The sequence below is a fragment of the Bradyrhizobium sp. USDA3010 genome (assembly GCF_056429065.1).
The window spans coordinates 1-56509 of record NZ_JBWJZD010000014.1 but is presented as its reverse complement, the minus strand read 5'-3'; the positions used below and the strand labels follow the sequence as shown (position 1 = coordinate 56509).

At 64.7% G+C, this 56509-nt stretch carries 53 protein-coding genes and 2 pseudogenes (1 of these 55 cut by a window edge); 29 read left to right on the top strand and 26 right to left on the bottom strand.

All coding sequences use genetic code 11. From position 1 onward, the window contains the following. The 3 genes in view from AC066Y_RS21915 to AC066Y_RS21905 are tightly spaced (at most 14 nt apart) and all read left to right on the top strand, a layout consistent with a single transcriptional unit that may run on beyond the window. Positions 1-10, top strand: partial view of a TadE/TadG family type IV pilus assembly protein gene (locus tag AC066Y_RS21915; protein ID WP_478275678.1) — the final stretch only. It extends 1301 nt beyond the left edge of the window; 10 of the gene's 1311 nt are visible here — the last part of the coding sequence; the start codon falls outside the window, past its left edge; the stop codon is at positions 8-10. Between the two features lie 14 nt (positions 11-24). After that, complete coding sequence (locus AC066Y_RS21910) at positions 25-522, top strand: TadE/TadG family type IV pilus assembly protein (protein ID WP_478275677.1); 498 nt, start codon at positions 25-27, stop codon at positions 520-522. Next, positions 519-899 carry a TadE/TadG family type IV pilus assembly protein gene (locus AC066Y_RS21905; RefSeq protein WP_478275676.1) on the top strand — a complete coding sequence of 127 codons (381 nt, stop codon included), beginning with the start codon at positions 519-521 and terminating at the stop codon, positions 897-899. Before AC066Y_RS21910 ends, AC066Y_RS21905 begins: the two co-directional genes overlap by 4 nt. Before the next feature lie 127 nt (positions 900-1026). Here the strand turns inward: AC066Y_RS21905 and AC066Y_RS21900 are convergent, their stop codons facing one another. Further along, positions 1027-2685, bottom strand: coding sequence for an alkaline phosphatase family protein (locus AC066Y_RS21900; protein WP_478275675.1), 1659 nt, complete (start codon positions 2683-2685; stop codon positions 1027-1029). A 290-nt stretch (positions 2686-2975) separates the two neighbouring features. On the opposite strand from AC066Y_RS21900, the gene AC066Y_RS21895 reads away from it, so the two are divergent. The 7 genes from AC066Y_RS21895 (at position 2976) to AC066Y_RS21865 (ending at position 7382) form a co-directional block, all read left to right on the top strand. Beyond that, complete coding sequence (locus AC066Y_RS21895) at positions 2976-3962, top strand: tripartite tricarboxylate transporter substrate-binding protein (RefSeq protein ID WP_478275674.1); 987 nt, start codon at positions 2976-2978, stop codon at positions 3960-3962. A gap of 110 nt (positions 3963-4072) precedes the next feature. Continuing rightward, complete coding sequence (locus AC066Y_RS21890; protein WP_478275673.1) at positions 4073-4789, top strand: TetR/AcrR family transcriptional regulator; 717 nt, start codon at positions 4073-4075, stop codon at positions 4787-4789. Positions 4790-4836: 47 nt separating this feature from the next. Continuing rightward, positions 4837-5088 (top strand): hypothetical protein, encoded by a 252-nt coding sequence (locus tag AC066Y_RS21885; protein WP_478275672.1) that lies wholly within the window; start codon positions 4837-4839, stop codon positions 5086-5088. 169 nt (positions 5089-5257) lie between these two features. Next, the gene (gene minC, locus AC066Y_RS21880) at positions 5258-5974 is read left to right on the top strand and encodes a septum site-determining protein MinC (RefSeq protein ID WP_478275671.1); all 717 of its coding nucleotides are present in this window, start codon (positions 5258-5260) and stop codon (positions 5972-5974) included. Between the two features lie 21 nt (positions 5975-5995). Further along, positions 5996-6811 carry a septum site-determining protein MinD gene (gene minD, locus AC066Y_RS21875; protein WP_456760168.1) on the top strand — a complete coding sequence of 272 codons (816 nt, stop codon included), beginning with the start codon at positions 5996-5998 and terminating at the stop codon, positions 6809-6811. Beyond that, positions 6811-7089 (top strand): cell division topological specificity factor MinE, encoded by a 279-nt coding sequence (gene minE, locus AC066Y_RS21870; protein ID WP_171948207.1) that lies wholly within the window; start codon positions 6811-6813, stop codon positions 7087-7089. Before minD ends, minE begins: the two co-directional genes overlap by 1 nt. Further along, positions 7086-7382 carry a hypothetical protein gene (locus tag AC066Y_RS21865; RefSeq protein WP_092122321.1) on the top strand — a complete coding sequence of 99 codons (297 nt, stop codon included), beginning with the start codon at positions 7086-7088 and terminating at the stop codon, positions 7380-7382. Before minE ends, AC066Y_RS21865 begins: the two co-directional genes overlap by 4 nt. A gap of 115 nt (positions 7383-7497) precedes the next feature. On the opposite strand, the gene AC066Y_RS21860 is transcribed toward AC066Y_RS21865, so the two are convergent. Continuing rightward, positions 7498-8301, bottom strand: a complete 804-nt coding sequence (locus AC066Y_RS21860; RefSeq protein WP_478275670.1) for an NAD-dependent protein deacetylase — start codon at positions 8299-8301, stop codon at positions 7498-7500. A 154-nt stretch (positions 8302-8455) separates the two neighbouring features. Between AC066Y_RS21860 and AC066Y_RS21855 the strand changes: the two genes are divergently transcribed. After that, on the top strand, positions 8456-8836 hold the full coding sequence (locus AC066Y_RS21855; protein ID WP_478275669.1) for a c-type cytochrome: 381 nt from the start codon (positions 8456-8458) through the stop codon (positions 8834-8836). A 20-nt stretch (positions 8837-8856) separates the two neighbouring features. Here AC066Y_RS21855 and AC066Y_RS21850 read toward each other — a convergent pair whose 3' ends face one another. Beyond that, on the bottom strand, positions 8857-10005 hold the full coding sequence (locus AC066Y_RS21850) for a LysM peptidoglycan-binding domain-containing protein (protein WP_478275668.1): 1149 nt from the start codon (positions 10003-10005) through the stop codon (positions 8857-8859). A gap of 195 nt (positions 10006-10200) precedes the next feature. Next, on the bottom strand, positions 10201-10407 hold the full coding sequence (locus AC066Y_RS21845; RefSeq protein ID WP_176534193.1) for a hypothetical protein: 207 nt from the start codon (positions 10405-10407) through the stop codon (positions 10201-10203). A 295-nt stretch (positions 10408-10702) separates the two neighbouring features. Between AC066Y_RS21845 and AC066Y_RS21840 the strand changes: the two genes are divergently transcribed. Beyond that, complete coding sequence (locus AC066Y_RS21840; protein ID WP_092122334.1) at positions 10703-10945, top strand: hypothetical protein; 243 nt, start codon at positions 10703-10705, stop codon at positions 10943-10945. A 19-nt stretch (positions 10946-10964) separates the two neighbouring features. On the opposite strand, the gene AC066Y_RS21835 is transcribed toward AC066Y_RS21840, so the two are convergent. After that, entirely contained in the window at positions 10965-11429 is a 465-nt protein-coding gene (locus AC066Y_RS21835; protein WP_478275667.1) for an Lrp/AsnC family transcriptional regulator, read from the bottom strand. A gap of 161 nt (positions 11430-11590) precedes the next feature. On the opposite strand from AC066Y_RS21835, the gene AC066Y_RS21830 reads away from it, so the two are divergent. The 3 genes from AC066Y_RS21830 to AC066Y_RS21820 all read left to right on the top strand — a co-directional run bounded on the left by AC066Y_RS21830 (position 11591) and on the right by AC066Y_RS21820 (position 14485). After that, positions 11591-12604, top strand: coding sequence for a 1-aminocyclopropane-1-carboxylate deaminase (locus AC066Y_RS21830; protein WP_050401800.1), 1014 nt, complete (start codon positions 11591-11593; stop codon positions 12602-12604). Positions 12605-12783: 179 nt separating this feature from the next. After that, complete coding sequence (locus AC066Y_RS21825; protein WP_478275765.1) at positions 12784-13017, top strand: hypothetical protein; 234 nt, start codon at positions 12784-12786, stop codon at positions 13015-13017. Between the two features lie 205 nt (positions 13018-13222). After that, complete coding sequence (locus AC066Y_RS21820) at positions 13223-14485, top strand: S1C family serine protease (protein ID WP_478275666.1); 1263 nt, start codon at positions 13223-13225, stop codon at positions 14483-14485. 159 nt (positions 14486-14644) lie between these two features. Here AC066Y_RS21820 and AC066Y_RS21815 read toward each other — a convergent pair whose 3' ends face one another. The 3 genes and pseudogenes from AC066Y_RS21815 to AC066Y_RS21805 form a co-directional block, all read right to left on the bottom strand. Then, complete coding sequence (locus AC066Y_RS21815; RefSeq protein ID WP_478275665.1) at positions 14645-15586, bottom strand: metallophosphoesterase; 942 nt, start codon at positions 15584-15586, stop codon at positions 14645-14647. Between the two features lie 83 nt (positions 15587-15669). After that, positions 15670-17418, bottom strand: coding sequence for a flavin-containing monooxygenase (locus AC066Y_RS21810; RefSeq protein ID WP_478275664.1), 1749 nt, complete (start codon positions 17416-17418; stop codon positions 15670-15672). Between the two features lie 191 nt (positions 17419-17609). Next, positions 17610-17789 (bottom strand): annotated as a pseudogene (locus AC066Y_RS21805) (MFS transporter); the annotation flags it as partial. 95 nt (positions 17790-17884) lie between these two features. Here AC066Y_RS21805 and AC066Y_RS21800 point away from each other — a divergent pair. After that, positions 17885-18265, top strand: a complete 381-nt coding sequence (locus AC066Y_RS21800; RefSeq protein WP_478275663.1) for a hypothetical protein — start codon at positions 17885-17887, stop codon at positions 18263-18265. Positions 18266-18289: 24 nt separating this feature from the next. On the opposite strand, the gene recQ is transcribed toward AC066Y_RS21800, so the two are convergent. Continuing rightward, positions 18290-20158, bottom strand: coding sequence for a DNA helicase RecQ (recQ, locus tag AC066Y_RS21795; protein ID WP_478275662.1), 1869 nt, complete (start codon positions 20156-20158; stop codon positions 18290-18292). A gap of 243 nt (positions 20159-20401) precedes the next feature. Then, a complete protein-coding gene (locus AC066Y_RS21790; RefSeq protein WP_478275661.1) occupies positions 20402-21622 on the bottom strand; it encodes a T6SS phospholipase effector Tle1-like catalytic domain-containing protein in 1221 nt (406 codons plus the stop codon). 334 nt (positions 21623-21956) lie between these two features. Between AC066Y_RS21790 and AC066Y_RS21785 the strand changes: the two genes are divergently transcribed. Beyond that, positions 21957-22484 carry a hypothetical protein gene (locus tag AC066Y_RS21785; RefSeq protein WP_478275660.1) on the top strand — a complete coding sequence of 176 codons (528 nt, stop codon included), beginning with the start codon at positions 21957-21959 and terminating at the stop codon, positions 22482-22484. Between the two features lie 112 nt (positions 22485-22596). Here the strand turns inward: AC066Y_RS21785 and AC066Y_RS21780 are convergent, their stop codons facing one another. The 10 genes from AC066Y_RS21780 to AC066Y_RS21735 all read right to left on the bottom strand — a co-directional run bounded on the left by AC066Y_RS21780 (position 22597) and on the right by AC066Y_RS21735 (position 31707). Next, positions 22597-23973: a vWA domain-containing protein gene (locus AC066Y_RS21780; protein WP_478275659.1), complete on the bottom strand. Its 1377-nt coding sequence runs from the start codon at positions 23971-23973 to the stop codon at positions 22597-22599. A 6-nt stretch (positions 23974-23979) separates the two neighbouring features. Continuing rightward, entirely contained in the window at positions 23980-24927 is a 948-nt protein-coding gene (locus tag AC066Y_RS21775) for an AAA family ATPase (RefSeq protein WP_478275658.1), read from the bottom strand. Positions 24928-25163: 236 nt separating this feature from the next. Then, positions 25164-25475 (bottom strand): hypothetical protein, encoded by a 312-nt coding sequence (locus AC066Y_RS21770; RefSeq protein ID WP_478275657.1) that lies wholly within the window; start codon positions 25473-25475, stop codon positions 25164-25166. Between the two features lie 174 nt (positions 25476-25649). Next, on the bottom strand, positions 25650-26282 hold the full coding sequence (locus AC066Y_RS21765; protein WP_478275656.1) for an HAD-IA family hydrolase: 633 nt from the start codon (positions 26280-26282) through the stop codon (positions 25650-25652). Positions 26283-26437: 155 nt separating this feature from the next. Then, positions 26438-27124: a methyltransferase family protein gene (locus AC066Y_RS21760; RefSeq protein ID WP_478275655.1), complete on the bottom strand. Its 687-nt coding sequence runs from the start codon at positions 27122-27124 to the stop codon at positions 26438-26440. A gap of 99 nt (positions 27125-27223) precedes the next feature. Beyond that, on the bottom strand, positions 27224-27565 hold the full coding sequence (locus tag AC066Y_RS21755) for a hypothetical protein (protein ID WP_478275654.1): 342 nt from the start codon (positions 27563-27565) through the stop codon (positions 27224-27226). 36 nt (positions 27566-27601) lie between these two features. Next, complete coding sequence (locus AC066Y_RS21750) at positions 27602-27781, bottom strand: hypothetical protein (protein ID WP_092126523.1); 180 nt, start codon at positions 27779-27781, stop codon at positions 27602-27604. 58 nt (positions 27782-27839) lie between these two features. Beyond that, a complete protein-coding gene (locus AC066Y_RS21745; protein WP_029080476.1) occupies positions 27840-28031 on the bottom strand; it encodes a hypothetical protein in 192 nt (63 codons plus the stop codon). 174 nt (positions 28032-28205) lie between these two features. Then, a complete protein-coding gene (locus AC066Y_RS21740) occupies positions 28206-30680 on the bottom strand; it encodes a S8 family serine peptidase (protein WP_478275653.1) in 2475 nt (824 codons plus the stop codon). Between the two features lie 352 nt (positions 30681-31032). After that, positions 31033-31707, bottom strand: a complete 675-nt coding sequence (locus tag AC066Y_RS21735) for a LuxR C-terminal-related transcriptional regulator (RefSeq protein ID WP_478275652.1) — start codon at positions 31705-31707, stop codon at positions 31033-31035. 439 nt (positions 31708-32146) lie between these two features. Between AC066Y_RS21735 and AC066Y_RS21730 the strand changes: the two genes are divergently transcribed. Continuing rightward, the gene (locus AC066Y_RS21730) at positions 32147-32908 is read left to right on the top strand and encodes a S1 family peptidase (protein WP_478275651.1); all 762 of its coding nucleotides are present in this window, start codon (positions 32147-32149) and stop codon (positions 32906-32908) included. A gap of 166 nt (positions 32909-33074) precedes the next feature. Here AC066Y_RS21730 and AC066Y_RS21725 read toward each other — a convergent pair whose 3' ends face one another. The 3 genes from AC066Y_RS21725 to AC066Y_RS21715 all read right to left on the bottom strand — a co-directional run bounded on the left by AC066Y_RS21725 (position 33075) and on the right by AC066Y_RS21715 (position 38417). Next, complete coding sequence (locus AC066Y_RS21725; RefSeq protein ID WP_478275650.1) at positions 33075-35297, bottom strand: acetate--CoA ligase family protein; 2223 nt, start codon at positions 35295-35297, stop codon at positions 33075-33077. A gap of 167 nt (positions 35298-35464) precedes the next feature. Then, entirely contained in the window at positions 35465-36076 is a 612-nt protein-coding gene (locus AC066Y_RS21720) for a class GN sortase (RefSeq protein WP_478275649.1), read from the bottom strand. A 124-nt stretch (positions 36077-36200) separates the two neighbouring features. After that, positions 36201-38417 (bottom strand): marine proteobacterial sortase target protein, encoded by a 2217-nt coding sequence (locus AC066Y_RS21715; RefSeq protein WP_478275764.1) that lies wholly within the window; start codon positions 38415-38417, stop codon positions 36201-36203. A gap of 253 nt (positions 38418-38670) precedes the next feature. Between AC066Y_RS21715 and AC066Y_RS21710 the strand changes: the two genes are divergently transcribed. After that, positions 38671-39435 (top strand): helix-turn-helix domain-containing protein, encoded by a 765-nt coding sequence (locus tag AC066Y_RS21710; RefSeq protein ID WP_478275763.1) that lies wholly within the window; start codon positions 38671-38673, stop codon positions 39433-39435. Between the two features lie 278 nt (positions 39436-39713). Here the strand turns inward: AC066Y_RS21710 and AC066Y_RS21705 are convergent, their stop codons facing one another. Together AC066Y_RS21705 and AC066Y_RS21700 are read right to left on the bottom strand one after the other, a co-directional pair. Continuing rightward, a complete protein-coding gene (locus tag AC066Y_RS21705; protein WP_478275648.1) occupies positions 39714-40934 on the bottom strand; it encodes an ABC transporter substrate-binding protein in 1221 nt (406 codons plus the stop codon). 126 nt (positions 40935-41060) lie between these two features. Next, the gene (locus AC066Y_RS21700) at positions 41061-42602 is read right to left on the bottom strand and encodes an acyl-CoA synthetase (protein ID WP_478275647.1); all 1542 of its coding nucleotides are present in this window, start codon (positions 42600-42602) and stop codon (positions 41061-41063) included. A gap of 215 nt (positions 42603-42817) precedes the next feature. On the opposite strand from AC066Y_RS21700, the gene AC066Y_RS21695 reads away from it, so the two are divergent. The 5 genes from AC066Y_RS21695 to AC066Y_RS21675 all read left to right on the top strand — a co-directional run bounded on the left by AC066Y_RS21695 (position 42818) and on the right by AC066Y_RS21675 (position 48360). Further along, the gene (locus tag AC066Y_RS21695; protein ID WP_478275646.1) at positions 42818-43954 is read left to right on the top strand and encodes an acyl-CoA dehydrogenase family protein; all 1137 of its coding nucleotides are present in this window, start codon (positions 42818-42820) and stop codon (positions 43952-43954) included. Between the two features lie 193 nt (positions 43955-44147). After that, a complete protein-coding gene (locus AC066Y_RS21690; RefSeq protein ID WP_478275645.1) occupies positions 44148-45305 on the top strand; it encodes an acyl-CoA dehydrogenase family protein in 1158 nt (385 codons plus the stop codon). A gap of 50 nt (positions 45306-45355) precedes the next feature. Further along, positions 45356-46567, top strand: coding sequence for an acyl-CoA dehydrogenase family protein (locus AC066Y_RS21685; protein WP_478275644.1), 1212 nt, complete (start codon positions 45356-45358; stop codon positions 46565-46567). Positions 46568-46666: 99 nt separating this feature from the next. Continuing rightward, entirely contained in the window at positions 46667-47323 is a 657-nt protein-coding gene (locus tag AC066Y_RS21680; RefSeq protein ID WP_478275643.1) for a glutathione S-transferase family protein, read from the top strand. 206 nt (positions 47324-47529) lie between these two features. Further along, positions 47530-48360: a helix-turn-helix domain-containing protein gene (locus tag AC066Y_RS21675; RefSeq protein ID WP_478275642.1), complete on the top strand. Its 831-nt coding sequence runs from the start codon at positions 47530-47532 to the stop codon at positions 48358-48360. Between the two features lie 156 nt (positions 48361-48516). Here AC066Y_RS21675 and AC066Y_RS21670 read toward each other — a convergent pair whose 3' ends face one another. Further along, on the bottom strand, positions 48517-49740 hold the full coding sequence (locus AC066Y_RS21670; protein WP_478275641.1) for an ABC transporter substrate-binding protein: 1224 nt from the start codon (positions 49738-49740) through the stop codon (positions 48517-48519). A gap of 215 nt (positions 49741-49955) precedes the next feature. On the opposite strand from AC066Y_RS21670, the gene AC066Y_RS21665 reads away from it, so the two are divergent. The 5 genes and pseudogenes from AC066Y_RS21665 to AC066Y_RS21645 all read left to right on the top strand — a co-directional run. Then, positions 49956-50822, top strand: coding sequence for a beta-keto acid cleavage family enzyme (locus tag AC066Y_RS21665; RefSeq protein WP_478275640.1), 867 nt, complete (start codon positions 49956-49958; stop codon positions 50820-50822). A gap of 113 nt (positions 50823-50935) precedes the next feature. Beyond that, entirely contained in the window at positions 50936-52534 is a 1599-nt protein-coding gene (locus tag AC066Y_RS21660; protein ID WP_478275639.1) for an AMP-binding protein, read from the top strand. Further along, positions 52534-54150, top strand: coding sequence for an acyl-CoA carboxylase subunit beta (locus AC066Y_RS21655; RefSeq protein ID WP_478275638.1), 1617 nt, complete (start codon positions 52534-52536; stop codon positions 54148-54150). Before AC066Y_RS21660 ends, AC066Y_RS21655 begins: the two co-directional genes overlap by 1 nt. Then, positions 54147-56126, top strand: a complete 1980-nt coding sequence (locus AC066Y_RS21650; protein ID WP_478275637.1) for an acetyl/propionyl/methylcrotonyl-CoA carboxylase subunit alpha — start codon at positions 54147-54149, stop codon at positions 56124-56126. The genes AC066Y_RS21655 and AC066Y_RS21650 overlap by 4 nt, the downstream gene beginning before the upstream one ends. A 221-nt stretch (positions 56127-56347) precedes the next feature. Further along, positions 56348-56509, top strand: a pseudogene (locus AC066Y_RS21645) (IS110 family transposase); the annotation flags it as partial.

The window sequence follows — 56509 nt, the reverse complement described above, 5'->3', positions numbered from 1 at the left end:
TGTCGAGTAAGCTGGAGGGATGAGATGAAAACGGGCACGACAGGTAGTGAGCGTCGTTCTCAACTACGTCGCACACTCTTCCGTCGCAGGTTCGGAAATGACACGCGCGGTGTCGCGGCGATCGAATTCGGCGTCCTGGTTCCGCTGCTTTCGCTGATGGTCGTTTCGGTGACCGATATCGGCCTTGCGATCTACCGCAAGATGCAGGTGGAGGGTTCGTCGCAAGCAGGCGTCGAGTATGCCATCGCACATGGGTTCGACGCCAATGCGATTTCGACCGCCGTGGCAGCCGCGACGAATTCCAATGTGATCAACGCCTCGCCTGTTCCGATCAAATTTTGCGGGTGTGCGACCAGTTCGGGCGTCAGCAGCATGACCTGCGGCGGAATCTGTCCCGGAGGCGGAATGGCGGGTACATACACCATCGTCTCCGCGCAAGGCAGCTACTCGACCATCATCAACTATCAGATCGTTCCGAACAGCTATGTCATCAGCACGCAGTCGACAGCGAGGCTGCAGTGAGACGCGCATTCTGGCCCGACCGGAGCGGGGCGTCGGCGCTCGAATTCGGCCTGATCGCGCCGTTCTTCTTCGCGTTCCTGTTCGGCGTGATCGAGTTCGGGCTGTTGATGTGGACGCAGGTGGGAATGCAGCACGCAGTGGCGGTCACGGCGCGATGCGCCAGCGTCAATACCGCGCTTTGCCCGACCAGCAACCCGAGCGCGATCGCCGCCTACGCAACCCAGCAGGCGTTTGGACTGAGCTTGCCGTCCTCGACGTTCACCTACAGCGCCGCGGCGTGCGGCAGCCAGGTGAGCGCGAACTATCAATTCCAGTTTCCCCAGATTCTCAATCTGGCTCCGTTCACGCTGACGGCAGCGGCCTGCTTCCCCGCCTAAGTGGTAGCGGCGCCCCGTGTTCGGGGCGCCGCTATGTAGGCCAGACCGCTCGGCTTGCCCGGTCACGATGTGCCGGTCCAAGCGGTTCGGTGCGTTGCGCCGCTGGAGGGAATGCCCCTCTTCGGCTTTATTTTATCTTCAGGGCCTCGACACCCTCGTCACGAACCGCCTGGAGGCTGCGCGGATTGAGGTCGAGTGCACGAAGGATCGTCGGCGCGATCTGGGTGGTGAAAGCCGTCTCCTCGACGACCCTCGCATGCTTGATGTGCGGCGACGAGAGCAGCAGCAGCACGTTGCGATCGTCGTTGGAGAAGCCGCCGTGCTCGGCGAGCTTGCTGCCGCCGGTGCAGATGACGCCATGATCGGTGATGGCGATGAAGTCCGGCACCCGGCTGTTGTGGAACGGATCCTCATAGAGCTTGGTCAGTTCGTCGCGGTCGAGCAGCTTCTGGATATGCAGATCGGCGGCGTGGGCCAGGATGTAAGCCTTGGCATCTGCGTAGTAGGGATGGCCGGTCGCCGGATTGGTCGCCTGCTGCAGCTCCGGCGACAACCAAACCAGCGCCTCGTCATCGCAAATCTCGAAGCCGTTGGTGCCGAAACCGGGCGCCTTGCTGTACAGGGCATCGGAGATCGCCACGCGGTCCTTGACGTCGATCGGGGACTGGCCGTGCTTGGCGCTGATGATGATCAGCGTCGAATCGTAGAGGTTTTGCGCCTTGAGTTCGTTGACGAACTTGCCGAGCGCGTCGTCCACGAACTGGAGTTGCAGCGAGAGCGCGTTGCCGGGCGTGGCCTTGCCGTCGGCATAGCCGCCGACGAGCGACTTGTCGGCATCCGCATGGCCGGCCTTGGCGAGCTTCTGGCCGACGCTGACCGCCTGGAAGTTCATGCCGAAGATCGCGGGCACCGGCTGACGCTGGGTGCGCATGCCGTCATAGCCGTCGATCCAGTTCAACACCGCCTTCACTTTCAGCGAGTCGTAGGAGCGGACGCCGGTGTAGCTCTTGGTGTAGTCGTCGCCGGGCTGGGCGCCGGCGTCGATGGTGTCCTGCGAATTGATCTCCGGCGTGAAGAGCTCGTCGAGGCCCTTGCCCGACGGGCCCGCAAGGTCCTCATAGGCTGGATGCTTGTCGGACCAGGCCGTGCGCATTCCGGCCTCCTTGATGACCTCGAAGATCGTGTTGGTGCGCACGTAATCATGCGGATAGACCGGCACGCACTGGCCGTTCACCAGCTTGCGCTGCATGTGATCCGGATCGAGCTGCGTGTAGACCTGACCCAGCGTGCCGCCGGCGGTGTAATCGGCGACCAGCCCGCTGGAGTAATTGTAGGTCTTGTCGAGCGCTTCGAAGTTGGTGAGCTCGGTTCCCGCCGGGCCCACGCAGCCGGGGTCGCTAAGACCCTGGCTGGTGTAGAAGGCCTTGGCCGGATATTCGGTGCGGTCATAGCTGTCGTCGTAGAACAGGCCGCCGCCCTTCGGCGTGGCGCCCGTGACCTGCGCGAGCATGCCGGGAAAGCTGTCGGATGGCGCGGTGGTGTAGGCGTTCGGATAGACCACGCCCTTTCCGGTGAGCTGGGCGAAGTTGCCGCCGGGGCGGCTTTCGACCCAACGCTTCAAATCGACGGCATGCATGCCGTCGACGCTGATCAGCAGGACGTGCTTGTAGCCATGCCGCTGCGAATGGTCGTTGTCATCATCCGCGCGCGCGACGGTGGCGCCGCAAGCCAGCATGGCCGCCGCGATCGCGGCGGTTGACAGGAAATAGTCACGAAAGCCACTCATGAGTTCGCCCCTCTCTAATTTTGGTGAGTTTGGAATCGCCTGCGCTGACCGCGACAACTTGTCGCGGTCAATTGACGGCGGGATGACGCTTTCATGCGAGTTCGATGACCGTGGTCGGGGCTGACCGCCATCCAAGGGTCGCGGGATTGGCCCAATCTGGGTGACGCGCCGGCCGAGCGACTCGGCGTAACGGCAAGCTTTGCCGTTCAAACACGGACATCGCGTCTCTGACGTCTTACGCTGGACCGCGCGACACTGCCGGCTCTATGAGAGCACGAGGGGGAACGCGCATGCCCAACATGTCTCGCCGGCCATTCCTGCAACTCGCGCTCGGCGCGGCAACGCTGCCGCTTGCTTGCCGCGGCACGCGCGCGGAAACGCTTGCGCGCCCCATCACGATGATCGTGCCGTTCGCCGCGGGCGGGCCGACCGACGTGCTGGCGCGGATCCTCGCCGAATATATGCGCAATACGCTTGGCCACCCCGTCATCATCGAGAATGTCACGGGCGCCTCCGGCACCGTCGCGGGGCTGCGCGCCTCGCGCGCGGCGCCGGACGGCACCACGATCACGATCGGGCATTGGGGCACGCATTGCCTCAACGGCGCGATCTATCAGCTGCAATATGACGTGCGCGAATTCGCACCGATCGCGCTGATCGCGAGCGGACCGCAGCTCATCATCGGCCGGCCCGATCTGCCGGCGCAGAATCTGAAAGAGCTGATCGCCTGGCTCAAGACCAATGGCGACAAGCCGACCGCCGGCACCGCGGGCCCGGGTTCGGGCGCGCATGTCGCAGGCGTGTTCTTCCAGCAGCTGACGGCTAGCCACTTCTCGTTCGTGCCGTATCGCGGCGCCGGTCCCGCGCTGAACGATCTGATGGCCGGGCATATCGACATCATGTTCGATCAGGCCTCCAACTCGCTGCCGCAGGTGAGGAGCGGGACCGTGAAGGCTTTTGCGGTGACCGCATCATCACGGCTCGCGTCGGCACCCGAGATTCCGACCGTCGACGAAGCCGGACTGCCGGGTCTCTACATCGCCTATTGGCACGGCATCTGGGCGCCGAAGGGCACGCCGGCCGATATCGTGTCGACGTTGTCGAAGGCGGTGACGTCGGCGCTCGCCGAGCCCGTCGTCCGGCAGCGCTTCGCCGAACTCGGGCAGGAGATCCCGTCACCGGATAGACAGAGCCCCGCCGCGCTGCGCGACCATCAGGCCGCCGAGGTCGAGAAGTGGTGGCCGATCGTCAAGTCGGCCAACATCAAGGCGGAATAGGCATAATCGTCTGATTTCAAACGTGTTTTTATGTGCTGCCGGTTCGGGCCTGTGCCCTTGGAAAGCAGGATTGCGCTCTTATATGTTCAATCGTACATATGATGGTAGCGATGACTGATCCGAGCAAATTGGTGGTGGCGCCGGCCTCCCGGCCCAAGGGACGCCGCAGCAAGGACATGCCCGACGGCCGCCAGGCGCTGCTGATCGCGGCGACCGAGGCCTTTGCGAGTCTCGGTTTCGACGGCGCCGACCTGCGCAGCGTCGCCGCGGCGGCGGGCGTCGCGCCGAACCTCGTGCGCGTCCACTTCGGCAACAAGGCCGCGCTGTGGGAGGCCTGCCTCGACCGCGTCGTTACGCTTGCGGAGCCTGTGATGGCCGAGGTGCACACCATCGCCACCGATACGCGCCGTTCGCTGGCCGACCGGCTGCGCGATCTCATCATCCGCGTCGCCACGTTCTATGCCGCGCATCCGCAGGTGAGGGACTTCGTGGTTCGCCACGGCGCGGAAGCGCCGGAGCGCTCCGCAATGGTGACCGAAAAGCTGCTGCGTCCGGCCTATGAGAGCGCGCGCGAGCTCTTCGAGGCCGGCATCGCGGCGGGCATCATCCGCAGCAGCCATCCGGCGCTGTTCTTTGCGTTGCTCAACGCGGCGCTCAACCAGCCGCCGGCGTTTCCGATGCTGCTCGGCCGGTTTGCGCCCGAGATCGATCCCGAGACAGCGCGGACGCAGCTGCTCGATACGACGATCGCAACGCTTCTGCATCTTCCGCCGTCGCAAGCCGACGCCGAACCCGCAGCCGGCAACGGCCGCACGCCGCTGTCCTGACATCCAGTCTCGACCAACACTTCAACCTGCCAGTGAGAGAGTGATCCATGAAACTTCGTCTTGCCCTCGTGCTTCTCAGTGCGACCGTCGCGCCCGTTATGGCCCAGTCCGGTCCAAACGAATCGATGCAGCGTCAGGCCTGCATGGGTGACGCGGTCCGCCTGTGCGGCGCCTACATTCCGGATCGCGGCCGGATCAGGGACTGCATGGCGGCGCAGGTCGAGCAGCTCAGCCCATCATGCCGCGCGGTGTTCGATGCATCGGTGCAGGCCGAGCGATCGCCGTCGTCGCGGCGGTGATCCGCGCCGCCGGTCCCGGAATCATGCGTCCAGGCAACAGGTCGCAGCCAACAGCGGTTGCCGGAGGAGCAGCCCTCGCAAATCCGTGAAAACACCTCCTTCCGTTAACCTTTGATTAACCATGCGGTCCGATTGTTAACCATTCGAAAATACAGCCGAGTCAGAGGCGATGGACGCAACTCAACAGGTGGCACGTCAGCAGGTCCGCATGCGCGGCCGTTCCTATGTTGCGTTCGTTTTCTCGCCCGTCGTGCCGGTCGTGTCCTGGCTCGCCGAGATCGACGCGACGCTGGGGAAGTCGCCGGGCTTCTTCGCCGGCAAGCCTGTGGTGCTCGACCTCTCGGCGGTCGACCTCAGCCAGGCCGCGATCGCGCATCTGGTCGGCAGCCTCGCTGAACGCAGCATCCGCATCCTCGGCATCGAAGGTGTCGACGAATCCAAGCTCGGCGCCAACCTGCCGCCGCTTTTGACCGGCGGCCGCGCCTGCGCGATCACCCATGTCGAGCCGAAGACGCCGCCGACGCAGGAAAAGAACAAAGACAAGGACAAGACCAAGCTGCCGTCGCTGCTGCTGGAGAGCCCGGTGCGTTCCGGCCAGTCGATTGTGTTTGCCGAAGGTGATGTCACCGTGCTCGGCTCGGTCGGCTCTGGCGCCGAGATCGTCGCCGGCGGCTCGATCCATGTCTACGGCACGCTGCGCGGCCGCGCGATGGCCGGCATCAACGGCAATTCGGCGGCCCGGATCTTCTGCCAGAGGATCGAGGCCGAACTGCTGGCCATCGATGGCTACTACCAGACCGCAGATGAAATCGCCGACAGCTTGCGCAACCGGCCCGCCCAGGCGTGGCTCGAGGGCGAAATGCTGCGCATCACAGCTTTGAACTGATCGACCACAAGGAGAGAGAGAATGGCCAAGGTATTGGTCGTGACGTCTGGGAAGGGTGGGGTCGGCAAGACGACCTCCACCGCCGCGCTTGGCGCGGCGCTCGCGCAAATGGGCCAGAACGTCGTCGTCATCGATTTCGACGTCGGCCTGCGTAACCTCGATTTGGTGATGGGCGCGGAACGGCGGGTCGTGTTCGACCTCATCAATGTGGTGCAGGGCGTCGCCAAGCTGCCGCAGGCGCTGATCCGCGACAAGCGGCTGGAGAATCTCTGGCTGCTGCCGGCGTCGCAGACCCGCGACAAGGACGCGCTGACCGAAGAAGGCGTCAAGCACGTGATCGCCGATCTCAAGACCAAGTTCGACTGGATCCTGTGCGACAGCCCGGCCGGCATCGAGCGCGGCGCGACGCTCGCGATGCGCTATGCCGACGAGGCCATCATCGTCACCAATCCGGAAGTGTCGTCGGTGCGCGATTCCGACCGCATCATCGGCATGCTGGATTCCAAGACGGCCCGCGCCGAGCGCGGCGAGCGCGTCGAGAAGCATCTGCTGGTCACCCGCTATGACAGCGCCCGCGCCGCCCGCGGCGAGATGCTGTCGATCGACGACATCCTGGAGATCCTTGCCACGCCGCTGCTCGGCATCGTCCCCGAAAGCCAGGACGTGCTCCGCGCCTCCAATGTCGGCTGCCCGGTCACGCTGAACGCTGCGAGCAGCGCGCCGGCGCGGGCCTATACCGACGCGGTGCGCCGCCTGATGGGCGAGGCGGTGGAGATGACCGTGCCGGTCGAGCGCAAGGGACTGATGGACCGGCTGCTGCGACGGAGGGCGGCATGATGAACGTAATGCGGCTGTTCGGCGGCCGCTCTGCATCGGCGCCCGTCGCGCGGGAGCGGTTGCAGATCCTGCTTTCGCATGAGCGCGGCCGGACCGGCACGCCGGACCTTCTGGAGATGCTCCGCTCGGAAATCCTGGGCGTGGTTTCGAAGCATATCGACGTCGATCCCGACAAGGTCGTGGTCCGGATGGACCGGGGCAAGTTCGTCTCGATGCTGGAAGTCGACATCGAGGTTCCCAACGGCGTGCAACGATCAAAGATGGTGGCGGCCACATGACAGCAGACAGCAACAGTCACATTGCCTGGCAGCGCGCGCAGCTGAAGAAGCTGCGTGCGGCCTTGAAGGCGATCGAGGTCGATCAGCTCGGCAAGGCCAATTGCGGCCGCGCGACGCAGATGACGATCGACGAATTGCAGCGCAAGATCGGCGAATCCGGCCGCTGCATCGCCGAGTACGAGCGCCGCACGCGTCGTCCGTTGGCAACGGACCGGGGCAGCCTCGCCAGCGTCAGCTGGACGCACTGGAACGCCAACATGCCGATGGCCAAGTCGCAGCGCCATCGCGCGTGACGGAATAGTCTATCCCGTCGTCATTGCGAGCGAAGCGAAGCAATCCATCCCTCCGCGCGCGGGGTGACAATGGATTGCTTCGCTGCGCTCGCAATGACGTGGAGAGGCCAGCGGCTTATAGCAAAAACGCCAGCGCCGTCTCGCACTGGTCCTCGATCTTGAGCGAGAGCAGCTCGTCGGCGCGGGTGCGGCCGAGATTGACCGCGGCGATCGGCAAGCCGCGCTGCTCCGCCATCCGGACGAAACGAAAGCCGGAATAGACCATCAGCGAGGAGCCGACGATCAACAGAGCGTCGGCCTGCTCCAGATGCGCCTGCGCTGCCGCGACCGTGTCGCGCGGCACGTTCTCGCCGAAGAACACCACGTCGGGTTTCAGCACGCCGCCGCAGGCCTCGCAGGCCGGCACCACGAACGACGAAAAATCCTGCTCGAGATCGGCATCGCCGTCAGGGGCATCGACGGCATCGAGCGTGAGCCAGGCCGGATTCAGCCGCGCCAGCTCGCCCTGAAACTGCTCGCGGGGCGTCGTCGCGCCGCAGCCGAGGCAGCGCACCACATCAAGCCGGCCGTGCAGGTCGATCACGCGCTGGCTGCCCGCGGCCTGGTGCAGGCGGTCGACGTTCTGGGTCAGCAGCAGCTCACATCGGCCTTGTTGTTCGAGCTTCGCCAGGGCGCGATGCGCGCCGTTCGGTATCGCGCGGCCGAACCGCCGCCAGCCGACCATGCTGCGCGCCCAGTAGCGCTGCCGCGTCGCCGCTTCGCCCAGAAATGCCTGGATCGTCACCGGACGCGTCCGCTTCCAGTTGCCGTCGCTGTCGCGATAATCGGGAATGCCGGAATTGGTGCTGCAGCCGGCCCCGGTCAGGACAAACAGGCGCTGGTGCCGATCGATGAAATCACGCAGGGCGGGGTGGTGCATGGCAGCACATCTAGGGCGGCGCGTGCGCTTGCGCCAGATGTGGGGTCTGCTCGTGGGCGGACCTTTCACGCCGCCTCTGCGTTGACGGCATGGCACCCGAGCGATCGTGTCGCGGGCGCCTGCTTGTCCGGTGCAATCTCTGACGGAGCGACCGATGCGGCCAGGATTCATCGCCGTCGTTTGCGGGCTGGTGTCCCTGCCGCTGTCCCCGTCCCATGGCCAGGACGCGGGCGTATCCGGCGAGCAGGCCTTCAACAATTCCTGCCGCACCTGCCATACCGTCAAGGACGGCGATAACCGCGTCGGCCCGAACCTGCACAACATCATCGGCCGCAAGGCCGGATCGGTTGCGAACTTTCCCTACTCGGAGGCGATGAAATCATCCGACATTGTCTGGGATGACAGCGCGCTGCTGCGCTTCATCGAGGATCCCGAAGCCGTGGTGTCGGGCAACGGCATGAAGCCGTATACCGGCGTGCGCTCGGCGGAGGATCGCGCCAAGATCGTCGCCTTCCTGAAATCCCCCGGCAAGTGAGCGTTGCCGGAATGCCGGCCTCACCGAGCCGGCAGGACGAACACCTGGCCGGGATATATCAAATTGGGATTGCGGATCTGCTGCGAGTTGGCCCGATAGATCACCGCGTAGCGCTGCCCGGCACCCAATGCGCGCTGGCTGATCCGCCACAGGCTGTCGCCGCGCGCCACGGTGGTCGTCGTGATCTTCGGCACGGTTACGGCAGAGGGGGAGCTCACACCCGATGCGACGGGTGCTGTCGCCGCCGCGAGCTGCGGCGTGGTCACACCCGCACGGCCGGATGAGGCTGCCGATGCCGCGATGGATGCGGTCGTCGTCGCGTCCGGAACGTTGAACGGCACCTCGGCCCGCGCGCGGACCTTGCCGGAGCCGGGGTCGACGTCGTCAAGCCGTACCTGATAGTTGCCGGCCGTCACGCCCTTGTTGATCGTGACCGAGAGGTGCCCCGCCTGGTCGGCAGTGGCGGACGTGATCAAGCTGCCGTTGAGGTAGAGCCTAACGGTCGCGCCGGGAGTTGCCTGAGCGCTCACATGGAGCTTGCCACCCGGTTCGGTCTCGACGGCCTCGACAGTTACCTTCCCGGCCGCCGGCGCCGTGGCCGCAGGTTGCGACAGCACGCGGATCGGCTTGTCCGGCGTCATCAGCGCCACCATCGGCCGCTCGCTGGCCGCAGCGTCGAGCGCCACTGCCACGCTCTGCTTGGAGGTCACCTGCTTGCCGTCATGCGTGATGCGCAGGGTGAGGTCGTAGTTTCCGGGCGGAAGCGGGCGCGGCACCATGACGAACTGGCCGGACTTGTCCGCCACGGCGCGATCATGCACCTCGCCATTGCGCAGCAATTCCACCGTCGCGCCAGGGAGCGCCCGGCCGGCGACAACGGTCTCGCCGGTCGGCTCGATGCTGACGACGTCGAACTCCGGCACCGCGTTGCCGCCCGGTGTTGGCGACGGTCCTGCCAAAGCGTTGGCCAGCGCCGCAGTCTCGGTCTGCGTCTTTGCCAGCGCAGTCTTGTCTTGGTCTCGCGCGGGAGCCGCTGGCGCCGTCGCCATCAAGCGGGTGTTTACGCCCAGGATCTGCTGGGTTTGGTGGATGCCGAAGATGAACGCAGCGGTGCCGCCGGCCGCAAGTGCCAGCAACGGTATGGCCAGTCTCATCGCCGTGACGTTCATGACTGTCATCCCCGGATGAATCGACCCGCGCATCCACGCGCGCGACCCTGCAGCCCTGTGGGGAGTCCGGAAAGAGACTGCGCCGATTTGCGCGGCCCATCAAGTCGAATGAAAGGACTACTCCTCTCGGGCAGGCTGGCCGACGCAGCAACTGATGGAGATCGCGTCTGGCGCAGAACCCCGGCGGCGCGTTGCCTATTGCGAATACGACAGCTGTTCTTCCGTCACCACGCGCTCGATATTGCCTGCCTTGCTCCTGATTCGGTATCGAAGCCGCCCGTCGGCTTCGATCGGCATGCGTTGAATGATGGTGTAGACCGCCGGCTCATCGGCCTCGGCACGACCTTGCGGCCCCTGGGCCCGGTGGTGAACGTCCTCATTCAGCTTGTAGGCATATGACATCTGTCCACCTCTGCAGTTGGGGGTGCTCTCACGCAGGACTGTGCTGTGACGCAATGGAGCCGTGGCTTCCCGTATGGACGCGACTTGCTGCTTCGATGGCCGCGTCAGGCCTCTCCGGAGTCCGCAGGAGCACGTTGGTTACATTGACCGAATACGCCGCAAATAGCCACCGAATACTCACCTTCGACCAAGGATGGGTGAGAGCGCTGGCTGGGTTCCCGGCCGTTTGCGGCCTCAATTGCCATTTGATCTCCGCAGGCAGATGCTGCCAGCCAATGGTACAAGGGAGAGCAACATGAGCAAGGCAGGTCTCGACCACCGGCATCCCAACAAGGATGGCGAAATCAGCGGCAAGCACGGCAACACGCTGCTCCGGACCTTGCGCAAGGTTTACGGGCCAAGTTTCGCGGCGGGTTATCCCGAAACCGAGAAGCTAAGCGATGTCCTGGCTGCGTTGAACGAGACCTCGCTGAGCCAACTCCGCAGAGATCATCAGACCGGCCACCTCGCGCACAAGATCGCCAAAGCTTCGAAGTAGCTGCCGGCGGAACCGCAGCTCAGAACTCCAGCTCAGCATTGTCCACCACCTCCTTCATCACGAAGAAGGTGCGGGTCTGCCGCACACCGGGCAGCGCGATCAGTTGGTCGCCATGGATGCGGTTGAAATCCTCCATGTCGCCGACGCGGATCTTGAGGAAATAATCGAAGTCGCCGGCGACGAGGTGACAGTCGAGCACGAACTTCAGCTTCGCCACCGCCTGCTCGAAGCTCGCAAAGCTCTCCGGCGTCGAGCGGTCGAGCACGACGCCGACCATCACCAGCGCGCCCTTGCCGACCTTGCGCGGCGCGACCATCGCGCGGACGCCGCTGATATAGCCCTCGTCGAACAGCGCCTGGGTCCGGCGATGGCAGGTGGCGGGGCTGACGCCGACCTGATCGGCCAGCTCGGCGTTGCTGAGCCGGCCGTTCTTTTGCAGCAATCTCAACATCTTGAGGTCGATGCGATCGAGTCGGGCGGACATGGAAGAATCTCTCATTATTTGCCGGCAATGTGAGAGAAAACATATCATCTGGTGAAAATCCAGCAATCTTCGGAGATCAGGCGGCCTGATTTAGAGAGCACCTTTCGCAGCTGGAGTGATAGTTCTGGCCGCCGTTCCAGACCACCAAAGAGGATGCCAGTATGCTGGAGAAGTTCGCACGCTACCCGCTCACCTTCGGGCCGACCGCCATCGAGAAGCTCGATCGGCTGTCAAAGCACCTCGGCGGCAAGGTCGAGCTCTATGCCAAGCGCGAGGATTGCAATTCCGGGCTCGCCTTCGGCGGCAACAAGCTGCGCAAGCTCGAATATATCATCCCCGACGCGATCGCCTCCAACGCCGACACGCTGGTCTCGATCGGCGGCGTGCAGTCGAACCATACGCGCATGGTTGCGGCGGTTGCGGCCAAGATCGGCATGAAGTGCCGGCTGGTGCAGGAAAGCTGGGTGCCGCACGAGGACGCAGTCTATGACCGCGTCGGCAACATCCTGCTCTCGCGCGTGATGGGCGCGGATGTGCGCCTGGTCGACGAAGGTTTTGACATCGGCATTCGCAAGAGCTGGGAGCAGGCGATCGAGGAAGTGAAGGCAGCGGGCGGCAAGCCCTACGCGATCCCGGCCGGCGCTTCCGTGCACAAATATGGCGGGCTCGGCTATGTCGGCTTCGCCGAAGAGGTGCGCGCGCAGGAGCGTCAGCTCGGCGTCAAGTTCGACTACATCATCGTCTGCACGGTGACGGGCTCGACTCATGCAGGCATGCTGGTCGGCTTCGCCGCCGACGGGCGCGCGCGCAACGTGATCGGCATCGATGGTTCGTTCACGCCGGCGCAGACCAAGGCGCAGGTGCTGTCGATCGCGCAGAACACCGCAAAGTTGGTCGAGCTCGGCCGCGACATCGTCGAGGATGATGTCGTGCTGATCGAGGACTACGCCTATCCCGCCTATGGCGTGCCGTCGGAAGAGACCAAGGCGGCGATCCGCCTCAGCGCGCGGCTGGAAGGCATGATCACCGACCCTGTCTACGAGGGGAAGTCGATGCAGGGCATGATCGATCTGGTGCAGAAGGGTTTCTTCCCGGCCGGGTCGAAGGTGCTCTACGCCCATCTCGGCGGTGCGCCGGCGCTCAACGGCTACGCCTACGCGTTCAGGAACGGCTGAGGCGGGCGGCGCTTCGCAGCCCGGATGAAGCGAAGCGAACTCCGGGATTCTCGCCGCGGAGAGATTGCCCCGGATTACGCTTCGCTTCATCCGGGCTACGCCACTACCACGTCAGGTCGGCGTCAGCTTCTCCCGATATCCTGTCCAGGCCGGGCGAGTCGGGAGACCTTCGCGTGAGGATGATGAATGCGGCCGGCCGAGCCATCGCCGCGCTCGGCGTCGGCATCGTCGCGGTGGGGCATTGGTTTTGGGTTTACCCGGGCCACGGCGCCCGCCTGCTGGCGATGAATCACGCGGTCGAACTCTATGCCGGCATTTTCCTGATCGGTGCCGGCGTTCACGGGCTGGCATCCCGCTACTGGTTCAGCGATCCAAATCCGCCGGCGCAGTCTTCGGTTCGGGAGCCGCAATAGCGTCCGCCTGGCGCGCCGGCTGGACTATGTCCGGGTTGACATTTTAAGAACATAATAGGAACATGCCGTCTGTAACCAGAGGGTGTGGTGAACGCCTCATCCGCGGCGGTATTGCGTGGCTGCTGGACCAGAGGCCAAGCCACGCACCACTTGCGGATGAATTTCTCCGCCTCCTATAAGGGGTTGTGGCTGGGGAGTGCATGTCATGAGAGTTGCGATCTGGGCGGCCGTTGTGGCCGCGTGGCTGTTTGCGTCCGCAACTCCATCGAGCGCCCGCGGTCCCTACGGTTCGATCACGGTCGGCAATTGGAAGGGCGGCGCCTTTACTGACGACAAGAGCGGCGCTTTCACGCATTGCTCGGCGGGGAGCACATACCAGAGCGGCATCTTCTTCATGGTGGCGGTTGCCGCGAATGGCAGCTGGCGGCTGGGCTTGGCTCATGACAGCTGGCGTTTGACGCCGGGCGAAGCCTTTCCGCTTGCGCTGACCTTCGACGGCCAGCCCGCGTTCAATGTCTACGGCATGCCGCTTGGCGAGAAGCTCGTGAATGTCGAGATGCCGGTGAATTCGGCGCTGATCAATCAGTTCCGCAAGGCGCGCCAGATGACGGCGTTCGCGCAGGGGCAACTGTTTCAGTTCAATCTCAATCAAACCGCGCAATTGCTGCCGGCGCTGCTCAACTGCGTGGTCTCGGTGAAGAAGAACGGCGTCTCCAACGCCGGCGAGTTCGCGGTCGCGACAAAGCCTGCGGCCGCGCCGCCGCAGCAGGCTGCACCCAGCGCGCCGCCCGCGAAGCAGGCGAGATCGGGGACCGGCACCGGCTTCGTCGTCAGCGATAGCGGCCACGTCGTCACCAACCATCATGTCGTCGATGGTTGCAGCGAGATAACGGGCAATCTGAGCGGCGCGGCGGCGGTCAAATTGCGGTTGGTGTCAGACGACGAGACCAACGATCTCGCGCTGCTGCAGGCGCCGTCCCCGTTCAAGGATGTCGCGAGCATCCGGCAGAACTCGATTCGGGTTGGCGACGGAGTCGTGGCGATCGGCTATCCCTATCACGGCCTGCTGACGTCCGATTTCACCGTGACCACGGGCATCGTTTCTTCGCTGAGCGGCATCCTCAACGACACGCGTCATCTGCAGATCAGCGCCGCGGTACAGCCCGGCAACAGCGGTGGGCCGCTGTTCGATCTCGGCGGAGCCGTGGTCGGCGTGGTGGCCGCGAAGCTCGACGCGGTCAGGATGGCGCGGGCCACGGGATCGATCCCGGAAAACATCAACTTCGCCATCAAGACCGGCGCGCTGCGCGACTTCCTCGACAACAGCGCGGTGATGTACCGGACCGCCGAATGGCGCGACGGAACCAAGAAGGAGACGTCCGATATCGCCAAGGATGCGCGCGGCTACACCCTGTTGATCACCTGCACGGTGAACGAGCAGAGCGCGAGCGCGAAGAAGGGCAATTGAGACCTCCGCTACTCCCTCTCCCCATCCTTACGGCAGGGCGATCGCATATGGCGATCGGCCAGACGTCATTCCTGCGAAAGTCCGGGCAGCCGCCGGTTACTTTGCATGGGGTTGTTTTCGATATTTTGGCCGTGCGCGCCTGCGACGTACGGGCAGGTATCAGCCGAGCCGGTGCAGCGTATGCACCGTGATCTCGGCCGGGCAGTTCAGCCGCACCGGCGCAAGGCTGGTGCCGGCGCCGGTTGACGTGTAACCGGCAAGCGTCTGGAAACGCCAGGCGCCCTTGCCCATCCTGCGCGGTAGCCGCGCCTCCAGCTTGATCGCGATGCCGCCGGGCAGGCAGAGCTGGCCGCCATGGGTATGGCCGCTCAGCATCAGGTCGAAGCCGGCGGCGGCGGCCTCGCGATAGGATTCCGGCGTATGCGCAAGCAGGATCGAGAACGCATCGCGCGGGATCGCGGCGGCAGACTTTGCAATGTCGTCGGTACGATAGAAATGCGCATCGTCGATGCCGGCGAGATGGATCGTCGCGCCATCGCGCGTGATCGGCTCCTGCTCGTTGAACAGCATCCTGATGCCCATCGCCTCCAGCGCCGGCGTCATGCGGATGCTGTCGTGATTGCCGAGGATGCCGTAGAGCGGCAGCTTGATCCGGGCGCAGAGATCCTTCATCAGCGCGAGACTGGTTTCGAACGGGCCAAACGTCTTGCCACGATAATCGCCGGTGAGGACGCAGATGTCGCAAGCGACATAGCGGACGATGTCAGCCAGATGCCGCATCGCTCCCTGGCTGATGTCGGCGTGGAGATCGCTGAGATGAAGGATGGTGAAGCCGTCAAACGCCGCCGGCAGGCGGGTCGACGTCACCAGGTTGCGCCGCACCTCGACCCGGTCGGCGTTGCGGCGCGCGCGGCCATGGAGGCCGGCCAGCTTGAGCGCAGTCTCGACGACCCATGGCGCCAGCTTCCAGTTCTCGACGTTGAACACGAGTGTGCCCTGGCCGAACAGCTGCCTCTCATGCGCGGCCTCGATTCCAAGCCGGCGCACGACGTGATCCGCGCCGATCCGCTCGACCAATCCCTGCAATGCCGTGTCGGCCATCGTCCCCCGTGCGGCCCGCGATGCGAAACGCGAACCCGGCACGACACTATCATGCGCAATCCCGGCGGCGATACGGCTGAGGTTCAGACCACCGGGACGCGCTTGGCGGCGACCGCTGCCGGCGAGATCACCTCGATATCAAGCGGCACCTGCCAGCGCTCGGTGAAGCGGACCTGCGGCGGCGCGTTGCCTTTGCGCCCACCCTGCAGCACGAAGCCGTCATAGCCCGAATTCATCACCTCATTGCACTTCTGCACATAGATCGGGAAGCCGCCGATATAGGGCATGAATACGCGGGGACGGCCCGGGATGTTGGCGCCGACATACCAGGAGCTGCAGGTCGAGCGCAGCGAGACCGTGGAGACGTCGTTGACATGGGCGACCCAGGCGTCCTCGTCGTCGCGCACCGCCTCGATCGTGCCGGCGCCGATGTCGCGCATATGGCCGAGGCAGTCCGCCAGCCAGTCGACATGCTGCTCGATCGCCTGGATCATGCTCGCGAGCACCGACGGGCTGCCGGGCCCCGTGATCATGAACAGGTTCGGAAATCCCTCCGAGGCGAGACCGAGATAGGCCCGCGGGCCGGCGTGCCATTTTTCGGCGAGCGTCTGCCCGCCGCGGCCGGTGATCGCGATCTTGTCGAACGAGCCCGTCATGGCGGCAAAGCCAGTGGCGGAGACGATCGCGTCGAACTTGTATTCGGTGCCGTCGACCACGATGCCGTTGGTAGTGAAGCGCTCGATCGGTGTGTTCGACACGTCGACCAGTTTCACATGCGGCAGATTGTAGGTCTCGAAGTAGTTGGTATCGACGCAGAGCCGCTTGCAGCCGAACACGTTTCGAGGGCACAGCAGCTCGGCGGTGGCGGGATCCTTGACGATGCCGCGGATCTTCTCGCGCGCGAAATCGGCGATGGTGTCGTTGGCGGCCTTCTCGAACAGGAGGTCGCCGAACGCGCCGAGGAAGGGCAGGCCGCCGCGCTGCCAGGCTTCCTCGTAGAGCCGCTCGCGCTCGTGCTCGCTCGCCTGCAAGGCGGGCTGGGCATTGAACTGAAAGTAGAAGCCGGTCGGGCGCGCACGCGCTTTCGCACGCAGCTCCGGATAGTGCGCCTTGGCTTCCTTCAGATACTCCGCCGACAGCCGCTCGTTCCATGCCGGGACCGACCAGGTCGCGGTGCGCTGGAACACGGTGAGCTCGGACGCCTGCTGCGCGATGATCGGGATCGACTGGATCGCGGACGAGCCGGTGCCAATGACGCCGACGCGCAGTCCGGTGAAGTCGACACCCTCATGCGGCCATTCGCCGGTGTGATAGATCGGCCCGCGGAAATCCACCATCCCGGGGAAAGCGGGTCGGTTCGGCGCCGACAGGCAGCCGACCGCCATGATGCAGAATTTGGCGGTGACCTTGTCGCCGCGGTCGGTTTCGATCAGCCAGCTGCCTGCCTTCTCGTCGAAGGTCGCCACGGTGACGCGGGTGTCGAACACGATCTGGCTGCGCAGGTCGAAACGGTCGGCGACGTGGTTGGCGTAAGCGAGAATTTCGGGCTGCGGAGAATATTTCTCCGACCAGCTCCAGTCCTGGTCGAGCTCCTCGGAGAACGAGAAGGAGTATTGCAGGCTCTCGACGTCGCAGCGCGCGCCGGGATAGCGATTCCAGTACCAGGTGCCGCCGACGCCGCCGCCGGCCTCATAGACCCGCGCGGTGAAGCCGAGCCCGCGCAGCCGATGCAGCATGTACATGCCGGCGAACCCAGCGCCGATCACGACGGCGTCGAACGTTCCACTTTCGGCGGGGCGCGCGGCTTTGCGCGCGGTGCTCTCCTGAGCCATGGCCCGTCTCTTCCCTATCTCTTGTCTTTATGTCTTGTCGTTAAGTCTCGGCCGCGCCTCGTTGGATGCGCCGACCGAAAGATTAGGGCGAGGGCGGCGCGGCCCGCAAGCGCATGCATCGCTGCGGCGGGTATGGCTCCCATGCCGCGGCGCCGATCACTGCGGTATCCGGGCGCTGCCTCACTCCAGGCGCGGAGCTCGCGCAGCGACGGGAACAGCACCATCCAGAGCAGTGTCATCGCGACCGTGCCGATGCCGCTGATCACGGCGGCCGGCACTGTGCCGAACAGCGCTACCGTGACGCCGCTCTCGTACTCGCCAAGCTGATTGGAGGCATTGACGAACAGATAATTCACGGCGCCGATGCGGCCGCAAGGCGAAGCGGAATCTTATCAAGCTGTTGACGTCGAACGGCGCTTATTGAGACAATGGATTTCGCTGCTTGATCGCTCTCTGAGAGGACACGATGAAACTCGGCTGGCGGCCGCAAAAGTGGCTCGAGAAGAAGAGCAAATCAGGTTTTCGAGGCTACCCGGTCGGAACCGTGGCGTTCTACGGGCCCGACAACGCACGCGCCAGCAAGGTTGCCGTCGCGGTGATCACCGCGCCGGAGGCGCCGCCGTTTGCATTGCGCAGATGGATTGTCGAGAGCGGTGACATTCGCAACGATTCGACGATCCTGGAGGAAGTTGCCACCTTTCTTCGGGCGGAAGAGGTTCGCTCCGTCGCGCTTACGCCGGAGTTGCTGGGATGTCCACATGAGGAGGGCGTCGATTATCCCGAAGGCGAGGTCTGTCCTCAATGCCCATACTGGGCCAATCGCGAGCGCCCCCTGCCCGGTGGTTAGACGACCGGGGCGGATGGTATCCGTTCAGCCGTCGTTGGCCTTCACGATCCGTATCAGCTCGTCGCCGTAATGCTCGAGCTTCTTGTCGCCGATCCCTGCGATGTTGCGCAGTTCGCCCAGCGTATCCGGACGCATCGCGGCGATGCCGTCGATGGTCGAATCGTGCAGCACCACATAGGCCGGCACGCCGCGCTGGCGTGCGACTTCCGAGCGCCAGGCGCGCAGGGCGGCATGCAGCGTGGGGTTGGCGGCCCCGCCGGGACTGTCGGCCGCGGGCGCGAGCTCGCCGCGGCGCGACTTGCTGCGCACCGCACGGTTGCGCGCGCCCTCCGGCTGCTCACGCAACATCACCGCGGTCTCGCCCTTCAGCACGCCGCGGGCGCTGTCGGTCAGCCTCAGCGCGCCGAAAGCGTCGCTGTCGGCGCGCAGATGGCCCATCGCCACCAACTGGCGCAGCACCGCGCGCCATTGCTTCTCGTTGAGCTCGCGGCCGATGCCGAACACCGACAATTGGTCGTGGTTGAACTGCTTGACGCGTTCGGTCAGCCGCCCGACCAGCACGTCGATCAGGTGCATGGCGCCAAACCGTTGCCCGGTGCGATAGGCGCAGGACAATAGCTTCTGCGCCAGTACCTTGCCGTCACGGACCCGCGGTGGCGTCAGGCAGTTGTCGCAATTGCCGCAGCTTTCATCCGTGCGGGTCTCGCCGAAATAGCCGAGCAGGCGCTGCCGCCGGCAATGCACGGTCTCGGCGAGCGCAACCAGCGCGTCGAGCTTGCCGATCGAGACGCGCTTGAAGGCGTCGGAGCCGGTCGATTCGTCGATCATGCGGCGCTGCTGCACGATGTCGGAAAGGCCATAGGCCATCCACGCCGCCGACGGCTTGCCGTCACGGCCGGCGCGTCCGGTCTCCTGGTAGTAGGCCTCGATGCTCTTCGGCAAATCGAGATGCGCGACGAAGCGAACATCTGGCTTGTCGATGCCCATGCCGAACGCGATCGTAGCGACGATCACGATGCCGTCCTCGTTGAGGAAGCGGTCCTGATGCCGGGCCCGCACGCTGGCATCGAGCCCGGCGTGATAGGGCAGCGCGGGAATGCCGGCCTCGCAGAGCGATGCCGCGACGTCCTCGACCTTGGCGCGCGACAGGCAATAGACCACGCCGGCATCGCCGGCATGCCGCTCCTTGATGAAGTTCTTCAGCTGCGTGGTGGCGTTCTGCTTGTCGACGATCTCGTAGCGAATGTTGGGGCGGTCGAAGCTTGCGACGAACTCCGGCGCGTCGGTGAGCGACAGCCGCTCGGCGATCTCCTTTCGCGTCAGCGCGTCCGCGGTCGCCGTCAGCGCGATGCGCGGCACCTTGGGGAAGCGCTCGGCGAGTGCGGACAGGCCGATATATTCCGGGCGGAAGTCATGGCCCCATTGCGAGACGCAATGCGCCTCGTCGATCGCAAACAGCGCGATCTGCGCCTGGCCGAGCAGATTGAGGCAGCGCGGCGTGAGCAGCCGTTCCGGCGCGACATAAAGCAGGTCGAGATCGCCCGCGAGCAGCCGGCGCTCGACCTCGGATGCTTCCTGATAGGACAGCGTCGAGTTCAGCACCGCGGCGTTGACGCCGGCCTCGGTGAGGCCCGCGACCTGGTCGCGCATCAGCGCGATCAAGGGCGACACCACGATGCCGCAGCCGTCGCGCAGCAGCGACGGCAGCTGGTAGCACAGCGACTTGCCGCCGCCGGTCGGCATCAGCACCAGGCAATTGCCGCCATCGGTGATGTGGCGGACGATCTTCTCCTGCGCGCCGCGGAAGCCCGACAGGCCGAACACGGAACTGAGCACGGATCGCGCGTCGCGAGGCGAAGCGGATGCATGATCGAGGGCTGGTTGGGCGGTCATGATCCCTGAGAGGGCGATTCGGGTTCCCGGATCGAACGATTCCTGAACGAAACGTGTTAATACACCGTCCTGCGATAAACTCAATTGAGGCAATGCTGCCGGCCATCGCGCGCGCCGATACGGTCGGCCGAGCTCGGCCGCACGCGGATCAAGGATACCGATCGATGCGCAAAGCGCTTTTGAGCGAAGCGGACGCCGTTTCGCGTGAAGAAAAGCGCCTCAAGATAGGAAACTCCGACGCTGTCAGGCCGTCGGAGTGAGCGGCGCCGGCTGCGGCGTCATTGGCTCGACCTTGTAGGTCTTCGGCAGGTTGATCGGCCGGTAGGCCGGATCCTTCTCCATGCGCTCCAGTACCGAGGCGTGGATGGTCGCGCCTTCCGGTATCGGCCGCGGCTCGCCGCGCGGCAGATAGAAGCCGAGGAAGGACTTCCGTTCCGGCCATTCCTTCCATTTGTCGCTCTTCGGAATCCATTCCAGGATTTCCCAGGCGGCGGTCAGCGAATTGTGCAGCGGGGCCGTCGCGCTCGGCGGCACATAGTCGTGCCTGTGCGGCGGCAGCGGCATCCCCCAGGCGAGATGATCGATCAGCGCCTGATCCATGTGCAGCCCGGCGACCCTGGCCTGCTCGAGCATCCATATCAGCGGAAATTTTGACGGCCCGCTCTGGTCCTCGGGATAGCCGCCGCCGACGTCGGAGTGCACGCCGGCGAACCAGACCTGGCGAATGTCCTGCTCCACCTCCGTTGCCGGATTGAACGGATCGGAGCGGAATTTCTGCGGCTCAATCCAGCGGTTGAGGCGGAACATGCGTCTGCGTTCGTCGATCGAGATCGCCTGGCGGAATCGCCTGACACTGGAGTTGGTGCGGGTGAACAGCAGCGTCTGGATGTCGAACAGGAAGTTGTCCTGCCGCGGCACGATGATCGAGGCCACGGTATCCCAGACTCCGACGAACTCGATGTCGATGTTGCGCCCGCCGGCGATCTGGCTGAAGTGCCAGGCTTCCTTCAGCGGGGCATCGTCGAACGTGCCGTCCGACTTCTGGGAGTCGGAGCTGGCTTTCTTGTAGGTGTTGAACGCGTAGTCCGCGATGTCGAGCTGGTCGACCGGCAGGAGGCCCATCACATGGACGAAGGCCGCCAGCGTGCGCACGGTATAGGCGCCGCGGCTGAAACCGAACATCCAGACCCGGTCGCCGGGCTCCCAGAGCCGGCACAAAAACCGGTAGGCGCCAAGCGTGTCCTCGTCGAGACCGGCGCCGAAGGCCAGCCCGAAAAGGCCGCGCACCTCCTGCTTGAAGCGGCCCCAGCTGTTCTGCAGGCCGATCGTGCCGAGACCCGGATGATAGTAGATCCGTTGCCGGTCATCCTTGTCGGAGACGCGAAACAGCTTCAAGACGTTGGAAATATTGGCGCCGATCTCGTTGCCGGTGCCGTCGCAACAAATCACAAGATCCTTCGGCATCCGTTGCCCCCGCGGCCGCCGTGAAAATTCGCGACCTCTATGTACGGCAGAACACGGGGATGATTCAATCTTCAATTGAAGACGGTTCTGTGTACGCGGCATGAACGCCGACCGTCGTCTTGGAGTCTGCGGCCGGCATCGGGCGCGTGTGCGCGCACTCCACAGCGATCCGCAGAATTCAATTGCAACACTTTGGAAAAGGTGGAAATCTCATCGTCAGTCATTGCGATATTGCGTCGATATTTTTCTCCCTTTCAGGGATTTCGCCGGTGCGCGCGATCATCTTGCCCGCTGCCTTACCGAGCTTCCGCAGCCTGGACAGGACCGGATCGGCATGAGCCACCAAGCTCTCGTGACGGTCATTCTCGCGGGATTGGTGGTGAGTGCGTTCGGACTGTTCTGGTGGGTCGGCAGCTACTCCGATCGCGTTTTCGCTAATAGATTCCAGACCCGCTTTCCAGAGAAGACGCTGAGCTACAGCGGCGATCAGCTCGGCGAGCTGGTGCAATCCGATCTCCGGATGAAATATGTCTTCCCGATTCTGTTCCCGCTCGACCTCGTCGTCATGCTGGCGCTGGCGGGCGCGATGGGCGCGGCCTCATCATACTGGCTCAACCAGATCTATCCGACTGCAGCGTGGCTCGGCCTGGTCGTGCCGGCGGTGTATCTGCTCAGCGACCTGATCGAGGATTGCTTGCTGGCCTGGTTGCTGCTGCACGGCGATCCGGATGCGGCGGCACGTTCCGTCTCGATCCTGAAGGCGATCACAACGATCAAGCTCGTCAGCATCTTTGCCTCGATCGCGCTGACGCTCGTTGCGTTCGTCGGATGGCAATTTCACAGCGACTCGCTTCGCCTCTAGAGCTTCGGTTCTGATTGAATCAGAACCGAAGCTCCAGATGTTTGTTTGACGCGTTTTTCTTCACGCGAACCGGTGTCCACTTCGCTCGAAATCGCTCCAAAGCGCTGGCGATCTACTGATACGTCGCCACGATGTCGGAGACGGCGCGCTCGAGCTGCCGGGCGGTCGCGCATTGGCGCACGACGGTGCAGAAGGTCGCGTAGCGCGGCATCTCGGAATCGCCGAAGCCCCAGACCATGCGGCCTTCGGGGTTGAGCCACACCAGCCGCTTTGAGCGCTCGCCGATGCGGCGCAGGATGTCGGCGCGCGGATCGAGATTGTTGCTGCGGGCGTCGCCGAGCACGATCACCGTGGTCTGCGGCGTGATCGCGCTCATCCAATTGTCCTCGAAGTCGGCGAAGGAATTGCCGTAGTCGGACGAGCCGAAGCCGACCTTGGACATGATCTCCTTCATCGCCTCTTCCGGCGATTTCGATTCCAGGATGTCGCTGACCTCGATCAAATGGCCCGAGAAGGCGAACGAGCGGACGTCGTCGACCACCTCGTGCAGGCTGTGGATCAGGAGCAGGAAGAAGTCCGAGACGCGGGCGACCGAACCCGAGACGTCGCACAGCGCGACGATCTTCGGCCGGTCGCGATGCTTGCGCTTCCACGCGGTGAGGAAGGGCACGCCGCCCCAGGCCGCGTTCCGGCGCAGCGTGCGGCGGACGTCGAGATGGCCGCGGCGCTGACGCTTGCGCGGCTTTGAATAGCGCTCGCGCAGCCGGCGCGCGATCTGGCGGATCAGCGTGCGCATCTGCTCGACCTGGCGCGGCTCGATCCGCGCCAGTGGGGCGTTGCGCAGGATCTCGTTGCGCAAATTTTCGGTCTCCTCGCGCCCGTAGAGCAGCAGGGCTTGCGAGACCGCGTCGCGAACCGTGCCGCGCAGGCCGTTGAGCGCTTCCTGCAGCCGCTCGGCGAGCGCCGGATTGCGCGTGGTCTGCTCGTCGATGTCGTCGCGCAGGCGCTGGATGCCCATCGCATCGAGGATGCGGGTCTGGAAGATGCCGCGCTGGGTGAAGTAGCGGATGTCGGGCAGCGAGGCGGCGCCCGAGGCATTGGCGATCGCCGTCGATATCGCGGCGCGATCCTGCGACAGCAGCATCTGCGCCAGCGGCCCGACATTCTCGCTGGCGGCGCCGCCCGCCGCATCGCCATGCTCATCGGCCGACGGATTGGCGCCGGATTCGCTGTTGTCGTCGGTCTTGTTCTGCTCGGCGCTTTCCTGCTGCGGCTCGGGCTGGCTGAAGAACAGGTCAAAGCATTCGCCGAGCGAGCGCTTCTCGTCCTGGGTCTTGGCAAGCGTCAGCAGGAACGTGTCGCGCAGGATGTCGCGGTCGGCAAAGCCGACCTGGGCGACCGCTCGCATCGCATCGATGCTTTCCGCGGGCGAGACCCGGACCCCGGCTCCCCGCGCCGCACGAAAGAAGCGATGCAGGTTCTCGCGCATCTTGGTCTAGCTGAACACGCCTTGGCGCGACGCCTTGGCGATGAAGGACGAAATCTGCGGCGTCGCGGCCTCGATGTCGGCCTCGTATTTCAGGAGCACGTTGAGCGTGTCCTTGACGATCTCGTGGTCGAGCTCGCTCGCCTGTAGCAGCACCAGCACGCGCGCCCAGTCGATCGCCTCGCTGACCGAGGGCAGCTTCTTCAGGTCGAGCGAGCGGATCTCGTGGATGAAGCCGACCATCTGCTTGCGCAGCGTCTGCGAGATGCCGGGCATCCGGCTCTCGACGATGCGCTCTTCCAGCTTCTGCTCGGGGAAGCCGATATGCAGATGCAGGCAGCGCCGCTTCAAGGCATCGCCGAGATCGCGTTCGCTGTTCGAGGTCAGGATCACGGTCGGTGGCGCCACCGCGGAGACGGTGCCGAGCTCGGGGATCGTGACCTGGAAGTCGGAGAGGATTTCCAGCAGCAGCGATTCGAATTCGGCATCCGACTTGTCGATCTCGTCGATCAGCAGCACGCAGCCGGCCGGCTGCTCCAGCGCCTGCAACAGCGGCCGCGGCTCGACGAATTCCTTCGAGAAGAACACGTCGCCGAAGGTGTGGAGCTGGTCGAGCGCTGCGGCCAGCGTCTGCGCGCCGCCGAGCACCTCGCCGAGCTTGTCCTTCAGGATCTGGGTGTAGAGCAGCTGCTTGGCATATTTCCACTCATACAGCGCCTTGGCCTCGTCGAGGCCCTCATAGCACTGCAGGCGGATCATCTTCAGGCCGCGCCAGGCGGCGATCGCCTTCGCAAGCTCGGTCTTGCCGACGCCGGCAGGGCCTTCGACCAGGATCGGCTTCTCGATCTGCTGCGACAGATAGACCGCGGTCGCGATCTGCCGGCTCGCGATATAGCCTTGCGCGGCGAGGCCGCTTTCCACGGCCTCGATCGAGGCGGTGGGCCTGGTGTCAGCCACGAGGATCAGCTCCGAATTTGCCTTGAACTCGGACCTGTTCTGCTCCCGTTGCGGGCAAAGCACAAGGCTCGTTTGGCCGCAACGGCATGGGGTTAGCGCATGGTTCCGGGGTATTTCCGCCGAGCGCAATACGGGGGGAACGCGTAGCCCGGATGGAGCGCAGTGTAATCCGGGAGGGTCTTTCCCCGGATCGTCTGTCCCGGATTTCGCTTCGCTCCATCCGGGCTACGAAACGCTCAGCCCGCGCAGCTCTTCACGAAATCCTTGCGCTGCGGGCCGACGATCTTTTGCTCGATCGCCTGCTTCAGGCAGTCGAGATGCGCCTGAGCCATGCAGAGCTGCATCTGGTCGTGCCGCTCCTGACCCGTCAGCGCCTTCGCCGCGCTCTGGCAGGCCGCGCGCTTGGCACCAGGCACGGGCGCTGCCGCCGACGTGTTCTCTTGCGCGGGGGCCGCCGCCGGCGCGGGGGTTGAAGTCGATTGCGCGAACGCTGCGACCGAGACCAGCAGCGAACCAGCCGAGACCAGGGCGATGACGAGACGTTTCATGGGATGTGCCTCCGCGGGCATGATCCGGAGAAGTGAACGTCGGCTTTTCCGGAGCGTCATGCTCAGACCAGGAATGGGATCACGATACGATTTCATGGTCGCGCCGTGACCCAAGAGAGGCTGAGAATTAGCGACTGCCGCCTGAATGCGGAGTGAATATGCCGCCAGGCCGCTTCATCTCAGCGTGAGGCCGGTCGCCGCTTCGAGCTCGGAGATCGCCTGCGCGGCGTTCGCGACCTTGATCGTGGTCATGCCCATCTCGCGCGCCGGCTTCAGGTTGACGCCGAGGTCGTCGAGATAGACGCAGTTCTTCGGGTTCATTTGCAGTGCTTCCACCATCATCTGGTAGATGCGCGGATCGGGCTTGCGCAGGCCGATCTTCGCGGACTCGATGACGTGGTCGAACAGCAACATCACCTCGGCAACATAGAGCGTGCGTCCGCTGTGGCTGCCGATTGCGTTCGACGGCAGATTGTTGGTGATGCAGCCGGTCTTGAATTCCGCCTTGATGCGCTTCAGCGCCTCGACCATTTCCGGGCGCAGGTCGCCGGAGAGCAGCGGCAGCACGTCCTTGCCGCGCACCTCGGCGCCGAGCGCCTTCGATTCCGTGGCGAACAGCTCGTCGAATGCGTCGATACCGATCTCGGCGCGTTCGAACTTGGCCCACGCGTTTTCGAGATGGTTGGCGGCGTTGGTGCGGCGGATGATGTCGATCGGCAGTCCGCGCTCGGTCTCGTAGCGCGCGAAGGCCTCGAACGGCGAGGTGGTCAAGACGCCGCCGAAATCCCAGATCACTGCCTCGATCATCAATGTCCTGCCCGTTGCAAAGCGGCGGCTTCGCCTTGGGTCGTCCGGCCGTTTTGGCCGAAGACAGGGAAACGCGCGTTCAGCCTTCTTTATTGGAATTGCCGCCGATCAGGCAAGCCGCCAGTTCGCGGCAAACTCCGCCACGCGGAACGGGCTCACCAGACCATCGGAACCAGGCGGTAACGCACGCGGGCGAGATATTCGGCATAGCCGTCGAGCTCGGCCGCGAGCATCCGCTCCTCCATCATGGACCTCAGGCCGAGCAGCGCCGCCATGACCGGCACGATGCCAAGGCCCCACCAGGATCCGAGCAGCAGCGGCGTGCCGACATAGGTCAACAGGCCGCTGGCATAGATCGGATGCCGCACATAGGCGTACGGCCCCGTGGTCACCGCAGCATGCCCGCGCTCGCGCTGGATCTTCACGACCGGGGCAGCGTAGCTGTTTTCCCGGTAGGTCCGATAGACGATGTAGAACGATGCCGCGATCATCACCGCGCCGGCGCATTGCAGCCAGAACGGGACGAACGATGTCCGGTAGCGCACAGCGTCGAGCGCCATCAGCGGCAGCCATGTCAGCCACAACAGCGGCATGATCGTCGTGATGACGCGATCCCACCCGGCCTGGCCGTGCGCGGTGCGGCGCTCCGTCAGCAAACCCGGATCATGTCTTGCGAGCCATGCCTCGGTGATCAGTCCGCCGATCGTGATCTCAAGCAGGAACATCCACGCGCCGGCCCATCGCATGGTGCCGGCCGCTAGAAACAGGAGTGTCCCGAGGCCCAAGAATGTGCAGGCGGCGCGGCGCAGATTGATGCGAGGGGGATTGCCGTTCTGGTTCATGTCTCTCTCCGACGAGCGGCAACGGCCGCGCCGCCGGATCGGGCGGGCCGTTGCGTGTCCGGCTAGCGGATCGAAGCGCCGCTCAGTGCGTGGACCTGGTCACGGTCTGCGGGTCCAGTTTCGCGCCTGTCCGGAATAGACCTTGCTCGGCAACGCGCGGGCTGTGGGATCGAGCAGGATCTTCATCGCGGTGTTGAGCCGCTCCTCCGAACGCGGCGAGCCATCATGGCGCATCTGCTGCGGAGCACCGGGGCCCTGCGGCGGCGCCATGTAGGCCGACGTTGTCGGCGGGGCGGGCGTGGTGGCGATCTTCGGACGGGCGACAACAGCCGCCTCCAACGGGCGCCGCGCATCGGCAAGGCTTGACGCTGCGGATGGTGTTTCCGCCGGCGGCGGAGAGGCGGCGCTTTCGGATCCGGATTTGCGGGGCGGTTTTGCCATGGCATCGGCTCCATAGGTTGGGTGATGACGACGACGTCAGGATTTGTCTTCGTCGGATGTGGTGCGTTTGGCGATGATCGGGTTGCGGTCGCTGATCGCGGCGAGCAGCGAGGCGTGGCTCACGACTGACGACACGACGATCTTTCCGGACGGCTCGATCCGGCGACCGTTCTGCTGCTGTTGCTGTGGGCTCCTGGCGGTGGATTTCTGCATCATGTCGGCCTCCTCGAGGGCAGGGGTGGGGCCCGACAGCGCCGGGCCCCGAGTTTGGCGATCAGATGCCGAAGGCACCGAGGACGCCCGGCAGCGCCTGCACGGCCGTACCGAGGATGTCCTGCCAACCCTGCGGGTTGACCGACCCGTTGGTCGCCACTTCGGCAATCCGCTTCGGACCGCGCTCGATGCCCTCACACTGGATCGGGCTACGCACGCTGCCGAAGGTCTCAAAGTCGTTCCTTGCGTACATGTTCAGCTCCTTCTTTCGGTTTGAATTGACGGCAACTACGGGAGGTGGGCACCGACCGGGGCAGCCGTCGCTGGACGTCGCCCAGGGGATCGCTCATCGCGTCGATCCCCTGGACCACGTGACGCTAATTCGCGCCACGTTCTGATCTCCTCCGGACGCAGAGGAGCAATCGCCTCAATAGACCTGCCACTGCCGCAGCGGCCCGACCGCCACCGGCACCACGTCGCTCACGTCGATCGTGTACTGATAGACTTCGCGCGCCTGGGTCAGGACCTGCGTCGGGTTGAAGAAGCGGTAGGTCACGTCGTGGCAAATCGATTCCGGACGGCAGATCAGACTCTGGTCGACCTCGACGGTGTCGAGCCGCAAGCCCTTCTTGGCGACGTCGGTGAATATCTTCCGCGTATTGTAGGCATTCATCGCCGAGTAGTTCAGCGCGCGATCCTGCGGCGAAAGGCCGACATTACGGAATTCATTGTAAATGCGCTCGAGGAAGCCCTCGGCGCCGTCCGGCCAGGTGGTGGGGTCGGGCCCGAACAGCGTGTAGAGATCCCACTGGTAGAAGCCGCGCCAATCGGTCACCAGCGTCGGAACGACCGTGCCGTTGAGCAGTTTGGTCGTGTTGGTGCTGTCGACCCAACCGGCCATCGAGACCCGCGCCACGCCGCCGCGCGGCGGGAATGCGGGGGGCGTGATCGGTCGTGCGTCAGCGCCGGCGGCAGCCGCATTCGCCAGCACCACGGTGCGGGTCGTCGCGGGATCGTCGTGCGAAACCTCCTGATGCCACAGCGCCAGGATCAGCGCGGCGAAGAACCCGAGACCGAACACATCGAGCGGCTTGATCGCGTAGATCGGGATCGAATCGATCGTCATCGTCCAGCTGATGGCGTCGGCGTCCGGGAAGTTGTTGCCGGCTCCGGCCGGCGTCGCGGTCTCGCCTTCAGCCTGGTTCAACAGATAGCGCGCCATGATCGCCGGATTGTACGGCGCCGAGGTATCGCCGGAGTGATCGCGCTCCGGTCCGAACGCCGGATCGCCGCGGCCGATCAGGCTGTCGCGCCAGTTGGCGATCGCCTGCACGAAGTAGTCGAGGCGGGCTTCCTTGCCGAAATCGTAGAACAACCGGCCGATCGGGAAGGCGAGCTGTCCGGTGGACTCGGGCGTCGCGCCCTGCGGACGCAGGCCGCCGCCACAGCCGCAGTTCTTCTCGCTGGCTCGAACCGCGGGCGCTTCGTACATCGGCAGCGCCTGGGGCATTGCGACGGGAAGCGCATTGCTCGGCATCATCGCCTGCAGCTGCTGCGGTTGCAGCCAGGTTTGCGGCATCATGCCGGCCGTTGGCATTGCCATCTGCGGCATCATCATCTGCGGCATCATCATCGGCGGCATCACCATCTGGGGTGCCGGTGCCGGCATCCAGACCATGTCGCCGCCCGCATGGGGAGCGTGATAAGGATAAGGCGCGGGTGCGCCGATCGGCGCGGCGACGACGCCGTGATCAACGGGGACGGCCATGGCCGCAGGTGCCGCCGGCGCGGCGGGCTGCGCCTCGCTTGGCATGATCCCGCCGTTGCTTCGCAGGACCGAGCCGTCCGGCCCGAATATGCGCGGAGCCGATGGTGCAGACATTGCTGATAGATCTCCCATGGAACCCTCTCTGGTTGCAGTTGGCTGAGCGGCGGATGACGGTTGGACGAAAGGGCGCGCGGACACTCCCCAGAAGCGGGGAGGCGCGGCCGTGGCACCCGACGGCATGACGGCGTCCGCCTGCTCGCCAAGCAGGGCGGCGACAGCCGCGGGAATATCGAGCCGTCCGGCGAGACAGCGCGAGGCGCTGCCGTCGTTACGGCAGGGCACCGCGCTTTCGAGCAGCGCGGCACGAACGGCTTGCGGATCGGCCTTACGTCCGTTCTGGCGCAGGCATGAGAGCAGCAGCGCGACGACGCCTGTCACGATCGGCGCAGCGTAGCTCGTTCCGGAACGCAGGCTGACGTTGCGGACCGGCGAGGCGCCGGCGATGTTCTCGCCAGGGGCCAGGATGCCGTTCTCGAGATAGGCGTCGCCGAAATTGCTGAACGGCAGCGGGTTGCCGGCCAGATCGCACGCGCCGACCGCAAGCACCGAAGCGAGGCTGCCCGGCACCTGGACGCAGCGGCAGCCATCATTGCCGGCAGCAGCGACGATCAGCTTGCCGGCGCGCTCGCAGGCGCGCACTGCATCGACCAGAATGCGATCGGCCTGCCCCGTCGCGGATTGCTGACCGCTGCTGATGTTGATGATGTCGGCGCCCACCGCCAGCGCCTGGTTGATCGCGAGCGCCAAGGTGCTTTGCGAGGACGGCTCGATCTGTCCGGCGGCATTCTCGCGATAGATCGAGAACACGGTTGCGCTGCAGTTCGGCGCGACGCCGAGCACCGGGCTGCCGGGCGTGCCCATCAGCACGCTCGTGACATGCGTGCCGTGCTCGGACTGGATGATCGATGAAGACGGCACGACGAACTCGCCGCCCATGGCGACACGGGCCTGCCTGAGCGAGGGATGATTGAGATCGACGGGGCCATCGATGATCGCGATCTTCACCGCGGGGTCGCCACCCGACGTTCTCTGCCACAAGGCAGCCAGACCAGCGATGTCGGCAACTGGATTCATGAAATCGATCCTGGCCGATCTGCTGCGAATTCGTGCAGCCGATCCGTCTTCCACGGCAATCTGCAATCGCGCAGCGAACGAAAGGAGAGGCATGTCGCTGCGTTGGTGCTGTTGTGGCAGGTGTGCCGCGAACGGCCTATTCGCCGTGGTGGATCAGAAAGGATCGAGCCGATGATACGGATCGACCGATCCATGAGATCGATCCTGCGCCTCGAAAGATCGATCAAAGGGTTTAGTCGGGATCGGTCTCGCGGTGTGATGCGGCGCGCATGCGTGCAAAGCCGCGCCGCATCTGCGCACCAATGCGTGCGCGCGCTGCGGTCAGTCGAATACGGAATTCACGTCGCTGGTGTCAGTCGAGCTCGCGGCGGCGATCGAGAGCCGGCGCAGATGATGCGAGCCACGGCGCTTCGCGGACCCGCCGCATCGCCTGCGCCCGGCGCGGCAGGCCGAGCTTTTGCAGCACGTGATGGACGTGATGCTTGACGGTGGCAAGACTGAGATTGAGATCGCGTGCGATCTCCTTGTTCGACATGCCCTGCCCGATGAGCTTGAGGACCTCGCCTTCGCGGCGCGTCAGTCCCTGGTCCGTATCGATCGTATCCGTCTGACGTTCCATGCAAAACAACGCGCGCAGCAATCCGCCGGAAATCTCGGCGCTGCAGGCAAGCCGCCCTGACGCCACGTCCGACAGTGCGCGGCACAGCTCGTCGAAGCTGGCATTCCGGGAAATGTAGCCGCTGAATCCGGCCCGGCCGCAGCGGACCACGTCGCGCCGGTCCTCGTTGAGGCCGAGCGCTACCAGCGCGATCTCCGCATGCTCGCTCGCAATCACACGCACCTCGTCGAGATCGATGCCCTGTGTGACGTCGATCAGAATGACACCCACACTGCCGGTCTCGAGGGTCGCACGCAGGCCGGCAAGATCGGCGACCGCCGCCTCGACGGCAAACTCGGCGTGGTTCCGGAAACTCGAGGCAAGCCCCTCGCTGAACAGCCTGATCGGCGTGACGACCGCGATCCTCATCATTATCCTCGAAACTCAACGAAATGGCGGATGAAAAGCCGTCTCTATGTCAACGGCACCGGCATCCAGAAAGTCATGAAGGTAAGTATGCGGTATGCTGCCAGAGGTTGTATTATATTATCAGGTCGAAATTACGGCTCTGATACGCGCGGGATCAAGAGATACAGTTCACATTCGAACGTCGTGCCGGCAGCACGATGCAGGATACGGTGTGATGGATATCGCGGCAAGGTGGCGAGACGCAGCGCGTGAGCCCCACGGGCTGCTGGAAATCTCGTGGCGACTTCAACGCCGTAGTGATCGACGTCTAGATATTTAGATAATTGACGCGTGCGGGCCCGGGTGCTCTGTACAAGATTGCGTGTTCTTCGGCCGAGTGTGAGCGACGCAATGCCGCGCCTCGGATGTGCTCAATACAGATGCAGATCAACAGGGTTCCATGACGAGCTTGATTCGAGCGACAGCCTTTCTGACCCTGTTGATGGCAACGCCGGCCTTCGCGATCGTCGGTGGTGGCGCGCCGTCGACCGATGGCGTCGCGCGCGCCGTCGTCACCATCGTCGGCTCGCGTGGCAATTTCTGCACCGGCGCGCTGATCGCGCCGAAGGTGGTGCTGACCGCGGCGCATTGCGTGCAGCCCGGTGCCGATTACAAGATCGTCGATTACGGGCCGGACCGGCAGCCGAAGCTGCAGGACGTCAAGACGGTTGCGATCCATCCCGGCTTTCGGATGCAGGCGATGACCAATCATGTGGCGACCGCCGATGTCGCGCTGCTGCAGCTTGCGGACCCAGCCGCGGGCAAGGCGCCGGCCGTGCTCGGTATGCCCAACATTCCGATCCAGGTCGGCGGCCGCTTCACCGTCGCAGGCGTCGGTGTCACCGTGCGCGGCGACGGCAAGAGCGGCGGCAGCATTCGCGTCGCCGGCCTGATCGCGAGCGGCAAGCCCGGCACGCTGCAGATCCGTCTGGTCGATCCGGTCGGGCAGGGCGTGCGCGACGGGCTCGGCGCCTGCACCGGCGATTCCGGTGCGCCCGTGTTCGAGGACAAGCCAGGCGGGCCTGTCATCGTCGGCGTGGTGAGCTGGTCCACCGGCCCGAACGGCACCACGGGCTGCGGCGGCATCACCGGGGTGACGCCGCTCACGCTCTATCGCGACTGGGTGATGCAGACCGCGCGCCAGTGGGGCGCGAGCTTTTAGCCGAGCGGTGGCGGTCGAAGACCTGACGCGCTCATAGTTCCGTCATCCTGAGGAGCCGCGAAGCGGCGTCTCGAAGGATCGACGGCCACCAGCCAGGCCGTGCATCCTTCGAGGCTCGCTACGCGCTCCTCAGGATGACGGGGAGAGGCCGGGCGTACGCTGACCCCTAATGCCCCGCCGCCTTGTTCGCGGCGGCGTTGTTCAGCACGATCAGGCCATCGACGGCGACGCCGAGCTTGCTGTTGATCAGGAACGGATTGACGTCGATCGAGGCGATGCGGCCGTTGGCGTCGGCCATCAGGTTGGAGAGCCCGACCAGCGCCTTCACCGCCGACGGCTCGTGCAGCGCGGGCTTGCCGCGATAGCCCTTCAGCTTGACCCCGGCCTTGGTCTTGGCGATCAGCTCTTTCGCCTCGGCGGCATCGAGCGGCGCGCCGGCAAGGGCGACGTCCTTCAGCAGCTCGATATCGACGCCGCCGGTGCCGAACAGCACCACGGGGCCCATCTCGGCATCGAGCGAGGCGCCGACCACGAGCTCGAGGTCGGCCTTGACCTGTTGCGCAATCAGGATGCCCTCGAGCTTCGGCTTACCCTTCAGCTTCTTCACCCGCGCAGTGATGTCGTTGAACGCCTTCTTCACCTCGGCTGCGTTGCCGAGGTTCAGCACCACGCCGCCGATATCAGACTTGTGCAGGATGTCGGGGCTGACAACTTTCGCGACCACCGGGAAGCCGATCGCCTTGGCGATCTTTACAGCCTCCGCCGCGGTCTGTGCGACGTCTTCCTTGGAGATCGGGATGCCATAGGCCTTGAGCAGCTGCTTCGAGGCAACCTCGTCGAGCGCAGCGGCGCCGTTGGCGGCCTTCAGCGTTTTCTCCAGCACCGCGCGCGCGGATGCCTTCGAGCTCGACACGATGTCGGGCACTTCCTTGCGCAGACCTGCATACTCGATCAGCGACTTGATCGCGCCGACCGCGCGGTCGAGTCCTTGCATGACCGCGATATCGGGCAGCGACTTGCGCAGTCCCTTGGTGAATTCGGTGAAGCCGATCGACATCGCGCTGATGTAGATCACCGGCTTGTTGGCCTGGCCCGCCATCTCGTTGACGATGCGCAGATTGCGCTCGCGCAGCTCATGCGGCGCTTTCGGCAGCTCGGCGTCGATGATGACGATGTCGGTGTCGGGATCGTCGATCATGATCTTGATCGACTTCATGTAGACGGAGGGATCGACCACCGCGGCGAAGCCGGCGTCGAGCGGGTTGCCGACGATGCTGCCGGGCCCGAGCATCTTCGCCAGCTGCTCCGTCGCGTTCGGGCTCAGCGGTGCGAAATTCAGGCCGGCGGAATAGAATGCGTCGATCAGCAGCCCGCGCTTGCCGCCGGAGAGCGACACCGCCGCAAGGCGGTTGCCCTTCGGCGGATCGGCATGGACGAAGCACTCGGTGGTCTCGATCAGCTCATCCAGCCCGCGCACGCGGATCACGCCTTCGCGGGTCGAGATCGCATCGAATGTCTCGATCGAGCCGGCGAGCGCGCCGGTATGCGCCATCGCGGCGGCGCGGCCGCCTTCGGAGGCGCCGAGCTTGAGCGCGATCACCGGCTTGCCCGCGGCGCGCGCGGCCTTGCAGGCTTCGCGGAACACCTTTGTGTTCCTGACGCCTTCGAGATAGACCACGATGACGCGGATGCTCGGATCGGCAGCGAAATAGCTCATCAGGTCCGGTGTCTCGAGGCCGGATTCGTTGCCGGTCGTGACCATGTAGCCGACGCCGACGCCGCGATCCTCCAGCGCTTGGCGGATCGCCATCACGATCGCGCCGGATTGGCCGGCGATCGCGACCGCACCCGGCTCCATGGTGACGATGCGGTCGTCGATGTTGGTGAACAGGTTCTCGCCGGCGCTGAGATTGCCGAGGCAATTTGGACCGGTGACCGCAAGTCCGGTCTCCTTGATCGCCTGCTTCAGCTCGACCGCGAGCCGCTGGCTCTCTTCATCCTGCAGCTCGCTGAATCCGGAGGTGACGATGGTCGCCGAGCGGGCGCCGGCGGCGGCGGCATCGCGGATCACCTGCACGGCAAAGCGGGCCGGCACCAGCACCAGCACATGGTCCGGCTTTTCGGGAAGGCTGGCGAAATCCTTGTAGCAGGTGACGCCCCAGATCGTTTCGCGCTTGGCGTTGATCGGAAACAGGCCGCCGGCATATTGGTATTTGATCAGATTGTTCCAGATCCGTTCGGCATAGTTGCCGGGCTTGTCGGTGGCGCCGACCAGCACGATGTTACGCGGGTGCAGCATCGCATGGATGCTCTTGACGATGTCGCTGGCGTCAGCGGGCGGTGCCCATTTGCGGGACGGATGTGACGCGGTGCCTGCGAAAGCTTCCATGGAGCCTGCCTTATCCTTGTTCTGTTCGTTTCCTCTGGCCCACGGCGGATCACCGCAGAAAGCGATTTTTCATTGTTTTTATGGCCGATGGAAGGGGGTAGCAACTCACGCTGCTGCAAGTCAGGGCATCGCTTGCAATATCCCGGCAGGCGCAAAATCGATGCCGATCAGGAACCTGATTCGGGTCGGCTCGAATCCGTCTCGAACGGGTTCGTATCCGGGTCGATCATGGTCGCGTGCAACAGATAACGCTCGGGGCCGGATGTCAGCGCGTCAAACGGCCAGCAGGTCGACAGCACCAGCTCATACCGGTTGGTGAGCGGATCGATGCCGGACTGGTCGAAGCGGACGACCGCGCTGCGATCGGCGAGGTAGCGAAAAATCTTGCCGTCGCTTCTCGTGACGTCGATCTCGTCACCGATTGTGACATCCTTCAGAAAGCGGAAATGGGTGTCGCGATGCGCGGAATAGACCGCGACGCCCGGCTCGCCGGCATCGACGGTCTCTTCGACATGGCCTGGGCCGAACGCCAGCGCCTGGCCGCTGCTGCCGGCAAGCGCAATCGCGGACGCGTGCAGGCGCCTCACCTCGATCCGGGCGACCGGCCAGGTATCGGCCCAGCGCCACGGCTTCACGGGGTGGCCGGTCGCGATGCTCTGTGCGAAGGCGCGCTCCAGCAGCACCTGCGCGAGCAGCGCCTTGGCGTGGATATAGGCGCCCTGGCCGAACAGGATCAGGCCGATGAGAGCGAAGGCGAGCGAGAGGATGAAGCGGCTCATCTTGTTCTGTCGCAATGGCGGCTAAGGAAGAGTGGCGCGCGCGGCCCCTGGGGGGACGGGTGGGAAGGCCGCGCGCGCTCTAGGAAAGGAGGAGGTCGGGGGCACCTCCTCCCCTCATCCGACGTCATTGGGGCGACGTCTGACGCCGGTTGAACACCAGAAGCAGAAGGCTGACCGTGAGCAGGATCACACCGGCGATCATCTTCAGTTCGGCATCGGTTGCCGTCTTCGGCAACTGGATGGTGCCAGGACCTTGGGTGGCGACCGGTGACCGCTTAAGCGCGGCGAGCTGCACCTTGCCGTTACCGGCGTCGGCCCGACGCTCGGGTATTGCAGGCAGGCTCGGACGTTCGCCGAACACCTTGGCAAAGTCCCAGCCGGCGGGCAGGTTGAGCGGAAGTTCGCTTAGCTTCAGCGGCTCGCCTTCGGGACGGCTCGGCGTCTTGTCGACCGCAACGAGGCTGGTCAGCCGCGTCACGAGCTGATGCTCCAGCGCCAGCGCAAGGATGGTCTTGTCGGCATCTTCGGGGCTCTCCTGCCGCGTGGTGCGCGCGACTTCGGCGTCCGCGATCTTGCGGCGCGCCCACAGCTTCGACAGGCCCTTGCCTTCGGCCGCATTCGCGAGCGGCAGTGTCACGCTCCACGAACGATCGCCGATGCGGCCCTTGATCTCCACCGAGCCGGCAAGCTTGTCGAGCTTCGCGGCCAGCACCAGCGGCTCGTCGCGGTAGACGTCGGGCAGTGCGGACGGCGTCAAGTCGGCCGTTGCATCGGAGAACTTTGCGGCGAGGTTCGTCACCGCCGGATTCTCCAGCTTGGCGAAAAGGTCGCGCATCCGCTCGTCGACCTGCTCGACGGAGCCGATATGGGTGAAGGTGCCGCGGCCGAGCTCGGCGGCGCGCGTCATCAGGTAGGTGTTCGGCGCTGAGCCGATGCCGACCATGAAGACGCGTGAGCGGCCGCGCAGCGCGCTGATGGTCTCGAACAATTGCTGCTCGTTGCCGATCGCGCCATCGGTCAGGAACACGACCTGGCGGACATGGTCGGCGTCGTCATGGTTGGTGTCGGAGAGTGCCGCGCGCATTGCCGGAACCATCTCGGTGCCGCCGCGCGCCTGCAACGCGCTGACGAACGACGTCGCGTTGCCGATATTGGCGTTGTTGGCCGCAACCGGCGCCGGGAACAGCGTGTCCATGGTGTCGTCGAAGCGGATCACGTTGAATCGGTCGGTCGGTTGCAGGCGGCCGAGCGCGTAGATGAGGCTCGCCTTGGCCTGGATGATCGAGGTGCCACCCATCGAGCCGGAATTGTCGATCACAAAGATCACTTCGCGCGCGAGCTGCTTCTGTTGCGCCTGCTCGACCGATGGCGGGGTGACGAAGGCCAGCAGATAGTCGGAATTGCCGACATGCTCGCGGAACAGCCCGACCGACGGCGCCTTCTCGGCGGCCGGCTTCCATGTCAGCTCGAAATCGCGATCGGCCGGCACCGGGCCCTCGGCGAGCTTGACGACGCGCGTGGTGCTGTCGGGGCTCTCGATCCTGACCTGGTGGAAATGGCTTTTCACCTCGCCGAGCGGAAAGCCGGCGTTGAGGTGCACGGTGATGTTGGTCGGATTGACCGGCGCATTCGTCGCGGGATCGAGCACCTCAGAGGCGATGCGATCGCGGTCCGGCACCGGATCGATTGACGTGGCGCCCCAGCCGCTGCCATCGGCGCGGAGGTCGACGCTCTGCACCACCGGGCGCGGATTGTAGCGCGGGCCGACCACCATCGGCACCCGCAACGAGAATTCGTTGCCGTTCTGCTGCACCGGCTCCTGATACTCAATCTGCACCAGCACGGTTTCGCCGGGGCCGATATTGGCAACCGAGTTGGTGAAGATGTTCGGCCGCTCCTGCTCGGTGAGCGCCGCCTTCTGGCCATTCTGTTTGGCTTGTTCGTAGATGGCGCGGGCCTGCTGCCGTTCCTTGATGTCGCCGACCACGATGCGGTCGCCGACCACCATCTTCAGCGTGTCGACCGCGCCGCCGGCCGGCAGCGGATAGACATAGGTCGCTTCCACCCAGTCCTTGGTCGGATTACGAAAGATCTGCGTGACGCGGGCACGGACGGTCGGACCGGACACGGTAAGGTCGACATCGATGCCGAGCCTGGTTGCATCGGCATAGCCGTCGTCGGTCTTGAACAGCAGCGAGCCGGAGCGCGCATCTGATGGCCGCAGCACCGCCTGTTGCGGCAACTCGGCCGACCACACCGGATCAAAGCTCACGAACAGCGCCGCCAAGCCGATCGCCAGCGCGGCGACGCCTTCCACCAGGAAGAACAGCGCAATGCGCATCCGGCGCGACAGCCGGATCTGCGGGCCGCTCTCACATGCATCGTAAATCGTCATTTTCGTCACTCCCGAGCGAGACTTTCGCTGCTTCGCAATCATGGAGAGCGGCGGTTTTGGCGCGAGCAGAATGATCGGCAATGATTGGCCGCCGTCCGGCGCGGCCCGCCGCCGGCCGAGGCGGGTTTGTGCGGTTTTGTGATGGATTGTCCGGTCTGCTAGACTGCACAGATTGATGGGGAATCAGCGCAGGACCACGATGCCGACGCCGGACAAGCAGCTTTCCGCCGAGCAGAGCCAGCAGGTCGCGGAGACCATCCGCGAGGAAATCGCGCGCCGCCGCATCTCGCGGCAGACGCTGGCCGAGCAGGCCAAGCTCAGCCTTTCGACATTGGAGAAGGTGCTCGGCGGCCGCCGCCCGTTCACGCTGGCGACCACCGTGCGGCTCGAGCAGGCGCTCGGCGTCCCCTTGCGCAAGCTGCCGGAGGCGATGGCGGTGGCCGCGCCTGCCAATGGCGGGATCGCGCCCGACAGCCTCGGATCCTATTCGCGCCGCTCGGTGGCGCGGATCGAAGGGACTTACATCACGGTGCGTCCGTCGTTCGGCGAGCAGGGCGCGGTCTATGCCTATCGGACGGAGATCGCCTGGGACGATGCGGCGTCATCGCTCGGCTTCCGCGAGGGAGAGCGGCAGGATGCCGATTACACCCAGTATGGCGAGGTGGCGGTGCCGAATGAATCCGGCTTCGTCTATCTCGTCACCAACCGGCATGGCCAGCATCGCGTGATCACGGTCTCGCGCCCGCGCAATTCCGGTGAGATGTACGGCATCATCACGACGCTGCTCGCCGGCCGCGGCTCGCTGCTGACGCCGGTCGCCGCGCCGATCGCCTTCCTGCCGGTCAAGAACGTGCCGAAGCCGAGCCTCGGCCGGGTGTCGGCCGACGATGCGAACTACGCCCTCTATCGCGAGCATCTGCGCCGCACGATCGACGAGCCGTTTGCGATTTTTTTGCCGGGATAGTCACCTGCCAGTTCCGTCATCCCCGCGCAAAGGCTTTGCCTTTGTCGCTGGAGGTGCGAGCTCTTGCGAGCCTCGAAGGATGCACGGCCACAGCCGGGCCGTCGACCCTTCGAGACGCGCGCAAGAGCGCGCTCCTCAGGGTGACGGTGAAAGAGACGCGCGCCACCCGCTTGCTTTGACCTCACGTCAGTTCGCTTTCGCGAACACCCGCATAACAACGAAGCCGCCCGAATGGGCGGCTTCGCGATACCTGATGCTCGCTGTTCGAGCGCGTTGCGCTAGCCGCCGGTTTCCGCGCTGATGATGTCGCCGAACAGCTCCCACTGTCCGTTCTTGAACTGCATCATCTTGAGCTGCTCGACCGGAGCGAAGTCGGTCGCGCTGGTGTTGATCCGGATGCCGGGGATCAGCGTGTCGGGCGTGAAGTCCTTCAGGCTGGCGGCCTGCTTCATCACGTTCTCACGCGTCAAATTGTCGCCGGTCTGCTTCAGCACCTGCACCATGGTCTGCGCCGCTGCGTAGCCATAGACCAGATTGGCGTCGGACAGGTTGGCGCCCGGCATGTACTTCTCGGCGAAGGCCATGAACTTCTTCATGCCCTCGTCGTTCTTCCATTGCGGATCGGACGCGTCCTTGAGGTACCCGGCCGACAGCACGCCTTCCGAAGCCTCGAGTCCGGCGGGCTTCATGACAGCGCCGATCGAGATCGAGACGTCGGTCATCACGTGCATCGGCTTCCAGCCGAGCTCGGCGATTTTCTTGATCGCCTGCGCGGCGAATTTCGGCGTCGAGATGTTGACGAACACGTCGGCGCCGGTGTCCTTCAGCTTGACGATGTGGGAATCGATCGACGGCTCTGTCGTCTCGTAGCTTTCCTCGGCGACGATCTTGACGCTCGACTTGTCGAGCACCTCCTTGAGGCCGACCAGGTAGTCCTTGCCGAAATCGTCATTGGCATAGAAGATCACGACCTTGGCATCCGGCTTGGCCTTGAGGATGTACTTACCGAAGATCCGCGCCTCGACGCGATAGCTCGGCTGGAAGCCCATGGTCCATGGGAAATCCTTCGGATCGTTCCACTTGCTGGCGCCGGTGGCGAGGAACAGCTGCGGCACCTTCTTGGCGTTGTGATACTTCTGCACAGCGGTCTGGGTCGGCGTGCCCAGCGCGTTGAACACCAGGAAGACCTCGTCGCTCTCGATCAGTTTGCGGATCTGCTCCACGGTTTTCGGCGGCGAGTAGCCGTCGTCATAGGAGATCCAGTTGATCTTGCGGCCGTTGATGCCACCCTGGTCGTTGATCATCTTGAAATAGGCTTCTTCGGTCTTGCCGATGACGCCGTAGGCGGAGGCCGGACCGCTATAGGCCTCGACATTGCCGATCTTGATCTCGGTGTCGGAGGCGCCGGTGTCATACTTCTTTTGTGCAAAGGCGGCCTGGGTGGAGAGCAGGCAGAGCGCGGCGGCGGCGGCCAGCAGCGACAATTTTGTGGTTTTCATAAAGGCAATTTCCTCGATTGAGTCTGGTTGGGGACTTACGCAACGAACCCGCAGCCGGTCCCGGCAGACGGTTGCGGGGCAATTCTTGTCACTGCGAAATCCGGAACGCGCGAGGCGCGTTTCAGATCACGCCGCCGTATCAGTCGGCTTCGGCTGGCTGAATTGCTGCCGGAGCGTCGGCTTATGAATTTTGCCTGTCGCATTTCGCGGCAGGGCATCGATGAATTCGATCAGGCGCGGGCACTTGAACCGCGCCAGATTGGCCTGGCAATGCGCGTGGATCTCGGCCGGCGTCAGCGTATGGCCCGGCTTCACCGCGATCACCGCCATCCCGACCTCGCCCCATTGCTCGTTCGGGATGCCGATGACGGCGGCCTCGCCCACGGCCGCCAATTGATGCAGCACGCTCTCGACCTCGGCCGGATAGACGTTCTCGCCGCCGGAAATGTACATGTCCTTCCAGCGGTCGACGATGTAGTAGAAGCCTTCCTCGTCGATCCGCGTGGCGTCGCCGGTGTGCAGCCAGCCGTCGGTGAATGACGAGGCGTTGGCGTCAGGCCTGTTCCAATAGCCCGGCGTGATGTTCGGGCCCTTGACCCAGAGTTCGCCGAGCTCGCCGACCGCGGCATCGCTGCCGTCGGGCCGCACGATCCTGACCTCGGTGTGCAGCACCGGCTTGCCGGACGAGCCGGCCTTGCGCGCGGCATCCTCGCGGTCGAGCACCATCACCGCGGGCGAGGTTTCGGTCATGCCGTAGCCCTGCTGCAGCGCGACGCCGCGCGCCTCCCAGGTCTTGAGCAGCGGCACCGGCATCGGTGCGCCGCCGACCCCGCCGATCATCAGGCGGCTGAAATCCACTGATGCGAAGGCCGGATGCTGCGCCATGAACTGGTAGATCGCGGGCACGCCGAAGAACACGTTGATGCCGTGCAAGGGATCGCCGATCAGCTTCAGCGCCTCGCCGGGATCGAACGCGCGCATGATCAGCACGGTGCCGCCGGCATGCAGCACCGGGTTGGTGTAGCAATTCAGCCCGCCGGTGTGGAACAGCGGCAGCACGGTCAGCAGCACCGAGGCCGGCGAGATGTAGGCGGGGCCGCCGAGATTGACGCAATTCCAGAACGTCATCCCGTGCGTGATGATCGCGCCCTTGGGCTGGCCCGTGGTGCCCGAGGTGTACATGATGGTCGAGATGTCATCGAGCGTGACCTCCTCGAACCGTTCGAGCGGTTTCGCCGCCGCGATGCCGGCCTCATAGGCACCGCCGGGTCCGAGCCGCACGGTCGACGCGACATCGCACAGTTTTGCGACCGCGAGCGCGGTCTCGGCAAGCTCGTCGTCATGGATCATCACCTTGGGCGAGGCGTCGCCGGTGATGTAGCGCAGCTCGGGAACGGTGAGGCGGGTGTTGAGCGGCAGGAAGACCGCGCCGATCCGGAAGCAGGCGAACTGCACCTCCAGCGTATCCGTGGTGTTCAGCGCCAGCACCGCGACCCGGTCGCCACTGGCGACCATGAGGGTGTCGCGCAGATAGCCCGCGAGCCGCGATACGCGGGCGTCGAGCTCCGCATAGCTGAAGCGGCGACCGCTTGCGAGATCGACAAGCGCCATCTTGTCCGGCGTGCGCCGGCGATGATGCGCGATCCAGTCGTAATAACGAACCGGCAAATGTCCCTCCTCTGGAACGGCAGTCTTGCGCCGCCTGTTCCTGGCTCGATTGATGCCATGAATGGGCAGTGGAGGGGGCGTATTAGGATACTGTCTTGCGTTTAGTGGCTGGCGGGAGGCCAGATGGAAGGCCGGTCCAGCCGACAGCCACTCGACGCAAGTGAACGGAGAAAAATCCGGACATCGTCGGAGGCGGGAATCAACGGAGCGCGCGGATGGCAAACCCGTTCTACACCAGCGAGCATGAGGCCTTTCGCGAGGTGATGCGGCGCTTTGTGGCCAGGGAAATCGAGCCTTATGCCCATCAATGGGACGAAGAGGGCGAGTTTCCCCGCGCGCTCTATGCCAAAGCGTCCGAAATCGGGCTGCTCGGCCTCGGTTTCCCGGAAGAATATGGCGGGATCGCCGCCGACCAGTTCATGAAGATCGTGGCCTCGCAAGAGCTGGCGCGCGCCGGCGCCGGCGGCGTCTCCGCGAGCCTGATGAGCCACACCATCGGCTCGCCGCCGATCGCTCGCGCCGCGCGGCCCGAGGTGAAGGCGCGGGTGCTGCCGGAGGTGCTTGCGGGCAAGAAGATCTCCGCGCTGGCGATCACCGAGCCGAGCGGCGGCTCCGATGTCGCGAACCTCCGCACCAAGGCGCGGCGCGACGGCGACCATTATGTCGTCTCCGGCGAGAAGACCTTCATCACCTCGGGCATGCGCGCCGACTATCTGACGGTCGCGGTGCGCACCGGCGGCGAGGGGCCGGGCGGCGTCAGCCTGCTCCTGATCGAGGGCAATACGGCCGGCCTCTCCCGCACCAAGCTGAAGAAGATGGGCTGGTGGGCGTCCGATACGGCCACCTTGCATTTCGACGAATGCCGCGTGCCGGTCGAGAACCTGATCGGCGAGGAAGGCCAGGGCTTCAAGATCATCATGCAGAACTTCAACAGCGAGCGCATGGGCATGGCGGCGGGCTGTACCGCCTATGCGCGCGTCTGCCTCGACGAGGCGGTCGCCTATGCCAAGGAGCGCAAGACGTTCGGCAAGCCGATCGCCCAGCACCAGGTGATCAGGCACAAGATCGTCGACATGGCGCAGAAGGTCGCGGCCTCGCAGGCGATGCTGGAAATGCTCGCGTGGCGGCTCGGCCAGGGCGAAAGCCCGGTCGCCGAGATCTGCATGATGAAGAACCAGGCCACGCAGACCATGGCGCATTGCGCCTCCGAGGCGGTGCAGATCTTCGGCGGCGCCGGTTTCATGCGCGGCATCAAGGTCGAGCGCATCTACCGCGAGGTCAAGGTCAACGCCATCGGCGGCGGCACCGAGGAGATCATGAAGGATCTCGCGAGCCGGCAGATGGGGTTGTGAACGAGGCAGCAGACGACGCGGTGCGTGAGGAAACACCCTCCTCCTGAAAGGGGGAGGAGTGGGTGGGGGTCAAGCCGCGAGTCCGATTGGCAGTTTGATCCCACCCGGCCCGCTCGGCGTTGCCGAGCGCGCCGACCTCCCCCTTTCAGGGGGAGGTGAAGAGAGAGACGACCAGGGAAAGACGAGACCAACAATGCTCTTCACCGCCGATCACGACGAACCGCGCCGCGCTCTACAAAAGTTCATCGCGGCCGAGATCAATCCCCATGTCGACGAATGGGAGAAGGCCGACATCTTCCCGGCGCATGAGCTGTTCAAGAAGCTCGGCAATCTCGGCTTCCTCGGCCTCAACAAGCCGGTCGAATTCGGCGGCCAGGGGCTCGATTATTCCTACGCGCTGATGATGGCCGAGGAGCTCGGGGCCATCACCTGCGGCGGCGTGCCGATGGCGATCGGGGTGCAGACCGACATGGCGACGCCCGCGCTGGCGCGGTTCGGCTCCGACGAGGTGCGGCGCGAATTCCTGGTGCCGGCGATTGCGGGCGACCAGGTCGCCTGCATCGGCGTCTCCGAGCCCGGCGCCGGCTCCGACGTCGCCTCGATCAAGACCAGCGCGCGCTCCGATGGCGACGACTACGTCATCAATGGCGGCAAGATGTGGATCACCAACGGCACCCAGGCCGACTGGATCTGCCTGCTCGCCAACACCAGCGACGGCCAGGTCCATCGCAACAAGTCGCTGATCTGCGTGCCGATGAAGACCAAGGGCGTGCAGGTCGCGCGCAAGCTCGACAAGCTCGGCATGCGCTCCTCCGACACCGCGCAGATCTTCTTCGACAATGTCCGGGTGCCGAAGCGCAACCGGATTGGCGAAGAAGGCCAGGGCTTCACCTACCAGATGATCCAGTTCCAGGAAGAGCGGCTGTGGGGCGCAGCGGCCTGCCTGAAGGCGCATGAATTCATCATCAACGAGACCATCGACTACACCCGCAACCGCAAGGCGTTCGGCGGCTCGATCCTCGACAACCAGGTGGTGCACTTCAAGCTCGCGGAGATGCAGACCGAGGTCGAGCTGCTGCGCTCGCTGATCTATCGTGCCGGCGAGGCGCTGGTCGCCGGCGAGGACGTCACCCGGCTCGCGACCATGGCGAAATTGAAGGCCGGCCGGCTCGGCCGCGAGCTCACCGATGCCTGCCTGCAATATTGGGGCGGCATGGGTTTTACCAACGAGACTCCGGTCAGCCGCGCCTATCGCGACAGCCGCCTGACCTCGATCGGCGGCGGCGCCGACGAGGTGATGCTGATGGTGTTGTGCAAGATGATGGGCACGCTGCCCGGGATGAAGAAATAGCGCGAAGCCGGTCCGACGGGTCGCATCGCCGCGCAGAGATGGAGGCCGATATGCTCTATCAGGAGGGCCAGAAAGTCGCCGAGCTGAAGCATCGGCTTCAGTCGTTCATGGATCGCCATGTCTATCCGAACGAGGCGCGGTTCTACCGCGAGGCGGAAGAGTTCGGCCCGTGGAAGGTCTATCCTGTCGTTGAGGAGCTGAAACCGAAAGCCAGGGACGAGGGGCTCTGGAATCTGTTCCTGCCCGAGAGCGAGCACGGCGCCGGCCTGACCAATCTCGAATATGCGCCGCTGTGCGAGATCATGGGACGGTCGCACCTTGCACCCGAACTCTTCAACTGCTCGGCGCCTGATACCGGTAACATGGAGGTGCTGGCGCGCTACGGCACAAGGGAGCATCAGGAGCGATGGCTGAAGCCGCTGCTCGCGGGCGAGATACGGTCCTGCTTTGCGATGACCGAGCCGGCCGTTGCATCAAGCGATGCAACCAATATCGAGAGCTCGATCGCGCGCGACGGCGATGACTACGTCATCAACGGCCGCAAATGGTACACCACCAATGCCACCGATCCGCGCTGCAAGATCTGCATCTTCATGGGCAAGACCGATCCCAATAATCCGAACCGGCATCGCCAGCAGTCGATGATCCTGGTGCCGATGGATGCGCCCGGGATCGAGGTGCTGCGCCCGCTGCCGGTGTTCGGCTTCTACGGCGTGCCCGATCGCGCCTCGGAGGTCGTGTTCACCAATGTGCGGGTGCCCGCAAGCAACATGCTGCTCGGCGAGGGTCGCGGCTTCGAGATCGCGCAGGGGCGGCTCGGCCCGGGCCGCATCCATCACTGCATGCGGCTGATCGGACTCGCCGAGCGCACGCTGGAGAAGATGTGCATCAGGACCAGGAGCCGGATCGCGTTCGGCAAGCCGGTCGCAGAGCAGACCGTCACGCAGGAGCGGATCGCGGAATCGCGCATCATGATCGAGCAGGCGCGGCTCTTGACGCTCAACGCGGCCCACATGATGGACACCGTCGGCAACAGGGTGGCCAAGGCCGAGATCGCCATGATCAAGGTCGCGGTGCCCAACATGGCCTGCCAGGTCATCGACTGGGCGATCCAGGCGCACGGCGGCGGCGGTACCAGCAACGATTTCGGGCTCGCGGCGGCCTACGCGACGGCCCGGCTGCTGCGTCTCGCCGACGGTCCGGACGAGGTCCATCGCAACCAGATCGCGCGGCTCGAGCTGCGCAAATACGGCAATGTCTGAAGGACAAGCGTGCGCGATGAATGCACCGCGCACGACATTGTTGCAGTCACCTCGCCGGCGCTCCATGGTGGCGGCGATCAAGAACATGGGAAATGCCTGATGATCACGCTCTATCACTGCGACGCCGCGCGCTCGTTCCGTCCGCTGTGGATGCTGGAGGAGCTCGGGCTGCCCTATGAGCTGAAGATGCTGCCGTTCCCGCCGCGCGTATTCGCCAAGGAATATCTCGGCATCAATCCGCTCGGCACCATTCCGTTCATGGTCGATGGCGAGACGAAGATGACGGAGTCCTCGGGCATCTGCCATTATCTCGGCACCAAATATGGCCCAACGCCGTTGATCGTAGGCCCCGACGAGCCGGCCTATGGTGCGTTCCTGAACTGGATGTATTTTTCCGATGCGACGCTGACCTTTCCGCAGACGCTGGTGCTTCGCTACAGCCAGCTGGAGCCGGAGGAGCGGCGCAACCCGCAGGTCGCGGGCGATTATGCAAAATGGTTCCTGGGCCGCCTGCGCGCGGTGGAGGCTGCTGCCGCGAATTCTGAATTCCTCTGCGCGGAACGCTTCACGGCCGCAGACATTGCCAACGGCTATGCGCTCCGGCTCGCCAGCAATATTGGCCTCGCCAAGGATTTCGGGCCGAATGTCGCAGCCTATTGGGCGCGGCTGCAGCACCGCGAAGGTTACAAGCGCGCGGTGGCGTCGGAGCAAAAAGCCGGGCAGGAACAGAACGTTGCGCCGCGAGCGCGACCGTAACTTCCCCGTCGTGCCGGGGCAATGCACAGCATTGAACCCCAATACTCAATTGCGCATTGGGGAACCTAGAGATCCCATAATGCGCAATTGCGCATTGGGGCTCGATGCGTCGCATCGCCCCGGAATGACGACGTATCGCTTTTGCGAATTTGCGCTATGGTAGCTTCGCCGCAGCGGCCCAAAGAGCCGCGCGAGGAGGAACCGCCATGGACGCGATCGTGGACGCGAAGTGCCAGAACTCCGGCCAGCCGTCCGGCCACCGGATGCTGATCACGCCGGAACGGGTGTTCTATGCCGGGCTGCTCGGCCGCCCGCGCGAACGCTGTCCCGGCGCATTCCATGTCTATGTCGCGATCCGCGACGGCTTGCATCTGTCGACCAGCGAAGGCCGCGAATCCCACGGCGAGCTCGCGGTGACGATGCCGAACCTGCGCCACACCATCACCAGCGAATATCGATCCGCGATCTGCGTTGCGATCGAGCCGGAGAGCGTGCCTGATGGCACGCTGGAGGTAGTTGCGCGCCGCCTGCAAGGACCCGACTCCCATTTGTTCGCGAACCGGATTCGCAACGCCTATGCGACGCTTGCCGAGATGCAGCATCGCGACGCGATCGCGAATGCCGAGTTCGACACCATGTGCTTCGGCGACGCGCTGCCGCAGCGTGTGCTCGATCCAAGGGTCGTGCGCGCGATCGGCCGCATCGGGCAGTTCTCCGGCGAGCCGGTGACCGCGGCCGGCTGCGCCACCGAGGCCGGGCTGTCGCCTTCGCGCTTCCTGCATCTGTTCAAGGAGGAGACCGGAATCTCGTTCCGCTCCTTCCGCGCCTGGAAGCGGGCGCGGCATCTGCTGCATTTCGCCAACCAGGACATCAATCTCGCGCATCTCGCGCAGGATATCGGCTATCCCGATAGCACGCATTTCAGCCACTCGATCCGCCGCTTCTATGGCTTGAAGCCGCGTGCGATCTTCTCCGGCTCGCGGGATCTTGCGATCTACCGCACCGGGCAGGCGGCAAGCGAGCGGGTGTTGACTTAGCCCCGCTGTCGTCCCGGCGAACGCCGGGACCCATAACCACCGATCTCAGTAGTTTAGACGGCTGTCGCTCCAGCGGACCCAAATAACCACCATACGTGGTTATGGGTCCCGGGTCGCGCTTCGCTTGCCCGGGACGACAGTTGGGATTCTCCTCCGCTACAAATTCGCGCCCTGGATCACCTCACCGAACCGCAGCCAGCCAGGCCCTTCGATCCGTTGCAGCTGAAGCTGCTGCAGCGGGTGGTGATTGGTCGGGCTGGTGTTGACGCGGATGCCGGGCAACAGCGTCGGCACTTCGACATCCCTGAGGTTGTTGGCCTGCGCCATGATGTTGTCACGGGTGAAATTGCCTTTGCACTGCTCGAGCACGATCTTCAGCACCTGCGCCACCGTGTAGGCATAGAGGCTGTAGCCCTCCTTCGGATTGCCATCCGGGAAGTACTTCGCCATGAAGGCAAGGAAATCCTTTACGCCCGGGTCGTTGGCCCAGGCCGGGTCGGCGACGTCCTTCACATAGGCCGACGAGATCGTGCCCTGCGACTTGTCGAGGCCGACCGGCGCGATGGTTGAGGAAATCGAGGCCGCGCCGCTCGCGATGAAATGCATCGGCTTCCAGCCGAGCTCATAGATCTTGCGGATCGACTGCGCGCAGAATTTCGCCGTGGTGCCCGAGATCAGCACGTCGGGATTGGCGCCGCGTAGCGCGACGATCTGGGAATCGATCGTGGGATCGGTGACCTCGTGCGAGGCCACCACGGCCGATGTCGCGAACCGCTCGCCAAGCACATCCTTGGCGCCGGCGACGAAATCCTTGCCGAGATCGTCGTTCTGGTAGAGCACCGCGAATTTCGCGTTCTTGTTCTGGCTTAGCGCATATTTGACGAACACCTGCGCCTCGGTCCGCGCACTCGGCGCAAAGCCCATGGTCCAGGGATAGGTCTTGTAGTCGCCCCATTTGTCGCCGTTCACCGACAGGAACAGGTGCGGCACCTTGGCGGCGTTGATGTATTTGACGACCGACGAGTTCGGCGCGGTGCCGAGCATGTTGAACAGGAAGGCGACATTGTCGCTCTCGATCAGGCGGCGCACCTGTTCGACCGTCTTCGCCGGATTGAACGCGTCGTCGTAGTAGATGTATTTGATCTGCCGGCCGGCGATGCCGCCCTGCTCGTTCAGCATCTTGAAATAGGCTTCCTGGCAGCGCGCCTGCACGCCGAGCGCGGACACCGGGCCGCTGAGCGAGGTGGTGCTGCCGATCCTGATCTCGGTCGCGGTGACGCCGGGCGTATCTTCGGCAAGCGACGGCCTGAGGCCCGCGACCGCGGCAAGCCCCGCGCCTGCGGCGCCGGTGAGCCATCTGCGCCGGTTGATCGAGACCATGATTTTCTCCCCGTGATGCCGGCTTGTTGCGCCGCTTCTGCTTTGCAAGCAACTCTATGCGCCGCGCGGGCGTCGCGTCTTGTGTTAACCGGCTGACGGCGGATTCCGTCGTGAGCGCATCCACTTAGCCAGTCAACGCAAGATGGCGCACAGACAAATTTCTCATCATGGGAAAACCAGCCGCGCAGGTGCGCCGCAACCCGGACGAAAGACCCATGAGCGACAAGGCCGTCATCACCTGCGCGCTGAACGGCGTGCTTACCGACCCGAAGCAACACAATGTTCCGGTGACGCCGGAAGAGATGGCGCGCGAGGCCAAGGCCGCGTTCAACGCCGGCGCCAGCATCATGCACATCCATCTGCGCCAGCAGGAGCCGAACAAGGGGCATCTGCCGTCGTGGGAGGTCGGCGTCAGCAAGGAGATCCAGCAGGCGATCCGCGAGGCTTGCCCCGGCGTGATCATCAACCACACCACCGGCACCTCGGGTCCGAACTACCAGGGCGCGCTCGACTGCGTGCGCGAGACAAGACCCGAGATCGCGGCCTGCAATGCCGGCTCGCTGAATTATCTGAAGGTCAAGGCCGACAACACCTGGGCCTGGCCGCCGATGATGTTCGATAACGCGGTCGAGAAAGTGCAGGACTATCTCGACGTGATGAAGACGGCCGGCACGATCCCGGAATTCGAGTGCTTCGATGTCGGCATCGTGCGCTGTGTCGGCATGTACCGGCAGACCGGCATGTATTCCGGCCCGCTCGAATACAATTTCGTCATGGGCGTCGCGTCGGGCATGCCGGCCGATCCGGAGCTGTTACCGATCCTCTTGAAGCTGAAAGTGCCGGAAGCGCATTGGCAGGTCACGGCGATCGGCCGCGCCGAGATCTGGCCGCTGCACCAGCGCGCCGCCGACCTCGGCGGTCATCTGCGCAGCGGGCTGGAAGACACGTTCTATCTCGGCGACGGCACCAAGGTGACGTCGAACGGGCAGCTCGTCGAAGGGCTCGCCGCCTGTGCACGCCGTGCCGGCCGCGAGATCGCGAGCCCGGCGGAAGCGCGGCAGATCTTTGGGGTGAGGCACTGACGTCAACCCGGCCGTCATCGCGAGCGAAGCGAAGCAATCCGTCTTGCCACTCGAAGATAGGGTGGATTGCTTCGTCGCTTCGCTCCTCGCAATGACGAGGCAGGAGGAAACACATGGGTAATCTCGCAGCAACCGGTGGCGTCACCGGCCCGGGCCGCATCGGGCGGGTCGCGATCGGCGATCTCCTCAAGCGCGCCGCGCGGCGGTTTCCGGATCGCGTCGCGCTGACCGATGGCGGCAGGCAGGTCACCTTCACTGAGCTCGAGCGCGACGCCAATCGCTTCGCCAATCATCTGGTGCAGCGCGGGCTGAAGCCGGGCGAGAAGATCTCGACCATCTGCAACAACTCCGTCGAATTCGTCAAAGCGCTGTTCGGCATCCACCGTGCCGGTCTCGTCTGGGTGCCGATCAACACCATGCTCGGGCCGTCGGATATGGACTACATCCTCGGCCATGCCGAGGTGCGCTTTGCCGTCATCGACGACAATCTCCACGGTCAGGCCGACCGGCGCGCCGCGCTGGAAGCGCGCGGCATGGAGATGATCGCTATCGATCTGACCGGCAATGCCGGCAAGACCGGATTGCCGGAGTTTAACGGCCTCCTCGAAAGGCAATCCGACATCGAGCCTGACATCGAGATCAACGATCGTGATCTCGCAATGATCATCTATACCTCAGGCACGACCTCCCGGCCGAAGGGCGCGATGCATTGCCACCTCGCCGTGGTCATGGCCGTGATGAGCAACTGCATCGAGATGCAGCTTTCGCGCGATGACGGGATCACCGGGCAGTTTCCGTTGTTTCACTGCGCCGGCCACGTGCTGCTGCTGAGCTACCTCTCGGTCGGCGGCCGCATGGCGCTGATGCGCGGCTTCGATCCGGTGGTCTGCATGGAGGCGATCGTCCGCGACCGGCTCACGGTGTTCGTCGGCCTGTCCCTGATGTATCAGGCGATCGTCGATCATCCGCGCCGGCGCGAATACGACCTGTCGGGCCTGCGCTGCTGCATCTACACCATGGCGCCGATGGGCAAGCCGCTGCTGGAGCGCGCCATCGCCGATCTCTGTCCAAATTTCGTGCTGTCCAGCGGCCAGACCGAAATGTACCCGGCGACGACGATGTCGCGGCCCGAGGTGCAGCTCGACCGCTTCGGCAATTACTGGGGCGAGTCGCTGATCGTCAACGAGACCGCGATCATGGACGACAACGGCAACCTGCTGCCGCGCGGCGAGATCGGCGAACTCGTGCATCGCGGCCCCAACGTGATGATGGGCTATTACAAGGACCCGAAGTCGACCGAGGAGGCGCGCAAGTTCGGCTGGCACCATACGGGCGATCTGGCCCTGATCGACGCCAATGGCGAGGTGCTGTTCCTCGATCGCAAGAAGGACATGATCAAGTCGGGCGGCGAGAACGTCGCGTCCGTCAAGATCGAGGAGACGCTGCTGGCGCACCCCGCCGTGCAGAATGCCGCCGTGGTCGGCCTGCCGCATCCGCAATGGGGCGAGGCGGTCTGCGCCTTCGTCAAGCTGAAGCCCGATGCGGTGGCCGACGAGGCCGGCATCGAGGCGCATTGCAGAAAGCATCTTGGCGGCTTCCAGGTGCCGAAACTGGTGCGTATCCTCGAGGAGATGCCGATGACCGCGACGGGCAAGCTGCGCAAGGTCGAGCTGAGGCAGCAGTACAGTGGGCATTTTGTGGAGCGCGCCTAGTGGCCATCATCGAAAATACCATCGCCACCGGCAGCGCCGCATTCCAGGGCAATCGCGACGGCATGCTGGCGCTGATCGCCCGGATGCGGGGGCTGGAAGAGCGCACGCGCGCGGCATCCGCCGTGGCCAAGGACCGCTTCCACAAGCGCGGCCAGCTGCTGCCGCGCGAGCGCGTCGCGCTGGTGCTCGATCCCGGCTCGCCGTTCCTCGAGCTGTCGACACTCGCCGGCTATATGTTCGATGTGCCGGATGCGGACAAGAGCGTGCCCGGCGGTGGACTGGTCGCCGGCATCGGCTTCGTTTCCGGCGTCCGCTGCATGGTCAGCGCCAATGATGCCGGCATCGACGCCGGCGCGCTGCAACCCTACGGCCTCGACAAGACGCTGCGGGTGCAGGAGCTCGCGCTGGAGAACAAGCTGCCCTATGTGCAGCTGGTCGAGAGCGCCGGCGCCAATCTGCTGCGCTACCGCGTCGAGGATTTCGTCCGTGGCGGCAACATCTTCCGCAATCTGGCGCGGCTATCGGCGGCGGGGCTTCCCGTTGTCACCGTCACCCACGGCTCCTCGACCGCAGGCGGCGCCTACCAGACAGGCCTCTCCGACTACATCGTGATGGTGCGCGGCCGCACCCGTGCCTTCCTCGCCGGGCCGCCTCTGCTCAAGGCCGCCACCGGCGAGATCGCGACCGAGGAGGAGCTCGGCGGCGCCGAGATGCACACGCAGATCTCCGGCCTTGGCGATTATCTCGCCGAGGACGATCGCGATGCGCTCCGCATCGCGCGCGACATCATGGCCAAGCTGCCGTGGGACCGGCCGGCGCCGGAGCCGGCCGCATTCAAGCCGCCGCGTTATGACGCCGAGGAATTGTTCGGCATCATGCCGATGGACCACAAACGTCCCGTCGATATGCGCCAGGCGATCGCGCGTTTCATCGACGATTCCGATTTCACCGAGTTCGGCGTCAATTACGGCCCGGCGACGATCTGCGGTCATGCGCGTATCGAGGGCCAAGCGATCGGTATCATCACCAACAACGGCCCGCTCGATGTGCCCGGCGCCAACAAGGCAACGCATTTCATCCAGGCCTGCTGCCAGTCGCGCACGCCGATCCTCTACATGAACAACACCACCGGCTACATGGTCGGCCGCGCCTATGAAGAGGCCGGCATGATCAAGCATGGTTCGAAGATGATCCAGGCGGTGACGTCGGCGACGGTGCCGCAGATCACGCTGTATTGCGGCGCCTCGTTCGGCGCCGGCAATTACGGCATGTGCGGCCGCGGCTTCCATCCGCGCTTCTGCTTCTCCTGGCCGAACGCCAAGACCGCGGTGATGGGCGGCGAGCAGGCTGCCGAGACCATGGCAATCGTCACCGAGGCGGCTGCCGCGCGGCGCGGCAAGCCGATCGAGAAGGAGAAGCTGGAGGCGATGAAGGCGCAGATCACCGGTGTGTTCGACGGCCAGATGGACGTGTTCTCGACCAGCGCCCGCGTGCTCGATGACGGCGTGATCGATCCGCGCGATACGCGGACGGTGCTCTCCGAGGTGCTGGCGATCTGCCGCGAAGCCGAGGCGCGTACCCCGCAGCGCATGCAGTTCTCGGTGGCGCGGCCATGAGCGGGGCAATCGTGAAGCGCACACCGTTTTTCAAGGTCCTGATCGCCAACCGCGGCGAGATCGCGCTGCGCATCATGCGATCGGCGCGGCGGCTCGGCTATGGCGTCGTCGCGGTCTATTCGGATGCCGACCGCGACGCGCTGCATGTGCGCGAAGCCGATCAGGCGGTGCGGATCGGCGAGGCGCTGCCGGCGCAATCCTATCTGAAGATCGACGCGATCATCGCAGCCGCCAAGGCGAGCGGCGCCGGCGCCGTGCACCCCGGCTACGGCTTCCTCGCCGAGAACGAGGACTTCGCGCAGGCCTGCCGCGATGCGGGGCTGGTGTTCATCGGCCCGTCGCCGGAAGCGATCCTGGCGATGGGCAACAAGGCCGGCGCCAAGGAGATCATGCAGAAGGCTGGCGTGCCCTGCGTGCCCGGCTATCAGGGCGCCGACCAGAGCGATGCCGTGATGCTGGCGGAAGCCAAGGCAATTGGTTTTCCGGTCATGGTCAAGGCGGTCGCCGGTGGCGGCGGCCGCGGCATGCGGCTGGTCGCGGATGCTGCGGCGTTTCCGGATGCGTTGCGCAGCGCGCGGTCGGAGGCGCAGGGCGCGTTCGGCGATCCCACCGTCATCCTCGAGCGCGCCATCGTCGATCCCCGCCACATCGAGATCCAGGTGTTCGGCGACCGCCATGGCAACGCCGTCCATCTCGGCGAGCGCGATTGCTCGGTGCAGCGCAGGCACCAGAAGCTGATCGAGGAGGCGCCGTCACCGGCGGTGGCGCCGGAGCTGCGCGCGCGGATGGGAGCGGTCGCAGTCCAGGCGGTCAAGGCGATCGGCTATGAGGGCGCCGGCACGCTGGAATTCCTGCTCGATCGCGCCGGCAATTTCTACTTCATGGAGATGAACACGCGGCTTCAGGTCGAGCACCCCGTCACCGAGGCGATCACCGGGCTCGATCTGGTCGAGCTGCAGCTCCGCGTCGCCAGCGGCGAGCGGCTCGGCCTGAGGCAGGAGGACATCACCTTCTCCGGTCATGCCATCGAGGTGCGGCTCTGCTCGGAGGATGCCGGGCATGATTTCACGCCGCAATCCGGCACGATGGCGCGGTGGCAGATGCCTGAAGGCATCCGCGTCGAGCACGCACTGCAGTCCGGCTCGGAGATTCCGCCGTTCTACGATTCGATGATCGCCAAGGTGATCAGCCACGGCGCAACCCGTGATGAATCGCGCGGCAAGCTGATCTGTGCGCTGGAGCAGGTCGTAGCCTTCGGCGTCACCACCAATCAGGGCTTCCTGATCGATTGCCTGCGTCATTCGGTCTTTGCCAAGGGCGAGGCGACCACGGCCTTCATCGGCAACAACCGCGATACCCTGCTGGCATCCCGGCCCGATCGCGGCAGCGACCTCGCGCTCGCGGCGCTGCTGCTCTATGTCACCAATCCGCACGCGCCGCCATGGCGGCGCGGTCGGTCGATGTCAGCGACATTCCCGCTCGGCTTGCGGATCGGCCTCGGCCGCGGCGTTCAGGAGATCGAGATTGTCCGCGAGCGCGACGGCAGCTACCGCGCGGCTCGCAACGGCGATCGCTTCAGCTTCGAGATCGACGAGCTGGATCAGGACAGCATCCGCTTCCACCATGATGGCCTGATGGCGCAGGCCAAATTCCTGCGCGACGGCGATCGGCTTTACATCCTGCATCGCGGCGTCACGCTGTCGGCGCGCGATTTCACCCTGGCACCGCCGGAGAGCGCGACGGCCGCCGGCGGCGACGGCAAGGTCCGTGCGGCGATGAACGGCCGGGTCGTCGCGGTGCTGGTGAAGGCCGGCGACAAGGTCGCAGCCGGCCAGCCGGTGATGACGCTGGAAGCAATGAAGATGGAGCATGTGCATACGGCGGGTGTCGCCGGCACGGTTTCGTCGATCGATGTCGCCGAGGGCGAGCAGGTGACGACCGGCAAGATCGTAGTGGAGATCGAGGCCGCCGCATAACTGCTGTCGTCCCGGGCAAGCCAACGGGTCGGCGCGAAGCGCCGCCCGATGACAGGCTCCGCGCGATCCGGGACCCATAACCACGAATGTACGAATGGAAGCACGCTGGGGCCACAGCGCATCGCCACAGCAACCGGTCGTGGTTGATGGTGTGGACGGCCCCCTACGGCATCAGTGTGCCAGAATGAGGTTGTTGCAAATCTCAGACAAGGAGACCGTCCGTGAGAAAGATTATCCGTATTGGGATGGATACGTCGAAGCATATTTTTGTGCTGCATGGAGTTGACGCGGCGGAACAGCCGGTGTTGCGCAAGAAGCTGTCGCGCAAGCAGGTGCTTGAGTTTTTTGCCAAGCTTCCGCCGACGGTGATCGGGATGGAGGCC

Coding starts and splice junctions, on each gene's coding strand:
- AC066Y_RS21910 (WP_478275677.1), top strand. CDS start 25: ATGAAAACGGGCACGACAGGTAGTGAGCGTCGTTCTCAACTACGTCGC.
- AC066Y_RS21900 (WP_478275675.1), bottom strand. CDS start 2,685: ATGAGTGGCTTTCGTGACTATTTCCTGTCAACCGCCGCGATCGCGGCG.
- AC066Y_RS21895 (WP_478275674.1), top strand. CDS start 2,976: ATGCCCAACATGTCTCGCCGGCCATTCCTGCAACTCGCGCTCGGCGCG.
- AC066Y_RS21890 (WP_478275673.1), top strand. CDS start 4,073: ATGACTGATCCGAGCAAATTGGTGGTGGCGCCGGCCTCCCGGCCCAAG.
- AC066Y_RS21885 (WP_478275672.1), top strand. CDS start 4,837: ATGAAACTTCGTCTTGCCCTCGTGCTTCTCAGTGCGACCGTCGCGCCC.
- minC (WP_478275671.1), top strand. CDS start 5,258: ATGGACGCAACTCAACAGGTGGCACGTCAGCAGGTCCGCATGCGCGGC.
- minD (WP_456760168.1), top strand. CDS start 5,996: ATGGCCAAGGTATTGGTCGTGACGTCTGGGAAGGGTGGGGTCGGCAAG.
- minE (WP_171948207.1), top strand. CDS start 6,811: ATGAACGTAATGCGGCTGTTCGGCGGCCGCTCTGCATCGGCGCCCGTC.
- AC066Y_RS21865 (WP_092122321.1), top strand. CDS start 7,086: ATGACAGCAGACAGCAACAGTCACATTGCCTGGCAGCGCGCGCAGCTG.
- AC066Y_RS21860 (WP_478275670.1), bottom strand. CDS start 8,301: ATGCACCACCCCGCCCTGCGTGATTTCATCGATCGGCACCAGCGCCTG.
- AC066Y_RS21855 (WP_478275669.1), top strand. CDS start 8,456: ATGCGGCCAGGATTCATCGCCGTCGTTTGCGGGCTGGTGTCCCTGCCG.
- AC066Y_RS21850 (WP_478275668.1), bottom strand. CDS start 10,005: ATGAACGTCACGGCGATGAGACTGGCCATACCGTTGCTGGCACTTGCG.
- AC066Y_RS21845 (WP_176534193.1), bottom strand. CDS start 10,407: ATGTCATATGCCTACAAGCTGAATGAGGACGTTCACCACCGGGCCCAG.
- AC066Y_RS21840 (WP_092122334.1), top strand. CDS start 10,703: ATGAGCAAGGCAGGTCTCGACCACCGGCATCCCAACAAGGATGGCGAA.
- AC066Y_RS21835 (WP_478275667.1), bottom strand. CDS start 11,429: ATGTCCGCCCGACTCGATCGCATCGACCTCAAGATGTTGAGATTGCTG.
- AC066Y_RS21830 (WP_050401800.1), top strand. CDS start 11,591: ATGCTGGAGAAGTTCGCACGCTACCCGCTCACCTTCGGGCCGACCGCC.
- AC066Y_RS21825 (WP_478275765.1), top strand. CDS start 12,784: ATGATGAATGCGGCCGGCCGAGCCATCGCCGCGCTCGGCGTCGGCATC.
- AC066Y_RS21820 (WP_478275666.1), top strand. CDS start 13,223: ATGAGAGTTGCGATCTGGGCGGCCGTTGTGGCCGCGTGGCTGTTTGCG.
- AC066Y_RS21815 (WP_478275665.1), bottom strand. CDS start 15,586: ATGGCCGACACGGCATTGCAGGGATTGGTCGAGCGGATCGGCGCGGAT.
- AC066Y_RS21810 (WP_478275664.1), bottom strand. CDS start 17,418: ATGGCTCAGGAGAGCACCGCGCGCAAAGCCGCGCGCCCCGCCGAAAGT.
- AC066Y_RS21800 (WP_478275663.1), top strand. CDS start 17,885: ATGAAACTCGGCTGGCGGCCGCAAAAGTGGCTCGAGAAGAAGAGCAAA.
- recQ (WP_478275662.1), bottom strand. CDS start 20,158: ATGACCGCCCAACCAGCCCTCGATCATGCATCCGCTTCGCCTCGCGAC.
- AC066Y_RS21790 (WP_478275661.1), bottom strand. CDS start 21,622: ATGCCGAAGGATCTTGTGATTTGTTGCGACGGCACCGGCAACGAGATC.
- AC066Y_RS21785 (WP_478275660.1), top strand. CDS start 21,957: ATGAGCCACCAAGCTCTCGTGACGGTCATTCTCGCGGGATTGGTGGTG.
- AC066Y_RS21780 (WP_478275659.1), bottom strand. CDS start 23,973: ATGCGCGAGAACCTGCATCGCTTCTTTCGTGCGGCGCGGGGAGCCGGG.
- AC066Y_RS21770 (WP_478275657.1), bottom strand. CDS start 25,475: ATGAAACGTCTCGTCATCGCCCTGGTCTCGGCTGGTTCGCTGCTGGTC.
- AC066Y_RS21765 (WP_478275656.1), bottom strand. CDS start 26,282: ATGATCGAGGCAGTGATCTGGGATTTCGGCGGCGTCTTGACCACCTCG.
- AC066Y_RS21760 (WP_478275655.1), bottom strand. CDS start 27,124: ATGAACCAGAACGGCAATCCCCCTCGCATCAATCTGCGCCGCGCCGCC.
- AC066Y_RS21755 (WP_478275654.1), bottom strand. CDS start 27,565: ATGGCAAAACCGCCCCGCAAATCCGGATCCGAAAGCGCCGCCTCTCCG.
- AC066Y_RS21750 (WP_092126523.1), bottom strand. CDS start 27,781: ATGATGCAGAAATCCACCGCCAGGAGCCCACAGCAACAGCAGCAGAAC.
- AC066Y_RS21745 (WP_029080476.1), bottom strand. CDS start 28,031: ATGTACGCAAGGAACGACTTTGAGACCTTCGGCAGCGTGCGTAGCCCG.
- AC066Y_RS21740 (WP_478275653.1), bottom strand. CDS start 30,680: ATGAATCCAGTTGCCGACATCGCTGGTCTGGCTGCCTTGTGGCAGAGA.
- AC066Y_RS21735 (WP_478275652.1), bottom strand. CDS start 31,707: ATGAGGATCGCGGTCGTCACGCCGATCAGGCTGTTCAGCGAGGGGCTT.
- AC066Y_RS21730 (WP_478275651.1), top strand. CDS start 32,147: ATGACGAGCTTGATTCGAGCGACAGCCTTTCTGACCCTGTTGATGGCA.
- AC066Y_RS21725 (WP_478275650.1), bottom strand. CDS start 35,297: ATGGAAGCTTTCGCAGGCACCGCGTCACATCCGTCCCGCAAATGGGCA.
- AC066Y_RS21720 (WP_478275649.1), bottom strand. CDS start 36,076: ATGAGCCGCTTCATCCTCTCGCTCGCCTTCGCTCTCATCGGCCTGATC.
- AC066Y_RS21715 (WP_478275764.1), bottom strand. CDS start 38,417: ATGCGCATTGCGCTGTTCTTCCTGGTGGAAGGCGTCGCCGCGCTGGCG.
- AC066Y_RS21710 (WP_478275763.1), top strand. CDS start 38,671: ATGCCGACGCCGGACAAGCAGCTTTCCGCCGAGCAGAGCCAGCAGGTC.
- AC066Y_RS21705 (WP_478275648.1), bottom strand. CDS start 40,934: ATGAAAACCACAAAATTGTCGCTGCTGGCCGCCGCCGCCGCGCTCTGC.
- AC066Y_RS21695 (WP_478275646.1), top strand. CDS start 42,818: ATGGCAAACCCGTTCTACACCAGCGAGCATGAGGCCTTTCGCGAGGTG.
- AC066Y_RS21690 (WP_478275645.1), top strand. CDS start 44,148: ATGCTCTTCACCGCCGATCACGACGAACCGCGCCGCGCTCTACAAAAG.
- AC066Y_RS21685 (WP_478275644.1), top strand. CDS start 45,356: ATGCTCTATCAGGAGGGCCAGAAAGTCGCCGAGCTGAAGCATCGGCTT.
- AC066Y_RS21680 (WP_478275643.1), top strand. CDS start 46,667: ATGATCACGCTCTATCACTGCGACGCCGCGCGCTCGTTCCGTCCGCTG.
- AC066Y_RS21675 (WP_478275642.1), top strand. CDS start 47,530: ATGGACGCGATCGTGGACGCGAAGTGCCAGAACTCCGGCCAGCCGTCC.
- AC066Y_RS21670 (WP_478275641.1), bottom strand. CDS start 49,740: ATGGTCTCGATCAACCGGCGCAGATGGCTCACCGGCGCCGCAGGCGCG.
- AC066Y_RS21665 (WP_478275640.1), top strand. CDS start 49,956: ATGAGCGACAAGGCCGTCATCACCTGCGCGCTGAACGGCGTGCTTACC.
- AC066Y_RS21660 (WP_478275639.1), top strand. CDS start 50,936: ATGGGTAATCTCGCAGCAACCGGTGGCGTCACCGGCCCGGGCCGCATC.
- AC066Y_RS21650 (WP_478275637.1), top strand. CDS start 54,147: ATGAGCGGGGCAATCGTGAAGCGCACACCGTTTTTCAAGGTCCTGATC.